The 57,671-nt window shown below is 60.4% G+C and carries 49 protein-coding genes (1 of these 49 only partly in view); 30 read left to right on the top strand and 19 right to left on the bottom strand.

Going from position 1 to position 57,671, the window contains the following annotated elements; all coding sequences use genetic code 11:
• The 12 genes from BQ7388_RS05905 to BQ7388_RS05850 form a co-directional block, all read left to right on the top strand.
• Window positions 1-850 carry the 3' portion of a GRP family sugar transporter gene (locus BQ7388_RS05905; protein WP_072499993.1) on the top strand. The gene continues 62 nt to the left of window position 1, outside the view, so only the last 850 of its 912 coding nucleotides appear in the window; the start codon falls outside the window, past its left edge; it ends in the stop codon at window positions 848-850.
• A gap of 515 nt (window positions 851-1,365) precedes the next feature.
• On the top strand, window positions 1,366-2,130 hold the full coding sequence (locus BQ7388_RS05900; protein WP_072499992.1) for a nucleoside phosphorylase: 765 nt from the start codon (window positions 1,366-1,368) through the stop codon (window positions 2,128-2,130).
• 13 nt (window positions 2,131-2,143) lie between these two features.
• Entirely contained in the window at window positions 2,144-2,920 is a 777-nt protein-coding gene (locus tag BQ7388_RS05895; RefSeq protein ID WP_072499991.1) for a nucleoside phosphorylase, read from the top strand.
• Complete coding sequence (locus BQ7388_RS05890; RefSeq protein WP_072499990.1) at window positions 2,917-3,696, top strand: GntR family transcriptional regulator; 780 nt, start codon at window positions 2,917-2,919, stop codon at window positions 3,694-3,696. Before BQ7388_RS05895 ends, BQ7388_RS05890 begins: the two co-directional genes overlap by 4 nt.
• Window positions 3,697-3,875: 179 nt before the next feature.
• A complete protein-coding gene (locus BQ7388_RS05885) occupies window positions 3,876-4,994 on the top strand; it encodes a BMP family ABC transporter substrate-binding protein (protein WP_072499989.1) in 1,119 nt (372 codons plus the stop codon).
• A 220-nt stretch (window positions 4,995-5,214) separates the two neighbouring features.
• Window positions 5,215-6,747: an ABC transporter ATP-binding protein gene (locus tag BQ7388_RS05880; protein WP_200781438.1), complete on the top strand. Its 1,533-nt coding sequence runs from the start codon at window positions 5,215-5,217 to the stop codon at window positions 6,745-6,747.
• A complete protein-coding gene (locus BQ7388_RS05875) occupies window positions 6,744-7,838 on the top strand; it encodes an ABC transporter permease (RefSeq protein ID WP_072499987.1) in 1,095 nt (364 codons plus the stop codon). The genes BQ7388_RS05880 and BQ7388_RS05875 overlap by 4 nt, the downstream gene beginning before the upstream one ends.
• Before the next feature lie 11 nt (window positions 7,839-7,849).
• Window positions 7,850-8,791, top strand: coding sequence for an ABC transporter permease (locus BQ7388_RS05870; RefSeq protein ID WP_072499986.1), 942 nt, complete (start codon window positions 7,850-7,852; stop codon window positions 8,789-8,791).
• Between the two features lie 19 nt (window positions 8,792-8,810).
• Window positions 8,811-9,596 carry a nucleoside phosphorylase gene (locus BQ7388_RS05865; protein WP_072499985.1) on the top strand — a complete coding sequence of 262 codons (786 nt, stop codon included), beginning with the start codon at window positions 8,811-8,813 and terminating at the stop codon, window positions 9,594-9,596.
• A gap of 128 nt (window positions 9,597-9,724) precedes the next feature.
• Window positions 9,725-10,669 (top strand): nucleoside hydrolase, encoded by a 945-nt coding sequence (locus BQ7388_RS05860; RefSeq protein ID WP_072499984.1) that lies wholly within the window; start codon window positions 9,725-9,727, stop codon window positions 10,667-10,669.
• Window positions 10,670-10,720: 51 nt separating this feature from the next.
• Complete coding sequence (locus BQ7388_RS05855) at window positions 10,721-12,076, top strand: 8-oxoguanine deaminase (protein WP_072499983.1); 1,356 nt, start codon at window positions 10,721-10,723, stop codon at window positions 12,074-12,076.
• The gene (locus BQ7388_RS05850; RefSeq protein ID WP_083558285.1) at window positions 12,018-13,061 is read left to right on the top strand and encodes a ribokinase; all 1,044 of its coding nucleotides are present in this window, start codon (window positions 12,018-12,020) and stop codon (window positions 13,059-13,061) included. Before BQ7388_RS05855 ends, BQ7388_RS05850 begins: the two co-directional genes overlap by 59 nt.
• Before the next feature lie 176 nt (window positions 13,062-13,237).
• Here the strand turns inward: BQ7388_RS05850 and BQ7388_RS05845 are convergent, their stop codons facing one another.
• The gene (locus BQ7388_RS05845; protein ID WP_072499981.1) at window positions 13,238-14,341 is read right to left on the bottom strand and encodes a PfkB family carbohydrate kinase; all 1,104 of its coding nucleotides are present in this window, start codon (window positions 14,339-14,341) and stop codon (window positions 13,238-13,240) included.
• Window positions 14,342-14,532: 191 nt separating this feature from the next.
• Between BQ7388_RS05845 and BQ7388_RS05840 the strand changes: the two genes are divergently transcribed.
• Together BQ7388_RS05840 and ychF are read left to right on the top strand one after the other, a co-directional pair.
• Entirely contained in the window at window positions 14,533-15,804 is a 1,272-nt protein-coding gene (locus BQ7388_RS05840) for a 4Fe-4S binding protein (protein WP_072499980.1), read from the top strand.
• A 56-nt stretch (window positions 15,805-15,860) separates the two neighbouring features.
• Window positions 15,861-16,925, top strand: coding sequence for a redox-regulated ATPase YchF (gene ychF, locus BQ7388_RS05835; RefSeq protein ID WP_009278095.1), 1,065 nt, complete (start codon window positions 15,861-15,863; stop codon window positions 16,923-16,925).
• A gap of 444 nt (window positions 16,926-17,369) precedes the next feature.
• Here the strand turns inward: ychF and BQ7388_RS05830 are convergent, their stop codons facing one another.
• On the bottom strand, window positions 17,370-18,830 hold the full coding sequence (locus BQ7388_RS05830; RefSeq protein ID WP_072499979.1) for an LCP family protein: 1,461 nt from the start codon (window positions 18,828-18,830) through the stop codon (window positions 17,370-17,372).
• 21 nt (window positions 18,831-18,851) lie between these two features.
• Window positions 18,852-20,306 (bottom strand): LCP family protein, encoded by a 1,455-nt coding sequence (locus tag BQ7388_RS05825; RefSeq protein WP_234946876.1) that lies wholly within the window; start codon window positions 20,304-20,306, stop codon window positions 18,852-18,854.
• Between the two features lie 243 nt (window positions 20,307-20,549).
• On the opposite strand from BQ7388_RS05825, the gene guaA reads away from it, so the two are divergent.
• Window positions 20,550-22,142, top strand: a complete 1,593-nt coding sequence (gene guaA / locus BQ7388_RS05820; protein WP_072499977.1) for a glutamine-hydrolyzing GMP synthase — start codon at window positions 20,550-20,552, stop codon at window positions 22,140-22,142.
• Window positions 22,143-22,760: 618 nt separating this feature from the next.
• Here guaA and BQ7388_RS05815 read toward each other — a convergent pair.
• Complete coding sequence (locus tag BQ7388_RS05815; RefSeq protein WP_072499976.1) at window positions 22,761-23,174, bottom strand: helix-turn-helix domain-containing protein; 414 nt, start codon at window positions 23,172-23,174, stop codon at window positions 22,761-22,763.
• 140 nt (window positions 23,175-23,314) lie between these two features.
• Here BQ7388_RS05815 and BQ7388_RS05810 point away from each other — a divergent pair, with 140 nt between their 5' ends.
• Genes BQ7388_RS05810 through BQ7388_RS05800 form a run of 3 tightly spaced genes read left to right on the top strand, consistent with a single transcriptional unit; the run spans window position 23,315 to window position 25,021 of the window.
• Window positions 23,315-23,518, top strand: a complete 204-nt coding sequence (locus BQ7388_RS05810; protein WP_072499975.1) for a hypothetical protein — start codon at window positions 23,315-23,317, stop codon at window positions 23,516-23,518.
• 1 nt (window position 23,519) lies between these two features.
• The gene (locus tag BQ7388_RS05805) at window positions 23,520-24,590 is read left to right on the top strand and encodes a site-specific integrase (protein WP_072499974.1); all 1,071 of its coding nucleotides are present in this window, start codon (window positions 23,520-23,522) and stop codon (window positions 24,588-24,590) included.
• 5 nt (window positions 24,591-24,595) lie between these two features.
• Complete coding sequence (locus BQ7388_RS05800; protein ID WP_072499973.1) at window positions 24,596-25,021, top strand: plasmid mobilization protein; 426 nt, start codon at window positions 24,596-24,598, stop codon at window positions 25,019-25,021.
• A gap of 3 nt (window positions 25,022-25,024) precedes the next feature.
• Here BQ7388_RS05800 and BQ7388_RS05795 read toward each other — a convergent pair whose 3' ends face one another.
• From BQ7388_RS05795 to BQ7388_RS05760, 8 genes are all read right to left on the bottom strand, one after another.
• Window positions 25,025-25,954 (bottom strand): DUF4268 domain-containing protein, encoded by a 930-nt coding sequence (locus tag BQ7388_RS05795; RefSeq protein ID WP_072499972.1) that lies wholly within the window; start codon window positions 25,952-25,954, stop codon window positions 25,025-25,027.
• A 60-nt stretch (window positions 25,955-26,014) separates the two neighbouring features.
• Window positions 26,015-27,148, bottom strand: coding sequence for a hypothetical protein (locus BQ7388_RS05790; protein WP_129583166.1), 1,134 nt, complete (start codon window positions 27,146-27,148; stop codon window positions 26,015-26,017).
• Between the two features lie 9 nt (window positions 27,149-27,157).
• Window positions 27,158-30,340, bottom strand: a complete 3,183-nt coding sequence (locus BQ7388_RS05785) for a type III restriction-modification system endonuclease (protein WP_072499970.1) — start codon at window positions 30,338-30,340, stop codon at window positions 27,158-27,160.
• Window positions 30,341-30,350: 10 nt separating this feature from the next.
• Entirely contained in the window at window positions 30,351-32,390 is a 2,040-nt protein-coding gene (locus tag BQ7388_RS05780; protein ID WP_072499969.1) for a site-specific DNA-methyltransferase, read from the bottom strand.
• Window positions 32,391-33,011 carry a DUF4391 domain-containing protein gene (locus tag BQ7388_RS05775; RefSeq protein ID WP_072499968.1) on the bottom strand — a complete coding sequence of 207 codons (621 nt, stop codon included), beginning with the start codon at window positions 33,009-33,011 and terminating at the stop codon, window positions 32,391-32,393.
• Window positions 33,005-36,238, bottom strand: a complete 3,234-nt coding sequence (locus BQ7388_RS05770; protein ID WP_072499967.1) for a helicase-related protein — start codon at window positions 36,236-36,238, stop codon at window positions 33,005-33,007. The genes BQ7388_RS05775 and BQ7388_RS05770 overlap by 7 nt, the downstream gene beginning before the upstream one ends.
• 9 nt (window positions 36,239-36,247) lie before the next feature.
• Window positions 36,248-36,460: a YlcI/YnfO family protein gene (locus tag BQ7388_RS05765; RefSeq protein WP_234946873.1), complete on the bottom strand. Its 213-nt coding sequence runs from the start codon at window positions 36,458-36,460 to the stop codon at window positions 36,248-36,250.
• 188 nt (window positions 36,461-36,648) lie between these two features.
• Window positions 36,649-37,077: a class I SAM-dependent methyltransferase gene (locus BQ7388_RS05760; protein ID WP_072499965.1), complete on the bottom strand. Its 429-nt coding sequence runs from the start codon at window positions 37,075-37,077 to the stop codon at window positions 36,649-36,651.
• 310 nt (window positions 37,078-37,387) lie between these two features.
• Between BQ7388_RS05760 and BQ7388_RS05755 the strand changes: the two genes are divergently transcribed.
• Entirely contained in the window at window positions 37,388-38,071 is a 684-nt protein-coding gene (locus tag BQ7388_RS05755; RefSeq protein ID WP_072499964.1) for a B3/B4 domain-containing protein, read from the top strand.
• A 455-nt stretch (window positions 38,072-38,526) separates the two neighbouring features.
• On the opposite strand, the gene BQ7388_RS05750 is transcribed toward BQ7388_RS05755, so the two are convergent.
• Both BQ7388_RS05750 and BQ7388_RS05745 read right to left on the bottom strand, forming a co-directional pair.
• The gene (locus tag BQ7388_RS05750) at window positions 38,527-38,928 is read right to left on the bottom strand and encodes a uroporphyrinogen decarboxylase/cobalamine-independent methonine synthase family protein (RefSeq protein WP_268794044.1); all 402 of its coding nucleotides are present in this window, start codon (window positions 38,926-38,928) and stop codon (window positions 38,527-38,529) included.
• Between the two features lie 90 nt (window positions 38,929-39,018).
• Entirely contained in the window at window positions 39,019-39,321 is a 303-nt protein-coding gene (locus BQ7388_RS05745; protein WP_072499963.1) for a transposase, read from the bottom strand.
• A gap of 460 nt (window positions 39,322-39,781) precedes the next feature.
• On the opposite strand from BQ7388_RS05745, the gene malQ reads away from it, so the two are divergent.
• Together malQ and glgP are read left to right on the top strand one after the other, a co-directional pair.
• Complete coding sequence (gene malQ / locus BQ7388_RS05740) at window positions 39,782-41,287, top strand: 4-alpha-glucanotransferase (protein WP_062529455.1); 1,506 nt, start codon at window positions 39,782-39,784, stop codon at window positions 41,285-41,287.
• A gap of 83 nt (window positions 41,288-41,370) precedes the next feature.
• Window positions 41,371-43,629, top strand: a complete 2,259-nt coding sequence (glgP, locus tag BQ7388_RS05735) for a glycogen/starch/alpha-glucan family phosphorylase (RefSeq protein ID WP_072499962.1) — start codon at window positions 41,371-41,373, stop codon at window positions 43,627-43,629.
• A gap of 78 nt (window positions 43,630-43,707) precedes the next feature.
• On the opposite strand, the gene BQ7388_RS05730 is transcribed toward glgP, so the two are convergent.
• Entirely contained in the window at window positions 43,708-44,433 is a 726-nt protein-coding gene (locus BQ7388_RS05730) for a GntR family transcriptional regulator (protein ID WP_062529459.1), read from the bottom strand.
• A gap of 352 nt (window positions 44,434-44,785) precedes the next feature.
• On the opposite strand from BQ7388_RS05730, the gene BQ7388_RS05725 reads away from it, so the two are divergent.
• Entirely contained in the window at window positions 44,786-46,411 is a 1,626-nt protein-coding gene (locus BQ7388_RS05725) for an alpha-glucoside-specific PTS transporter subunit IIBC (RefSeq protein ID WP_072499961.1), read from the top strand.
• 124 nt (window positions 46,412-46,535) lie between these two features.
• On the top strand, window positions 46,536-47,354 hold the full coding sequence (locus BQ7388_RS05720) for an HAD hydrolase family protein (RefSeq protein ID WP_234946872.1): 819 nt from the start codon (window positions 46,536-46,538) through the stop codon (window positions 47,352-47,354).
• Between the two features lie 309 nt (window positions 47,355-47,663).
• Here BQ7388_RS05720 and argC read toward each other — a convergent pair whose 3' ends face one another.
• Complete coding sequence (gene argC, locus BQ7388_RS05715; protein WP_234946871.1) at window positions 47,664-48,587, bottom strand: N-acetyl-gamma-glutamyl-phosphate reductase; 924 nt, start codon at window positions 48,585-48,587, stop codon at window positions 47,664-47,666.
• A gap of 152 nt (window positions 48,588-48,739) precedes the next feature.
• Here argC and BQ7388_RS13605 point away from each other — a divergent pair, with 152 nt between their 5' ends.
• From BQ7388_RS13605 to BQ7388_RS05690, 5 genes are all read left to right on the top strand, one after another.
• Window positions 48,740-48,895, top strand: a complete 156-nt coding sequence (locus BQ7388_RS13605) for a type II toxin-antitoxin system YafQ family toxin (RefSeq protein ID WP_327196100.1) — start codon at window positions 48,740-48,742, stop codon at window positions 48,893-48,895.
• A 198-nt stretch (window positions 48,896-49,093) separates the two neighbouring features.
• The gene (locus tag BQ7388_RS05705) at window positions 49,094-50,011 is read left to right on the top strand and encodes a helix-turn-helix domain-containing protein (protein WP_072499958.1); all 918 of its coding nucleotides are present in this window, start codon (window positions 49,094-49,096) and stop codon (window positions 50,009-50,011) included.
• Window positions 50,012-50,141: 130 nt separating this feature from the next.
• Window positions 50,142-51,791, top strand: a complete 1,650-nt coding sequence (locus BQ7388_RS05700; RefSeq protein WP_159430800.1) for an ATP-binding cassette domain-containing protein — start codon at window positions 50,142-50,144, stop codon at window positions 51,789-51,791.
• Between the two features lie 142 nt (window positions 51,792-51,933).
• Complete coding sequence (locus tag BQ7388_RS11545) at window positions 51,934-53,058, top strand: IS3 family transposase (RefSeq protein ID WP_083558281.1); 1,125 nt, start codon at window positions 51,934-51,936, stop codon at window positions 53,056-53,058.
• A 28-nt stretch (window positions 53,059-53,086) separates the two neighbouring features.
• Complete coding sequence (locus BQ7388_RS05690; protein WP_159430799.1) at window positions 53,087-53,287, top strand: hypothetical protein; 201 nt, start codon at window positions 53,087-53,089, stop codon at window positions 53,285-53,287.
• A 91-nt stretch (window positions 53,288-53,378) separates the two neighbouring features.
• Here BQ7388_RS05690 and BQ7388_RS05685 read toward each other — a convergent pair whose 3' ends face one another.
• The 3 genes from BQ7388_RS05685 to BQ7388_RS13600 are packed head-to-tail and all read right to left on the bottom strand — an operon-like array spanning window position 53,379 to window position 55,362.
• A complete protein-coding gene (locus BQ7388_RS05685) occupies window positions 53,379-54,350 on the bottom strand; it encodes a TlpA disulfide reductase family protein (RefSeq protein WP_072499957.1) in 972 nt (323 codons plus the stop codon).
• Window positions 54,351-54,374: 24 nt separating this feature from the next.
• Window positions 54,375-55,298, bottom strand: a complete 924-nt coding sequence (locus tag BQ7388_RS05680; RefSeq protein ID WP_072499956.1) for a 4Fe-4S binding protein — start codon at window positions 55,296-55,298, stop codon at window positions 54,375-54,377.
• Window positions 55,291-55,362: a CD1871A family CXXC motif-containing protein gene (locus BQ7388_RS13600; protein WP_254179316.1), complete on the bottom strand. Its 72-nt coding sequence runs from the start codon at window positions 55,360-55,362 to the stop codon at window positions 55,291-55,293. Before BQ7388_RS13600 ends, BQ7388_RS05680 begins: the two co-directional genes overlap by 8 nt.
• Before the next feature lie 166 nt (window positions 55,363-55,528).
• Between BQ7388_RS13600 and BQ7388_RS05670 the strand changes: the two genes are divergently transcribed.
• A complete protein-coding gene (locus BQ7388_RS05670; RefSeq protein ID WP_072499954.1) occupies window positions 55,529-56,200 on the top strand; it encodes a response regulator transcription factor in 672 nt (223 codons plus the stop codon).
• Window positions 56,201-57,331: a sensor histidine kinase gene (locus tag BQ7388_RS05665; protein WP_072499953.1), complete on the top strand. Its 1,131-nt coding sequence runs from the start codon at window positions 56,201-56,203 to the stop codon at window positions 57,329-57,331. It begins immediately after the preceding gene.
• Window positions 57,332-57,671 lie beyond the last annotated feature (340 nt).

Genomic DNA, 57,671 nt, shown 5'->3' with positions numbered 1-57,671 from the left:
GCAGTTGGTGGGCGGCAGCGTCGCAAACAAGCAGCTGGGGCTTGCCCTCCCTACGCTGCCTCTCGCCCTTGTCATGTCGCTGGTCCGTCCGGTCGCCTGGTCGTCGGGGCTTGTCGTGGCGGCCGCCATCGATGGCATTGCCTGGAGCGCGTCGGAGGCCCTGCTTCTCTACAGCTTTGGCATCCTGGGTGTGTCGCGCTCGGTGCCCGTGTCCACTGGCGTCCAGCTCCTGGGCACGTCGGCGATTGGCGTGCTGTTCCTTGGTGAGTGGCGGGGGCAGTCCCAGCTGGCCTTGGGCCTACTCGCCCTCGTGCTCGTGGCTGCGGGCGTGGTTCTCTGCTCTCGCGAGGACGCTTCCGCCATCGAATCCGCCGCATCTCGTCCTGGGCACGAGGGCTGGTCGGCGAACGCACGAGGCATGGCCTGCGTCATGCTGTCCGCCGGCCTGAGCGTCGCCTATGCCTCGACGAGCAGCATCTTTGCCGTCGATGCCCTGGACCTTCTGCTGCCACAGTCACTGTTCATGGTCGCAAGCTCGTTCGCGATAGGGCTCGTCTCATCCAAGGGCAGGCTGGTCGGCAGCCCTGAGGCGGTTCTCGGACGCAAGACTTGGGAGAACATGCTCGCGGGAGCGCTTTTCGCCATTGCGAACGCATGCGTTCTGCTGTCCAACCAGATGAACGGCCTCGCCGTGGGTTGGACCCTTGCCCAGATGAACGTCATCGTGTCGACCGTTGGCGGCCTAGTCCTGCTCCACGAGCACAGGTCGGCCCGAGGCCTTGCCTTCGTCGTCACGGGCATGGCTCTGGTCGCCTTTGGCGGCGTTCTTATTGGGCTGACCAAGGCCTGACGCTCGGATTGCCTGTGGGTGAGGGTGGATTGCATGCAAGCATCCTAGATCGGACGAGGTCATCGTCAGCCATGAGGACACGCTAGAGCATGTGAACCCAAAGGACCTGGAAATCAGCCCCTGGCGTGACTAACTAGGGGCTGGCGCACTCTGCAAAAACAATCCACTCGATGGGCCGATAGCCACCTGTACGCAGATGTTGATGGCCCCATTGGTGAGCCGGCACCTAGCTTCGGGCCATTCGTCGGCCGCCATCCTGATGACGCACGCGAATTCGTAGGACTTGCTGTTATTTCTCTGTTGCTGTCTTAACTTATCCATATCAATGGATGGACAAGTTAAATCTATCAGTACCAACTAACAGCTAAAACAATTCCGGTTGGCGGAATATTTGTACCGTTCACACCAACTTGTATAGTCAAGTTTGTGAATGCGTCATACATTCTCACTAGACGGATTTGAAGTCACCCGTACGAATTTTGCATGCATGGCTACTGGAAATCAGGGGGTGTCTGATGGGGAAGCGCCTGCTTCATACCGGTGTGAGCGCAAATGAAGTCGGTCGATATGTCCTGATTCCCGGCAGCGTCGAGCGTGCTGCCTTGATTTCCGAGTATTTTGATAATTCCCACGAAGTGGCCCATCGTGGCGGCTATCTAACCTTCTATGGCACTCTTGAAGGTGTTCCTGTAACCGTCACGTCCACGGGCATTGGTGGGCCTGCTATGGCGCTCGCCGTTGAAGAGCTGAGCGAATGCGGTGCGGACACCTTCATACGAGTGGGCTCCTGTGCCTCGAGCTCGCCCGTCTCAAAGATTGGTGACGTAATAATTCCAAGGGGCGCGGTGCGAATGGAGGGTACCGGAGATTATTTTCTGCCCCGCGATTTTCCCGCCGTTCCGGACTATCAGCTATTTCGATGCCTGGAGCAAGCAGCTAGCCAAAGTGGCTTTCCTTACAACACGGGTGTCACAATCACAAAAGACTCCTTCTACACCGAGGCTGCGCCCGAAACCAAGCCCGTTCATGACGAGCTCTCCTTTCGGTGGGATTCTTATGAGAGAGCTGGGGCAACGAATACGAGCATGGAGTGTGCGCCGCTGTTCCTCCTGGGTTCCGCCAAAGGCCTGCGCTGCGCCTCGATAATGATCTGTGCAACTAACTATCGGACATATTCCAACGACAAGCAGGATTATCCAGCTGCATGGGAGAGGCGTGCAATCGAGGTCGCCATAGCAGGGCTTCGCATGCTTATCCATGCTGACCGATTCAAGATCTAGGGAGGTCGCAGCAATGAGCAAGCAGATGATGCACCTCGCCATCCAGGAAGGTGATGTCGGGGAGTACGTGTTCTTGCCTGCAACGCCGGAGTGCGCCGTCCGTATCGCGGACTCTCTTGACGATGCCGTTGAGGTTGCCTGCAACCGGGAGTTCCGCACTTTCACGGGCCTGCTCGACCAGACAAGGGTTTCCGTCACATCTTCCGGACTGGGTGGACCCGCCTTGGGCATTGCAGTCGAGGAGCTGCATGAATGCGGCGCGCGAACCCTTGTCAAGGTAGACACTTGCGAGGCGCTTGTGCCATCCGTCCATACGGGAGACCTCATTTTTCCCAACGGTGCCGTGCGTATGGAGGGGGTGGGTAGGCAGTATGCGCTCGAAGAGTATCCTGCCGTGCCGGACACAGACGTTCTAGCTGCCCTCTGCGATGTGGGGAGGGGGAGAGATGCCACCAGTCACGTGGGTGTTGTGGTCACGAAGGCGCGATTCTCTTCTCAATTCTTGACTGGGTCCGGTCCTATGGAGCGCCAGCTTAGGGATAGGTGGGACGCCTATGCCCAAGGAGGTGCCCTTGCGGGCGAGATGTCCTGCGCCACGCTTTTTGTCATTGCGGGATCCCTGCGCATGCGGGCGGCGGCAGTTTTGGGCAACGGTTGTGAGGCAGGGTACTATTCCGATGACGAAGCGAATTGGGCGTTGGACCCCCTGAATCTGGCAATCGACGTGGCCGTCGAGGGCATGCGGCTACTGATTGCTCGCGACAAGGCAGAGGCGGGGGTGCGAGCATGATTGAGCATGAGCCTAAGACTCAGGTGGTCGCCCTGCACGACATTCCGATTCCTGACGGCGACAAGAATCCCGGGATGCCTCTCTACGTGCGCATCTACGATACGCTCTATAACCTCATCCGTTCGGATGAGGTGCGGGAGGGCATGCAGCTTCCCAGCGAGAGCCAGCTTGCCGAACACTTTGGCATGAGCCGGGGCACCATCCGCAAGGCCATGCGTTACCTTGTAGAGGACGGCCTGCTGATAAAGGGCCAGGGTCGTTGTGCGGAAATCGCCCCCCAGGGCAAAGTTCAGCTTGAAGGCTTGCAGACCTACACCAATGCTTGTGAGACCTTCTGCACTCTTCCCATCACTCATCATCATGCGAGCTGGCGCTTCACCCTTGCCGGACACTGGCTGAGCGTTCAGTTGGGCATACCCGAGGGTGCCTTGGTGCTCACCTCTGACATCCTCTACTACAGCGACCAGTCTCCGGTCGCCAAGTCCATCTGGCTCATCCCAGCCGGCTACCTTGAGGAGTCCTCCGTTGATCCCAGCGATGAAGCCACCATGGATGAATTCCTCTTCGATACGATTCAGTCTCAGGTTGTGGATACGCATACCGATATCACGATAGCGCAGGGCGCGCCGGATTGGTGTCGTGATGCGGACCTCGTGCTTTGCCTGAGCGAGATTGCCTATGGCAAAGAAGCCCCTATAGGACACTTCAAGAACTACCTCAGGAGCGATTGCTATCGCCTGGAAATGAGGCGAGAGGGCGCACAGCGTCATCTCTGACAATTCTGGTGAGCCTCCGCCTTCCCTCTCACGTTTGTAGGTGCCATCCGTTGAGCTATTCGTTCCGAAAGGAGGGACCTGGCTTGTCCCGCGCTTTTACAGGCGGTCCGTACGGTGTGGTGGGAGTGCGGTCGCATCCCCAGCGTTGCCAGTAAAGGGCTTTGTACTTAGGAGGAATAATGCTGGATCGTCGTTCGTTCGTCACCGTCAGCCTCGGTACCGTTAGTGCTCTCGTTCTTGCTGGTTGCAGTAAGGGCGGATCCGATTCTGATGTCGCCCCTGCCAAGGACGGTTTCTCGTCCGATGGCGCCAAGGGCAAGAAAGTGATCTTCTTGGTGAGCGGCAACCTTGGCGACAAGGGCTTCTACGACTCGACTGCCAAGGGCATCAACACTCTCGCGAGTGATTATGGCTGCGAGACCAAGATTGTCGAAATGGGTCGTGACGAGACTACCTACGAGGCTACGCTGAGGGACGTGTCTGACCAGGATTGGGATCTGATCGTCTGTTCGACCTTCTCGATGCGAGAGGTTCTCGAAGGGGTTGCTCCCGACTATCCCGATAAGAGCTACGTCCTGCTGGACGTCGCCTCGACCGTACCCAACATCCTGGGCGTTTCCTTCCCGGGCAATGAGGCGGGATTCCTGGCCGGCACCGTCGCGGGCAACTACATCCTCGAGAACTTCCCTGACAACAAGGTGGCTGGCTTCATCGGGTCAATGGATGCCCAAGGCATCAACGACTTCCTCGTTGGCTATATCGAGGGCGTCAAGAACGTCGATGAGTCGATTAAGGTTAATACCTCATACGTTGGCTCCTTCGAGGACGTCGCAACCTGCCTCGAGATGACCACCCAGCTCTATAACCAGGGTGCCGAGGTCGTCTATGCTCCCGCATCGCAGAGCATCATGGGCGCCGTCACAGCTTCCAGCAATACCGGTAAGGCTCTCATCGGCTGTGACACCGACATCTACAGCGAGCTCATTGACAGCCAGCCCGATCTGGTTCAGCACGTCCTGACCTCTTCCCTCAAGCGTTTGGATGAGGCCACCATCAAGTCTGCCACAGGTCTTTGGGATGGCAGCCTCAAGGTGGGCACGCCCGTCAATATGGATGTTGCGTACGGCGCCATTGGGCTGGCGGACAACGACAACTATCAGAAGCTTGTGAGCGAGGACACGCGAAAGAAGGTCGACGAGATCACGCAGAAGATAGCGTCCGGTGAAATCAAGCCCAAGAGCGCGTTCGACATGGACACTGAGGAGCTCACCAAGATGCGTGATGGCGCAAAGGCGTAGCTTTCGGTCCGTCGTAGGTCCTCTTGTAGGAAAGAGGGGCGAAAGTCGCCCGAGGATGCCATTGGTGACGGCGCATGCAAGCAGCGGCGCGTGCCAATACGTTTCGCGAACAGATGGATAGCCGTTGAGCACCTGTGCGGTCGGATTATACGACCGCAGTCCGACCGCACGACTTGACGGCTGAGGGAGGGCATCTATGCACGGCGAAGAGGCTTTGCGTATGGAGAACATCACCAAGGTGTATCCAAACGGTGTCATCGCAAATAGTGATATCAATTTCTCAGTTATGAAGGGTGAGATTCATGCCCTGTCGGGCGAAAATGGAGCGGGCAAGTCGACACTCATGAAGATGCTCTTCGGCATCGAGCAGCCCACGCGTGGAGACATATATGTGAACGGCGAGAAGAAGGTCATTTCGTCTTCTGCCGAGGCGATCAGCCTGGGTATCGGCATGGTTCACCAGCACTTCATGTTGGTTCCCTCGCTTTCGGTAGTCGAAAACATGGTGTTGGGCCAGGAGCCACGCCGCGGCGTCATGCTCGATCGAAAGACCGCAAAGGCTCAGGCGAAGGAGGTGTCTGAGAAGTACCATCTTGGAGTTCCGCTGGATGCCCCGGTATACGATCTGTCAGTTGGCCAGAAGCAGAAGGTCGAGATCCTGAAGGCCTTGCTCCATGGTGCAAAGATCCTAATCCTGGACGAGCCTACTGCCGTACTTACCCCACAGGAGACCCAGGAGCTCTTCATAGAACTCAAGAACCTACGTGATGACGGATATACGGTCATTTTCATTTCACATAAGCTAAACGAGGTGCGCGAGCTCTGCGACCGCATCACGATCATCCGTCACGGTCGCACCATGGGCGTCTATGACGTAAGGGACGTGAGCGAACGCGAGATTTCGCGGCTGATGGTTGGTCGTGACGTCGTCCTTCACATGGACAGGACTCCGACAATGCCGGGTGACGTGGTTTTGGACGTCGAGGGGCTTTCGTACTGGAATCATTACGGAAAGCAACGGTTGAACGGCATCTCACTCCGCGCCAGGCGCAATGAGGTTCTGGGCGTGGCCGGCGTTGAGGGCAACGGACAGGCAGAGCTCGTGGACATCATCAGTGGGAATCTCTCGCGTTTCCAAGGATCCGTCAGAGTCTTGGGCAAGGAGGTTTCCGGGATGTCCATCAGGCAAGTGCGCGAACTGGGTGTGAGCTACATTCCCGAAGACCGTATGACCATGGGCATGGCGGGTGACCTTTCAATCACTGACAATCTCATGGCAGACAAGAGCTACCGCGACCGTTTCGTGGGCAAGGTTGGCCTCCTCGACAAGAAAAGCATCCAAGAATATGGCGCTGAAATGGTTGAACGTTACCAGGTCGTCTGTAAGTCACCAGATCAACCCATATCAAGTCTTTCGGGCGGCAATATCCAGAAGGTCGTTCTTGCCCGTGAGCTCTCGAGCAACCCAGAGCTTGTTATTGCCGATCAACCTACGCGCGGCGTAGATGTCGGCGCCTCTGAGTTCATCAGGCAGGAGCTTCGCAACCTGCGAGACCAGGGGAAGTGCGTACTCCTCGTCTCATCCGACCTCAATGAGCTCCTTGGTCTCTCCGATCGCCTAATCGTTCTCTGCGACGGTGGTATAGCGGCGTACTTTGCAGACACCTCCGAAGTGACCGAAGAGGACTTGGGCAGGTTCATGTTGGGAATCGACAGACAGGCTGACGAAGAGATTGCAGGGGTGCGCGCATGAATAACAAGCAAATCAATCTCTTGGTAGATGCCGTAAAACTCCTACTTATCATGGTGATTACGCTCGCTGTGATTGCGGCGATTATCTTCTCGGTGAGCGACGACCCATTGAATGCTCTCTACAACTTCTTTGTGGGACCGTTCCTCTCGATGCGTCGTATCGGCAACATCGTCGAGGGGGCTTGCCCCCTGACATTCACCGCCATGGCGGTCATGCTGATTTTCAAGGCGGGACAATTCTCGATGATTTCGGAGGGCTCATTCTTCATAGGGACCGGAGTGGCAATGTCTATCTCACTCGCCGTCCCCATGCCCACGGGGCTGCATGCCCTCGTTGCGCTCCTTGGTGCTGCACTCGCTGGGGCATTCATTGCGTTTATCCCTGCCATTCTCAAGAAGACCTGGGATGTCAGTGAGGTTGTCACCTCGATCATGCTCAACTACGTGTGCGAGTTCTTCGTCATCTACCTCGTGACGTACCACTTCAAGGAGACCTCGAGTTCCTCGCTCGCCTCATGGGAACTGGCTCCGACGAGTCTCCTTCCCAAGATCGTCCCTGGCACCAACATCCATCTGGGTGTCATCCTGGCCTTGCTCCTCTGCGTGGGCTGCTGGGTCCTTACCAACCGCTCACGCTTTGGGTATCAGCTTAGGTTGACGGGCAGCAACCCTTCCTTTTCGCACTATGCCGGCATCAAGGAAACGGGCGTCATGGTGGGCGCGCAGGTTATTGCTGGAACCATCGCAGGCATGGGTGGCGGCGTCGAGCTTTTGGGCATGTACAACCGCTTCAAATGGACCACATCTCCCGGTTTTGGTTGGACGGGCATCGTCGTTGCTCTGCTGGCAAAGGATAACCCACTCCTGATTCCGCTTAGCGCCTGCTTCTTCTCCTATATCAACACGGGTGCAAACATCATGGCCATGAACAGCGACGTGAGTAACGACGTTGCGCAGATTATCCAAGGCGTCATCATGATGCTCATAGTTTCGGGAGCCCTTCTCCAGCGTTGGCGCCAGAAGCTGGTCGTACGTGCCGCCGAGAAGGAACAGGCCGAGGCCGCTGCCGTTAGCGCCTCTGTCGAGGCTTAGGGGGCAGGACGATGTCTACGGTTCTTGCAAACATCTTCAGCGCCGAGTTCGTGTACATGTGGATTCGCGTCGTCACGCCAATTCTACTTGCCTCGCTTGGCGGTTGCATCTGCAACCAGGCGGGTGTCGTCAACCTTGGTCTCGAGGGCATCATGCTGCTCTCCGCCTTGGCAGGCGTAATAGGCGGTGCCTATGGCGGGGGCCTTCTGGCAGGAGTCGCCTGTGGCCTTGGAGTGGCACTTCTGGTTAGTCTGATTTTTGCCTACTTCCATCTCAACATGGAAGCGGACGCGACCCTCTGTGGTACGGCGATAAACACCTTCGCGGCTGGGGCGACAGTCATGGCCCTCTTCACGCTTACGGGCGAGAAAGGCACGAGCTCCTCTTTGCTCAGCTTCTCTTTTCCTACTATCAACATCCCTTTGATAGATAGAATTCCAATATTGGGCAGCATTGTCTCGGGCCATAACTTCGTGACCTACGTCGCTTTCTTGGCGGTGTTTCTCACCTGGTTCTTGTTTTACCGCACGCCCTTGGGCCTGCGCATACGTTCCATCGGGGAGAACCCTGATGCCGCCGCATCCGTGGGAGTCAACGTCCGCAGGACTCGCTACGTTGCGATTCTTCTGTGCGGGCTCCTTACGGGCATGGGTGGAATGTACATGTCCATGGGCTATCTCAGCATGTTCACTCGGGGTATGGTCGCCGGGCGCGGATTCATAGCCCTTGCGGCTGCCGCCATGGGACAGTCGACTCCCATCGGTGCGCTTCTCTCGTCGATGCTGTTCGCATTCTTCGAGAGCATCTCGAACACCCTGCAATTGTTGGCCCTGCCCTCGCAGTTCATTAGGATGCTGCCTTATGTGGCCACGATTCTTGGTCTCACCATCTATTCGATCCAGAAGAAGAACAAGGCCTATGCCAGGGCACAGGCAGCGGTACAGGAAAAGTAAGGAACAAGGAGAAAAACTCATGGAATTGTTGGACAAGAGTGCAAAGACTCTCGGGGCTCGTCAATACCATATCCACCTTCAACCTGGTGACATTGGCGACTATGTGCTGCTGCCCGGCGATCCTGCCCGCAGCGACCGTGTGGCCAAGTATCTCGATGACGCCGAGCTGGTGGGCAACAATCGCGAGCATCGTTCCTTTACGGGTACCTACAAAGGCGTACGCGTTTCGGTGACTTCGACCGGCATGGGCTGCCCCTCCGCATCAATTGCCGCTGAGGAACTGATTAACATCGGAGCGAAGTGCCTCATTCGTATCGGCAGCACCGGCGCGCTGCAGCCCGAGCTTAAGATTGGTGACCTCATCGTCTCAACCGGCTCGATGAAGAATGAGGGCACCTCCAAGTTCTATCTGCCCGATACCTTCCCGGCAGTGCCTGACTTCGACCTGACCCGCTGTCTCATCGATACGGCGCGTGACATGGCGCCCAGTCTGGGATGTGGCGTGTACTACGGGATTGGTGCGAGTGATGACGCCTTCTATGGAGAGACGCCAGAGTGGATTGAGAAGTTGAGCGGATACGGTTGCCTCAATGTCGAGATGGAGGCATCAGCCATCTACACCGTCTGCCATCGTCGTGGCGTGCGTGGTGCCATGGTGTCGGCAGTCTCTGGCAACCTCGTACGCTCTGATGTCATCTATGAGACGGCCAACGTGGGCCTTGAGAATGGCTGGGACCATGAAATCGAGGTCGTTCTCGAGACCATCGCCAAGTTCGACACGGAACAAAGGGACGGCAGGCATTGATTCGGAAATTCATGCACTATCTAACTCGAATCGCTTAACCCCTCGGGTTCCGAGGTGCCCGAACAATTCGGCATAAAGACCCCCAGGCAACCTTTCCAAGGCTTGGAATCCGTCAATAAGGAAGTTCAATGATCAGGACAATCATCGACTGCGACACGGGCATTGACGACTCTGTCGCGATTCTCTTTGCGCTGAGGCGCCCCGAGATTCACGTGGAAGGAATTACGACGGGATGTGGTAACACCAGCGTTGACCAGGCAACCGATAACGTGCTTCGACTTTTGAAGCTCGCCGAGTTGTCTTACGAAATTCCCGTTGCCAAAGGTGCGGGACAGCCTCTGGAAGGGACCTGGGACGGTCCTGTCGTGCGGGTTCATGGACCAAACGGCATAGGGGGCGTCGAGCTTCCGTCCTCGGAGCAGTGTCCTTTGGATGAGCCTGCGAGCGACTTCATCGTGCGCATGGCACGTGAGAATCCGGGCGAGCTTACCGTTATTACCCTAGGGCGAATGACCAATCTCGCTCTGGCGCTGCAGAAGGAGCCCATGCTTCCCAAGCTGGTGAAGAACGTTGTCTCTATGGGTGGTGTGATTTATGGTGCGGGCAACACCAGCCCTGTCGCGGAGGCAAACATTGCAGGTGATCCTGAAGCGGCCGATCAAGTAATCATGGCAGGATTTGATTTGACCATGGTGGGACTCGACGTCACCATGAAGACTCGCATCACGCGACAGCGCCTCGAGTTCCTACGTGCGCATTGTTCCGCCTCAAATCGCCGTGTTGTTGACTATCTCCATGGGGTACTTGAGTACTACCTGGGCTACTACCGGACTCAAGACTTTGCTTTTGACCACTGTCCTGTCCATGATCCCCTGGCGGTCTTGGTTGCTATCGATCCGGGATTGGTGAGCCTGAAGAAACTGCCAACTCGTATTGAGTGTGGTGGGCAATACTGCCGCGGCAAGGTCGTGGTAGACGAGCGCCCGCATCACTTTGATGCGCCGTTCGTGACGCATTGCCTTGCAGTTGCGGGGGATCGGGCGGCGGAGGAACTGCTTTCGACATTCATGTAGGTCTCTACGGTTGTTGGACCGACGATTTGGCATGCCCTGAGGGGAGAAGTCGTGAGTCGCCTTCTGGTACGTAACATAGAAACTCTCGTGTCCTGCGACGCTCGGGATAGCGTATACGAGCAAGTTAACCTCTATTGCGAAGATGGCCTCATTCGTTCGATTGGTCCCGCTGAACCCGAAGCGGACGAGGTTATTGATGGCACGGATATGCTTTGCTATCCCGGGCTGGTAAATGCCCACCATCACCTGTACCAAATCTTCTCGCGAAACCTTCCCCAGGTACAGAACATGGAGCTTTTCGACTGGCTGCGTACCTTGTACGAGATTTGGAAGAACGTCGACGCGGACGTAATTGGCCTCTCGACCATGGTTGGCTTGGGCGAGCTCATGAAGAACGGCTGCACCACGGTCTTTGACCACAACTACGTCTTTCCTGCCGGCGCAGGCGACCTCATGGGAGCGCAGGTCCAAGCTGCCGAACGTGTGGGTGCGCGTATGCATCTCTCGCGTGGGAGTATGGACCTCTCTAAGAAGGATGGTGGCCTGCCGCCAGATTCCGTGGTACAAGATGTCGACCAGATCCTTGCTGACAGCGTCGAGTGCATCCAGCGCTACCATGACGCATCCTTTCAGTCTATGCATCGCGTTGCCCTGGCGCCCTGCTCACCATTCTCGGTGTCGGCAGAGCTCTTGCGCCAGAGTGCCATTCTGGCTCGTGAGTATGGCGTGCGCCTGCACACCCACCTCTGCGAAACCAAGGACGAAGAGACTTACATGCTGGAATCAAGGGGCATCCGTCCTTTGGCCTACATGGAGGAGCTTGGTTGGATAGGTCCGGACGTGTGGTACGCGCATGGCATTCACTTCAATGCCGATGAACTGCCGCTTTTGGCTCGTACCGGAACGGGTATATGCCATTGCCCCATTTCTAATATGAAGCTCTCATCTGGCGTCGCTCGTATCCCAGAGATGCTCGAGATGGGTATTCCTGTTGGACTGGGGGTGGACGGCTCTGCCTCGAATGATGGATCGAATCTGCTCGAGGAACTGCGCGTCGCCTTCCTCCTACACCGACTGAACTCGAGCGACGTCGCCCCCAGTGCATATCAGATGCTCAAGGTTGCCACCATGGGTGGCGCGCTCGTTCTGGGTCGTGCGGATGAAATAGGATCGCTCGAACCTGGCAAGTGTGCCGATTTCTTTCTTGTGGATAGTCGCAGGCTCGAGCTCGTGGGGGCATGCGTTGACCCCTCGGCTGTCCTGGGGACGGTGGGACTCAAGGGCGCCGTTGACCTCACTGTGGTCAACGGAGAGGTGACCGTGCGCGACGGACGTCTGACTCGCGTCGATGAGCGTGCGCTGGCGGATGAGGCAAATAAAAAAGCGATGTCCTACCTTGAGGGATAGGCGGTTCGTTCCCTGTACTTGGTTACATCCAGAACACCCACCGAAAGAGGCAGATGCGATGCGTATCCTAAATATCGGGTCGCTCAACATTGACAAAACATACGAAGTCGACCATTTCGTACAGCCAGGTGAGACACTCATGGCAAGCTCCATGGCTGTCTGTTGTGGGGGCAAGGGGCTCAACCAGTCAATTGCGGCGGCGCGTGCCGGAGCGCAGCTCTGGCACGCCGGTCTCGTGGGAAATGACGGTCAGGCTCTCGTGGACGCTCTCGTTGCGGCTGGTGTGCATACCGAACTCCTGAGACGAATCGATGGGCAGTCCGGTCACGCCATCATCGAGGTCGACCCCTCTGGGCAGAATCGCATTCTTCTCTTTGGCGGTACGAATCGCATGTTGAACGAGAAGACGATAGATGGAATTCTCGATGCCTTTGGCGAGGGGATGGTCCTGCTCCAGAACGAAGTCAACCTCCTTGCCTACATTGTTGACGCGGCGTATCACCGAGGACTACCCGTCGCGCTCAATGCTGCACCAATGAACGACGATGTGCTCGGCTGCGAACTCAGCCATCTTGGCTGGCTGATCATTAACGAGATCGAAGGACGTCAGGTGGCTCAGTGCGAGCGAGATGAGGACATTCTTCCCGCGCTTTCACGTCGCTATCCCAGTCTCAAGGTGCTGCTGACCCTTGGGGAGCGAGGTGCCGTTGTGCTTGCAAACGGGACGAGCTACACCGTGGGCTCCTGTCACGTTGCAGCGAGGGATACGACTGCGGCAGGTGACACCTTCATAGGCTACTTCCTGCGGGGTATTGACCTTGGCTGGGAGCTTGGGGACTGCCTGCGCTTTGCGACTGGGGCGAGTGCCATCAGCGTTACGCGTGAAGGTGCCTCCACTTCGATTCCCAGCTTTGACGAGGTCAAGAGATTTGTCAGTTCTCACAACGACGAGCTCGCTGTCGAAATACAGGGTTTTCGAGCGTAGGACGAAGGATGAGTCACGCATAGACCTGAACGCATGCGTTGACCATGCCGTCTCCAGCCCATCCCCATGACTTTCTAGTCACGGTGATTGAAGAGCTCTCATGATGCACCAGCTGCGTTGTTACCTGCAATTGGCCCCATTCGGGCACGTAACCCGTTGGCGTTCCGTGGTGGTGTCTACTCCCCTGGCTCCCGCACGGACATGCCCAGGCGCATCCTCATGCTGTGGTCGTTGAGCGAGACGCGCGTGGCTCCGCGGGCGTTGGCGCAGGCCGATGCCGCCACCAGGCCTGCTTGTGCGCTGCGGCGCACGCCCAGGTCCTGCACCCAACCCCAGGCGATGCCTGCGGTCATTGCGTCCGAAAACTCGTTGGACTGGGGGATGGGGCCACCAGCCCAGGGCAGGAAGGCGCGCTCGGACTGACTGGCGCAGTACATTCCGCCCTCGTCTAAAGGGATGAACAGCGCGAGTGGGCCGCGCGAGAGAAGCTCGTCCGCCGCCGTGCGAATCGATGCCCTGTCGCGCAGCTCGCGGTCCAGCACCTCCCCCAGCAGCCTGACGTCCAACTTGACGAGCTCGGGTCGCTGTAGGTCGTCCTCCAGGGGCTGGCGCCTGTCGGTGGCGGAGGGCGCGAAGAAGAGTGGCGCATGCACGTTCTGCCAGAGGAAGGAGCGCGACTCGGGCGGGACGCTGGAGTCCACGATGCAGACGGCCGCTCGGTCAATCACGTCCAGGTGCGCAGCCAGGTAGTCTGCCGTCAGGAGCTCGAAGGCCTTGGCGTCCCTCAAGACGAGTCGGCGGGTTCCGTTGGGACGGGTCATGTAGACGTTGGATGCGGTCTCGAGTCCGCGCGACACGAGGGAGTCGCTGATGTCCACCCCGTCGCGTCGGCAGCCATCCATGAGTCGCTCGGCGTTTGCGTCATCGCCAAAGACGGACACGAGCCTCACCTGGCGGTCCAGGTGGGCCAGGAACTGTGCCACGCTGCGTGCCGATCCGCTGGCGACACTGCGCACCGTGCCTTCGAGCTGCTCCGTGCCATCGGCATCGCGCTCGGGCCAGCCGATGACGTCGATGCACGCGGCTCCCACCACAGCGATGTAGGGACTCTCCTGCAGTATGTAGCGCCTGCCAAGGATAGCGCCCTTGCGTGTGAGGTTCGACACGTGCACGGCCACCGACGAGCGCGAGATGCGCGCCTTCTCGGCAAGCTCCTTCTGGGTGATGGAGGGGTTCTCTCGTATCCATCCCAGGATCTGTCGTTCCCTGTCGGTGATCATGGCGGCTCCAATCCACTAAGCAACAGTTTATCGGCTCAACGTGGTCACGGGCGAGAGGAGCCGCTGGCCTCGGGTTGCGTGCCGTCCGTGCCTGGCTCGCCGCCTCCGCTGGGAGGGCCGCGCTCCTCTCTGCCGTGGTAAAATGCCAGACTGCAAAAGGCGGACGCCGCAGCTAGAGGGGGAGGTTAGACGTGGCCGAGAAGCGTGACCTGCTCGATGACCTCATCGACATACAGCAGGACTGGGCAAGCGTCTCGAACCCCCTGGGTGGCATCGCCGACACCCTTGCTGCCGACCCGTCCAAGGTGAGGCAGTTCGACCCCTCCGAGTTCAAGGAGCGGCCGCGCGTCAACTCGATCTTCTGCCTGCGCGTCTCGTCCGGCAGGGATGACGTCTGCAGCCGCTGCCTGGACGTGTGTCCCGTGGATGCCATCCAGATCAAGGGCGCTGCCATAAAGGTGCTGGACAGCTGCCGCAAATGCGGGCTCTGCACCATGGCCTGCCCCACCGAGGCATTCCTGGTCCAGAGGATCATGGCCAAGCAGCTCTATGACAAGATCGTCCGCGTGGCCAGCGCCTACGAACAATGCTACGTGACCTGCACCCGCGCCATCGGTCGCCTGCCCAAGGACAACGAGGTGGTGCTGCCCTGCGTGGGCGCCATGCCTACCGAGGTCTGGCACGCCCTCCTGAGCGAGTTCGACAACGTGAGCGTCTACCTGCCCCTGGGCATCTGCGACCGCTGCCGCACCACCACGGGCGAAGCGGCGTATGTTGACCAGATCGGGCAGGCCGAGGAGTGGAGCGGCGGCTCGGTGGGCCTTGAGGTCGACGAGGGACAAATGACCCACGAGCAGACGCGCGCCTACAAGCGCGGCCAGTTCGTGAACAGCATGGTCCAGGCGGGCCAGACGGCCCTCCTTGCCGGCAACCCCTCGCTCCTGGGTGCCAAGGCGGTGGCCCAGCGCATCCAAGACCACTCGCGCAAGATCACCAGCATGCAGCGCGAGCTCGAGCGCATGGTGGGCGACAAGACCACGGCCAACCGACGTCGCGTGCTCACGCAGAAGCGCAAGACCCTGCTCACCACCCTCCAGGGCCGGCCCCGCCTCGCGCGGCCCATCGTCCTGGACGTCCCCAGCTGCGATCCAAGCCGTTGCACCATGTGCGGGGACTGCGTCAAGGCCTGTCCCGTGCATGCCTGCGACCTCGACGCGGGAGGGCGCTTCTCCGTCGAGGCAGCCTATTGCCTCAACTGTGGGGCCTGCGCGAAGGTGTGCCCCGAGGGGGCCCTGACCATGGTGGCGGGCGACCCGCAACAGCTCGTGGTGCGCGACGAGGAGGCGGAGCGCCGTGCCAGGGCGGCGGCCAAGCAGCGGGAACAGGTCCAGAAGGCCAAAGAGGAGGGCAAGAGGCAGCTCAAGCGCGGTCTCGACATCCTCGAGCGCCTGGCGGACGACTAGAGACCAGCAAGGGCGAGGGACGCGGGCGTCCCTCGCATGGAATAGGAGTTGAGGACGTGGCACTTTCCATCGGCATCGTGGGCCTTCCCAACGTGGGCAAGTCGACCCTGTTCACCGCGCTCACGCGCAAGGGCGGTCTCGCGGCCAACTACCCCTTCGCGACGATCGACCCCAACGTGGGCATCGTGGACGTGCCGGACGCACGCTTGCAGAGGCTGGCAGACATCGTGCATCCCGCACGCATCGTTCCGGCGACGGTCGAGTTCGTGGACATTGCCGGCCTGGTGAAGGGCGCAAACGAGGGAGAGGGGCTGGGCAACCAGTTCCTGTCCAACATTCGTAACACCGACGCCATCTGCGAGGTCGTGCGCTACTTCTCCGACCCCGACGTGGTGCATGTGGACGGGCGCGTCGACCCTGGCTCCGACGCCGACACCATCCAGACCGAGCTCGTCCTGGCGGACCTCGGCACGCTCGAGCGCGCCATCCCCAAGCTCGAGAAGGAGGCCAAGCGCGACAAGGAGAAGGCCCCCAACCTGGCCATCGCCAAGAGGCTCCAAGACTGGCTCAACGAGGGCAAGCGTGCGGCCGAGCTCGACATGAGCGACGACGAGCGCGCGGCGGCCCACGACCTCTTCCTCCTCACCATGAAGCCCATGCTCTATGTGGCCAACGTCGACGAGGACAAGGTCTCCGAGGTGCCCGCTCCCATCAACGGCCAGACGCCCATTCCCATCTGCGCTGAGGTCGAGGCGGAGCTCGCCGAGCTCGACGCCGAAGAGGCGGCCGAGTACCTCGAGTCCCTGGGCTTGGAGCACAGCGGGCTCGAGACCCTGGCACAGGCCGCCTACCACCTGCTAGGACTGCAGAGCTACTTCACGGCGGGCGAGAAGGAGGTCAAGGCCTGGACGGTCCACATCGGTGCCAAGGCACCCGAGGCCGCCGGCGTGATCCACTCCGACTTCGAGCGCGGCTTCATCAAGGCCAAGACCATCAGCTACGAGGACTACGTCGAGCTGGGTGGCGAGGCCGGCGCGCGTGAGGCTGGCCGCCTGCGCATGGAGGGCAAGGACTACGTCGTCCAGGATGGCGACGTGATGGAGTTCATGTTCAACGTGTAGCGAGCTGGGTTGCTGAGCCTGTGGGCCGTGCGACCCTCACAGCCCCCCTCGCCCTGCAAGTTTGCTCGTCGAGTGCGCAAGCTTAAGCCTTGCTACTTCGCGAGTGCGCAAGCTTAAGCCTTGCTACTTCGCGAGTGCGCAAGCTTAAAGGCCGGAATTGCGCACTCGACAACGAAGACCGCCCCTCTCGCCACGAAGGGCCAGGTGGCCGGAAGCCGAGTGCGCAATTTGAAGCCTTCAGACTGCGCACTCGACGCTTGGGCGGTGGAGAGGGTCCGCGACTGGATCGGTCGCGGATCCTGAAAGAGAAAAACTCCGCAGCTGACCCCAGCCGGCTAACCCCCGGCTCGTCCTAGCTTGCTGCGGAGACCAAGAGACTCCCCGTGTCACAGCGGGTAAGAGAACCGCCATCCCTGGGGGGCACCAGTCCTCCTGACCGCGGCACTAGGACTTGTAGTCGTTTCCCAGCACCACGACCACGTCGACGCTGCTGTTCCAGCTGCCGTCGTTCTCCTCGATGATGGAGTCGTCCAAGCCCAGCGTCCTTGCCGCGCCACGGGCCTTTGCCGACGACGAGGCGTTGTAGATGACGCGCGTGGTGTCCGAGTTGGAGTCCGCGTTGCCCGCCATGGCCGAGAAGCCCGCGCCTACGAGCTTGTTGGCGGCGTTGCCCGCAGCGCCGTTCTTGCCGCTCGCGTTGAGCACGCTCACGTTCCCGGAGTAGACGGGCTCCTCGCTTGCGCTCGAGGCGGTGCCGGAGTCGCCGCCCGAGCTCTTGCCAACCGACCCCGCCACGCCTGCGGTGGTGTCCTGCGAGGCGTCGCTGTAGGGTGGAAGACCCTGGTCGACGCGGTCCATCATCACCTTCCATGCTGCAGTGTCGCAGATCTCGTACCAGAGGTCGTTCATGTACTTGGCGGTCGTGGGACAGAGTCCGGAGTAGATGTCCTCGTCCACGTCCATGCCGATGAGCTGCGAGGCAAGGCCTGCGATGGACGAGACGTCGAGGTCGGTGGTGACGTATCCCGCCATGGTCGAGACCGTGTTGGCCATGGTGATGGGGTCGCTGGAGAGCACCTTCTTGGTGACGGCGCCAATGAGCATGCGCTGGTTGGCGGCGCGGTAGAAGTCGCCGCCCCCGTAGTTGTCGTAGGCGTGGCGGGTGCGTCCCAGGAGGGCGGCCGTCTGGCCGTCCAGGGTGTTCTCGCCCGCGGGGAGATCGAGACCGGTGTAGTCGGGGTCCTTGACGTCCACGGGCAGGTCGACGGTGACGCCTCCCACTTGGTCGACGATGGCCGCGAATCCGTCCATGTCCACCTCGGCATAGTGGGAGATCGAGACTCCGGCGAACTCGGAGACGACCTTCGTCGCGTAGGCCGCGCCGCCATAGGAGTAGGCGGCGTTGATCTTCTGCTTGCCGTTGACCCCCAGGTCGACGTAGGTGTCGCGGGGAATGGAGACCAGCGTCACCTTCTTGTTCTGGGGGTCCACGCGGGCAAGGATGATCGTGTCGGTGCGGTAGTTGCTGCTGTCGGCCCCGTACTGCGAGTCCTGGGTGCGCTCCTCGTCCTTGTCGACGCCCAGGAGCAGCATGTAGAAGGGCTCGTTGTACTTGGTCTCGGTGAGGACGGAGCGAAGCTCGCTGGTCACGCCAGCGCCCAGCTTGCCGTTGATGCTGATGACGTAGCCCCAGACGCTGACGGCGGCAGCCACGAGCAGGACGGCCACACTTGCGAGGACGCCGCGCAGCACCTTGCCCCTGCGGGCTGCGGCGCGCTTCTTGGCGTAGTAGGGCAGGGCGTTGCGCCTGGAGAGGATGTCTGCCGAGGGGCCGCCGGCGAAGCGCCTTCCCCTGCTGGCGCGTCCTCGCGCCTGCTCCTGGTCGCTGTTCCTCAGATGTTGCATGGGCTAGCTCCGCATCGCTGTCTACTCGTAGTCGGCCCCGAGGGTGACCACGACGTCGTAGCCGTCGTACTGGCTGTCGTTGCTCTCCTTGTATGTGACCTTGAGCCCGAGGGTCTGGGCGACCCCCGCCGCCTCGGCCTCGTGGCCCTTCGCGTAGGTGATGGTCGTGGCCTGCGCGCGCGAGCCCGCGTTGCCGGAGCTGGCGTCGAAGCCCGTTGCATCCAGCCTGTCGGCAGTCTTGCCCGCAAGGCCGTCGGTGTGGGTGCCGTTGAGCACGAGCACGTCGCCCGAGTAGCTGGGCTCGACGTCGGAGGATGTAGAGGCGTTCCTCTCGCCTGTCGAACCACCCTGGGTGGTCGCGGCGGTCGAACTTGCGTTGGAGCTGTTGTCGCCGATCCGCGCCGAGGCGTCGCTCGCCAGGTCTTGGTCGCCATCCTCGTAGGGGCTGAGGCCCCTGTTGACGCGGTCCATCATCTTCTTCCAGGCGGCAGTGTCGCAGATTTCGTACCAGGTGTCGTTGACGTACTCCGGCGTCGTGGGTTCCATGCCGCTCATGATGTCGCTGTTGACGTCCATGCCAAGGAACTGGGTCGAGAGGCTGGCGATCGACGACACGTCCATGTCGGTGGTGACGTAGCCGGCGAGGGTCGACACCGTGGACGCGAGCGTCAGGGGGTTGCTCGCCAGCACCTTCTGGACCACGGCGCTGATCACGATGCGCTGGTTGGCGGCACGATAGCGGTCCCCGTCGCCGTAGACGTCGTAGGCGTGGCGGGCGCGACAGAGAAGGGCCGCGGTCCTGCCGTCCAGGGTGTTCTGGCCTGCCTTGAGGTCGAGGCCGGTGTAGTCGGGGTCCTTCACGTCCACGGGCAGATCGACGGTGACGCCACCCACCTGGTCCACGACCGCAGCGAGGCCGTCCATGTCGACCTCGGCGTAGTGCGAGATGGGCACGCCCGCGAAGTCCGATATGACCTGGGTGGCGTAGGCCGCCCCGCCGATGGAGTAGGCGGCGTTAATCTTCTGGGTGCCGTTGGAGCCGAGCTTGACCTGGGTGTCTCGGTGGATGGAGACGAGCGTGACCTTCTTGTTCTGGGGGTCGATGCGCACCAGCATGATGGAGTCGGAGCGATACGCGTTGTCGGAGCTGCCGTACTCGGAGCCTCCGGCACGCGACTCGTCCTTGTCGATGCCCAGGAGCAGCATGTAGAAGGGGTCGCCGGCCTCGTGGTCGCTGAGCACGGACGAGAGGGTCTTGCTCACGCCCTTGTTGAGCTGGGCATTGATGTTGCTGACGTAGGCCCAGGCAGTGGTTCCCAGCGCGACCATGGCGACGAGCAGGGTCACGAGCACGACGCGCACGGCGGCATGGCGGCGACGCGAGCGGCGCATCCGGGAGTAGTGCTCCAGAGACCCCTCGCGCGAGAGCTCCTGGGCTCCGAGCTGTTCTGGCTGCGAACTCCTGCTCTTGGCCAAGGGGGCTCCTTTACCGTTAACCGTGCTCTTTGGGGCAGGGAATCCGGGTATGAATTCCTCCATGTATAACCACCTAATAATAGTCGCAGTGGCCTGCGCGCGCATGAAGCACACAAACGCTCTCAGGCATCCGACTCGGCCTTTGCGCTGGTCTACAATGAACCGGAAAAACAGGTGGCGTTGGTGTCGGGCTCGGGTCTCCGGCGCCGCGGACAAGAGCTTGCGCACAGAACAGGAGCAGCAATGAAGGCTACCAGGCCAGGGCAGTTCGTCGCGGTCTTCGACTTTGGCGCCCAGTACGGCCAGCTGATCGCGCGCAGGGTACGTGACCTGCACGTCTACTCAGAGATCGTTCCCTGCGACATCTCTGCCGACGAGCTGAGGGAGATGGCACCCTCCGCCATCATCCTGTCCGGTGGCCCCGCCTCCGTGTATGCGGACGACGCGCCTGACATGGACGCCGCCGTCTTCGAGCTGGGCATCCCTATCCTGGGCTTTTGCTACGGCCAGCAGATCATGGCCGTCAAGCTGGGCGGCAGGGTCGGTCACACCGAGAAGGGCGAGTATGGTCCCGCGACGCTCGTGCGCAAGGGTGAGGCGCGCATCCTGGACGGCACGCCCGAGGGCGGCCAGACCGTGTGGATGAGTCACCGCGACGCCGTGAGCCAGGTGCCCGAGGGCTTCGTGGTTACCGCCAGCACCGAGACCTGCCCCATCGCCGCCATGGAGTGCCCCGAGCGCAACATCTATGCCACGCAGTTCCATCCCGAGGTGCGCCACACCGAGCACGGCCAGGACATGCTGAGGAACTTCCTCTTCGGCGTCTGCGGGCTCGAGGAGAGCTGGACGATGGACAACATCGTCGAGCAGAAGGTCACCGAGATCCGCGAGGCGGTGGGGGAGCGCAAGGTGATCCTGGCGCTCTCTGGCGGCGTCGACTCCTCGGTGGTCGCGGCTCTCGTGCACCGCGCCATCGGTGACCAGCTCACCTGCGTCTTCGTCAACCACGGCCTGCTGCGCAAGGGCGAGCCCGAGATGGTGGAGCAGGTGTTCCGCGAGCAGTTCAACGTGCCCCTGGTGCACGTGCACGCCGAGGAGCGCTACGCCAGGATGCTGGCCGGCGTCACCGAGCCCGAGCAGAAGAGGCGCCTGATCGGCACCGAGTTCTGGAAGGTCTTCTTCGAGGAGGCCCAGAAGATCGGTGGGGTGGAGATGCTGGCGCAGGGCACCATCTACCCCGACATCATCGAGAGCGGCGCGCGCAAGACGGGCGGCAAGGCGTCGACCATCAAGAGCCACCACAACCTGATTTCCTTCCCCGAGGGCGTGCACTTCGACCTCATCGAGCCCCTGGACCACTTCTTCAAGGACGAGGTGCGCGAGCTGGGCGTGAGCCTGGGCCTGCCTGCGGGCATGGTGTACAGGCAGCCCTTCCCCGGGCCCGGCTTGGCCATCCGCATCATCGGTGACGTCACGCCCGAGAAGCTCGACATCCTGCGCGACGCCGACGCCATCGTGCGCGAGGAGCTGGACGCGTACAACGCGCGGCTCTTCGAGGAGACGGGCGAGAGGAACAGCGAGCACAGCTGCTGGCAGTACTTCGCCGTGCTGCCCGACATCAAGAGCGTCGGCGTCATGGGAGACGAGCGCACGTACGCGCGACCGATCATCGTGCGCGCCGTGGAGTCGAGCGACGCCATGACCGCAGACTGGGCGAAGCTTCCCTACGAGGTGCTGGGCAAGATCAGCAGCCGCATCGTGGGAGAGGTGCCGGGCGTGAACCGGGTCGTCTACGACGTGACGCCCAAACCGCCCGCTACGATAGAGTGGGAGTAAGCCGATAGGGTTCTGACCTGCACTTTTGAGTACCGCACTGTGCCGCTGAGTTTCGTTTCGTACGAGAGTCATGGCAAAGCCGCCAGCGACGGCGGTGAGTAAATACGATAATTGAGCCTCCGTTCCCGTGCTGGGACGGGGGCTTTTTCTTTGCCGTTTTACTCCCTTTCACCTGCGATTTCGCCATTTACTCCCCCGTGTTTCAAGACGGCAAGGCACGGGGCGGCATTCGGAGGAACGGGAGTAAGGATTTATCCCGAGTGAGTGGACGCGCGGTTTTTGTCCCCGAGGGCGAAAATAGGCCGTTTCGGGGCCCGTGAAACTCAAATCGAACTCAATAGGCTTTCCGGCGGTCTCTGCACAGCGTTTCCCCAGGTCGTTAATGGGGAGTAAAGAATCTCACCGTCTCGAGGAAAACGGGAGTAATCAGGGGAAATGCCGCGGCGTACTGCCATGTGCCGCCATGTAAGCCACCGCGTTATTTACTCCCTAGACACGCCGGAAATGCTCCCGCACACAATGGGGAGTAAAAACTCAGCAGACACAGGAACAGGCGGCGATCACCGCCTGTTCTGCCATCCAGATTCGATTGTGCTGGTTGCGAAATGCGGAGAGCCGCTACAGCGAGGCTTTCCAGTCCTCGTATTCGTCGGCGTCGATCTCGCCGTTCTCGAGCTGCGCGCGCTTCTCTGCCCACAGCTCGATCGTCATCGCGGCTTTGGGCGCGTGCGGCGCCTTGGGGTTCAGGGAGAGACCCGTGCCGTCGGCTGCGGGCACGATGCCGAAGGAGTCCTCGAGCCGCACGAGCAGCGACATGAGGTCGCCTGCGGTTTCGACGCCGTAATCCTTGAGGGCGTTGACGGACACGCCGAGCGTATCGGCGATGGACTCGAGCAGCTCGGGCTTCACGGCGCGGATGCCGCTCTCGTAGTGGCGAACGGCCCCCTCGGTCAGGCCGACGGCCTCGGCCAGCTGCGCCTGCGTCATGCCCCGCAACTTGCGGTAACGCCTTATGTTCTCGCCTGCGGACATGCGCCCTCCTCCTGGAAATACGTACCCGCCCATCTTATCAGCGTACGCAAATGTACGCAATTCTATTGACAGTACAGATATGTACGTTTACTCTGAATCTGTAAACCGTACGTATCCGTACGCTATTGATGGGAGGAACCATGGACGAGAAGGTGGCGAAGACGCCGAGGCCGCACATGCTGGACGCCGACGAGGTCGCGGAGCTGCTGAGGATCAAGAAAGGCAGCGCCTACGAGGTGATCAGGAGGATAAACGCCGAGCAGGAGGCGCGCGGGCGCGTGGTCATCCGCGGGCGCGCTCGAAGCGACGTCTTCGACGCCCTGTACTTCCCGGAGGTGGACTGACATGCCCGTGTACAAGGACGACAGCAACGGCACGTTCTACGTGCAGTGCTACTACCGCGACGCCCGCGGCTCGAAGCGCCACAAGACGAAGCGCGGCTTCTCCTCCGAGGTGGAGGCCGCAGTGTGGGAGAGCCAGTTCAAGAGCCTTAACGGCGGGGCCATGGACATGACGTTCTCCGAGTTCGTTGAGGTGTACGCCTCGGAGGTGAGGCCCCGCATACGCGAGCACGCGTGGATCACCAAGGAGTACATCATCAACGACAAGCTCGTGCCGTTCTTCGGGGACATGCGCATGTGCGACGTGAGGCCGATCGACGTCATCAGGTGGCAGAACGAGCTCACCGAGCACCGGGACGCCGACGGGAAGCCCTGGGCGCCGACGTACCTGCGCACGGTGAACAACCAGCTGAACGCCATCTTCAACCACGCCGAGCGCTACTACGGCCTCACCGACAACCCTGTGCGCAGGGTCGACAAGATGGGCTCGAAGAAGGGCGGCGAGATGCAATTCTGGACCAAGGACGAGTACCTGAGGTTCAGCGAGGCAGTCATGGACAAGCCGCTGTCGTTCCACGCCTTCGAGCTGCTGTACTGGACGGGCATACGCTGCGGCGAGCTTCTGGCGCTCACGCCGTCCGACTTCATGCTGGAGAGCTCCCGGCTGCGCATCAACAAGTCGTACCAGAGCCTCCGCGGCGTGAACACCGTGACCGACCCCAAGACGCCCAAGTCGGTGCGCACGATCGTCATGCCCGCCTTCCTGCGCGACGAGATGGCGGACTTCATCGAGATGCGCGACGACGTCGCCCCCGACGAGCGCCTGTTCGCCGTGACCAAGCACTTCCTGGCCCACGAGATGGAGCGCGGCTGCAAGGCGTCGGGCGTGAAGCGCATCCGCGTGCACGACATACGCCACAGCCATGTGAGCCTGCTGATCGAGATGGGCTTCTCCGCGCTGGCCATCGCCGAGCGCATGGGCCACGAGGCGGTGGACATCACCTACCGCTACGCGCACCTGTTCCCCACGAAGCAGGACGAGATGGCCGCCGCGCTCGACGGGGCGAGGGGGTGAGAGGGATGCCGTGCGATAACAGCGCCCGCAAGCGCAGCAAGACGATGGCGTTCCGCTGCACGCCCGAGGAGCACAAGCTCATATGCGAGATGGCGGCCTGGAGCGGCATGAGCAGGCAGGACTACGTCATCGCCAAGCTGACCGATACCCAGGTTGAGGTGAGGCCCTCTGTGAGCGTGCAGAAGGCGTTGAAGGACTCGATGGCGGAGTTGGCCAAGGAAGTGCGCCTGATAGCCTCCTACGGCGAGCTGAGTGAGTCCCTGCAGCAGAGGGTCGAGCTCGTGGTGGGGTTCTTCCTGGCACTCGGCGAGGGGGTTGACGCGCCGACGGCTGAGGCATCGCAGCAAGCTGTGCCTTTGGAGGAGCCGGCAACGTCCATTATGGATGCAGGTTCCAACACCGCAAGTATCTTCGATATGGGACGCGATTAACGCCTAAAGCCCCAGCTCGGCAATTAGCTTCTTCATGGCGAGAGCCCATTCGAGCTGCTCAGATATGAATCTCGGCCAGGCGGCCTCGTTGTTCTTGATCTTGCAGCCGTCTTTGTAGAAGCGAAGCCCCGATGCCTTCTTGGCGTCAAAAGGCGTAGCTGTAAGACCGAGTCGCTCTTCAAACAACTTGGTGTTGTCGATGGCCTTGTGGCCGATTTCCTTGTCGTCGGGCGCGTAGAACTCGATGCCGATTCTGCCGTGCTGCGTGTCTATAAGCAGCGCGATGTGGTAGGCAGACGTGCCGCAGCGCAACGTGGTCCAATGGTCTTTCGAGGGCTTCTGCGGGTTGAACACCTTCAGGAACTCGGGCGATGCCTGTGCTTGCTCGCGGTACTTTGTCCAGTACGAGAGCTTGACGCGCTCGGTCTCGGAGAGGCCCTCGCTGAGCTTGATTGCCTTCGTCCACTCGTTAGGCTGCTCGACTACGTTGAAACGCGGGGCGGGCAAGGAGTCTCCGATGGACCACAGCTCTATCTCCACTAGGAAGAACCCGAAATCGCTGTCGGTGTGCTGGTTGAGCCACTCGATGGCCTGACGGTGCTCGTCGCGTGCGCGTGCCACTACCCACACGACGACCTCGGCGCCCTTGCCGGCGGCGTAAGTGATTACTTTGCCTAGGTGGTCGTGATTGGTGTCCTCGAGCTGGTTCTCGATGATCACCTTGCGTCCGGTGCCGGCTTCCTGCGCATAGATGTCAACGTTGAACGAGCCCACCGATGACTCGGTCTCTATGAGCTCGAGCTCGATGCCGACTGCTGAGCTCAGTATGGCAAGGTTGGGCTCATCGGAGAGCCACTTGGTGAAATCGAGAGCCTCATGGGGCCATACATCGCGCAGCTCTACTTTCTTGAGTTTATCGAGGTTGTATTTCATCGCATTCCTATCAAATCGTTGGCGCGCAGAGCGCTTCGTCCGCATCAATCGAAAGCTGAGCTATACGCTATCGGCGAGCCAGCGCTTTCGCCAATTCTCCATCCGCGCGCTCTTCTCTGATGGATTCATTCCGCCAATCGCCTTAAGGACATCCTGCGGCTCAACATTCCCGTTTCTGTGCTTCAAGGAGTCTTTTGCTATGTCGTAGGCAAGCTGAACGGACGTCGTCGCAGCAAAGGGTTTTCCCTTCCGCGCCAGATTGATTGCTTCGGCGGCTCCGCTTACCGCGTTGATGAACAACTCGATGGCGTCCATCTGCTCGGAAGTGTTTTCGACCAGATAATCAACACCGTCGTTTCCGACGCCGAACTCAACCTCTCCTTGTCTATCCTGCTTGCCGAAAGGCGCTTCTATTCCAAGGCCTAAATATTGTGTCTGGATCATGCCTTGTCGGGCGGCGCTCGTTTCGAACATGCCGTTGTAGCATCTGATAATCGCAGTGTCTCTTACCTCGTCGCCGTAAAGCGGGCAAAACGCAAGCACGATCCAATCAACGTGAGCCGATGCTTTCTTGAGAAGCTCATAGGCTTCGCAACTTATTGGGAACTGACCTGGAGATACCCTGGTCTCCTTAAACCCATCATTAAGGAACCACTGATGCAAATCCGTATGGAGCTCGATCAGGAATCCAAGCTGAATATCGGCATTGGCGTCAATCTGCGCTATATTCTCGCGATACACGTCGAGCTTGAACGCATGCCCGCGACCGTCTTTGCCGAACAGTCCCGCGTCGAGCGAAGTGCTGATGTCGTCAACGCAGGCGTTCGAGTGCTCCCGTATCGCCTGGCTGATCAAATCGCCAAACCCTCGGTAAGCCTCTTCTGTCAGGGCGCCCCTGCGAGCTGCATCCTCGTGTCGCCTTCGAAACCGCTCTGCATCTGAAGAGAACCTTGCGGACTTAGATTCAACCTTCTTGCCCCTCCCGATATGGTGGTCAACTTGGAAGTGCTCTATACCGACTATTCTTTTTCCGCTTTCGGCTGTGATGACAATATCGGGTCTATCGAATGAGCGGATGTCGCCCGACAGTCGGGCGACATTCCGTCTCGCTTCTCCGCCTTTTGCCCTCGCAGCTTTCAGAGACTGCTCATAAATCGAACGCTCTGCGTTTTCCTGGTTTTCCTTATGGTCCATAAGCGTTGCCTAGCTCATCCTGCCCATCACCTCGAGCAGGTCCTCGTACGTTGCCACGTTGTGGTAGCGCACGTCGCTGGTGCTCATCTCGTTGAAGAGCTTCTTGGCGCAGGCGATCTTGGCGTTTTCCACGCCGGAGAGCTCCATCGTGTCCATGGTGCCCTTAGTCTCGGCGACGAAGAACACATGGCGCACGCTGCCTTCCTTGAAGGCGATGGCCCAGTCTGGGGCGTAGTTGCCCACCGGCGTGGGAATCTGGAACGTTCGAGGCAATTTGGCGTAGACCGCCACCTCCGCGGCGGCATCCATATCCTCGGCGAACTTGCGCTCTCCATCCGAGTCGGGGAACACGAAGCGCTGGATGTTCTTCTTCGCCTCATATGCCTTGCTCGCGTTGTCAGGCATGCGCTCAGTGAAGATAGCCTCGTCGTAGACGTCATCGATCTCGTGGTAGCTGATGTGCTCCACCACCATCGTCGCCTTCTCCGATACGATGAGCGCAGCTGCCTTCTTGATGAACTCCTCGGGGTTCACGCGGTAGAGCTCGAACACGTTGGGGTCGATGCCGGCGAGAATCACCGCGGCGCTCCTGCGCGTAATGGCAGCGGCCTGCGCCACCTCGCCCACGAGGTCGTAGGTTACGTTCACGGACGCGGTGCCAGCATCGACGTCGCGGGTCTCGGTCTGCGTGCGGTCGAACGACGAGCCGCCCTGCACCTCGTCGCGCGTTGCCTGTGACTTCTGCCCGCCGACCGTCAGGGTGTACTGCAGCCTGCTCACGCGTAGGTCACTGTTGATGCGCTCTATCGACTTGCGCCTCAGCTCGTCGTCCGAGAAGCTCACCGTGTAGGCGTGCTTGCGGTTGATGCGCGCCCACAGCTCCTTGAACTCGCGCTTGGCGAAGTTATCGGTCAGCGTGTTCTCGGTGATCTTCTCCTGGGCGCGCCCGATCATGCCGTCGAGCGCGTGCGCGTCGTAGATGCTTCTCACCAGCGCTTCGACCGCCTTGGCGTGTGCGGCGTCGGCGATGCCCTCGGGCAGCTTCACGACGAAGTACTCCACGAAGGTGCCGTCCTCGACAGCCTTGCGGAACTCGGCGGTCGGCTTGTCGTCGTCGTCGATGAGGTCGCACTTGTAAAGAGCCTTGTAAATGCGCTTCGACTCCTCCTCGGTGAAGGAGACCGTCTCGCCGTCGAGCACGACGTCGCGCCTGCTGAACAGGTTCATCTCCACCTTCCTCGGGCGCTCGCGCAGGCTCTTGCTTATATCGGTCTGCAAATCCTTCACGAACGTCTCGTAGCTCTCTGACGCGATCACGGTGAGCAAGTTCACGCGGTGTACCTCGTCGGGTCCCAGCAGTATGGCATCCTGACGGTTGCCGTCCTGGTCGACTGCCAGTCGCATGCCGCGACCGACCTCCTGGCGCTTGCTTGTCTCAGAGCCGGACTCCTTGAGCGTGCAGATCTGGAAGATGTTCGGATTGTCCCAGCCCTCGCGCAGCGCCGAGTGGCTGAAGATGAAGCGTACGGGCTCATCGAACGAAAGCAGGCGCTCCTTATCGCGAAGGATCAGGTCGTAGGCGCGCTTCGCGTCGTCGTCGTTGATGCCGATGCCGTCCTCGCGCTCCGCTTTCTTCTCGGCCTTCGATTCGACGGCGTTGCCCTTCTTGTCCACAGAGAAGTAGCCGGAGTGCACCGAGTACGCCTCGAATCGCCCGAGGTACTGCGCGTAGGAGGGGTCGAGGATGTCGTCCTGCGTCGGGTGCTTCAATCTGTCGGAGACGATGGCCTCGTACTCTTCCTCGAAGATCTTGCCGTAGCCCACTGTTTCGCCGTTGCCGGAGAGGTCACGGTACTTCGCCACCTGATCGATGAAGAAAAGACTCAAGCATTTGATTCCGCGACGAAACAGCGCCTCCTCCTTCTGCAGATGGCTCAGGATTGTCTCGCGAATCTGTACGCGCTGCATGTCGTCGGCGGCTGAGTCGCCGTAGACTTCGCCGATATAGATGTGCCCGTCGTCCCCGATTGAGCTGTCCAGAAAGCGCACGTAGCCTGGGCGTCCGTCCTGTGGCGGAACCACGCCGTCGTTGCCGCTCGCTATGGTGTAGCCGCGGTACGCTTCTAGCTTCGTCGAGCCGCTGGCGTCGTAGATGCTGTCGCCCTCGCCGAACCGCGCGGTCTTCTTTCGCACCTTGCCGCCAGACCCCATGCACTTGAACTCGAGAACGGCCTCCGGTGCGCGGTTTTTGGAGACCACGATATCACGCAGGTACAGGTAGCCGTCGGTGCCGCGCATGTTCTTGAGAGCGAAGCCCTTCACCTCGATGCGCTTGACGAGTTTCTGGTTGTAGGCGTCCAGGGCGTCCAAGGCATACACCAGGTCGTGCTTCTCCTTGTGAGTTGCCGAGTAGCTCAGCACGAACAGCGGGTTGAAGCGGGCGATGCCCTTCTGGGTCGCGCCTCCCTTCTTTCCCATCTTCTGGGGCTCATCGCAGATGACAATGGGGCGGTTCGCAGCGATGACGTCGATGGGCCTGCGGCTGCCGAACTCGTCGCGCTCATCGAAGATGATGCGCGCCGCCTTGTTCTTGGCACCCTCCTTCATGGAAGCGTTGAACGCCTGCATGTTGATGACCATGCAGTTGACGTCGCTCGACTGGGAGTACGCATCCAGCTCGGTCAGGTTGTCCGAGTCGTATATGAAGAACCTGATCTTCTTGTGATATTGGGAGAAGAAGTGCTCCTGCGTGTTCTCCAAGCTCTTGGCAACGCCCTCGCGGATGGCGACCGAAGGCACCACCACGATGAACTTGCACCAGCCATACAGGCGGTTGAGTTCGAGCATCGTCTTGGTGTAGACGTAGGTCTTGCCGGTGCCCGTCTCCATCTCGACGTCCAGCTGGCAGGCTCCCATGCCGCAGAAGAGCTCCTCCGACTCGGGGATCTGGTTGCGTCGCTGCACCGCGCGCACGTTTGCCAGTATGTCGGCGCCCGAAAGCGCGACGGGCGCATTGGCGTAGCCCTCGGTGCTCTCGTCGCCGAAGTCAATCTCGCCCTGCGCGCGCTTGGCTTTGCGGCCCAGGTCGCGCAGGTAGACGGAGGCGCCCTGGTTGGGCTGCCCCTCGAAGACCGAGGTCACCGCATCCGCGGCGTCGGTTTGGTACTGCTGTACTTTGAACTTGAACTTCATGTCGGCTCCCCTAGATCACTTGGGGAACGGTGTCGGGGCTGTAGGTGCGGAACAGCTCCTCGTAGTTGGCGTGCGTGGCGTCGCCAGCCATGGACGAGTCGCGGATGACGGCGTACCAGGGCTTGGCCTTCGCCATTTCCTCGATGGTGTCGGAGCCAACGTTCGCATCGAAGCAGGCCGCCAACTTGTCGCCATCAACGAAAAAGACCTTCTTGTCGGCAAGCATGCGCTCCTCAATCTTCGCGGAGTACGGAATGCCGAGCTTTGGCAGCACCTCGAAGAGCAAATCCAGGTCGGAGCGCCCCTCCTTCACATTGTCGATCTGGTCGAACAGGCCCGCCTGCGTCGTCTCGCCTGGCTTGAGATAGGAGTCCTTCATATTGGAGGAGTCGATGCGCAGCACGCGGAACCCAAGGTCGGGATAGGACTTAGGCTCGGCACCGAGCTCGAGCTGCTCGTTTTCCTTGTCGATGCCTGCGGCGATTTTCGCACCTGCGCGACGGATGCGCTCCTCGCCGATTTCGGTCAGCGTGGAGAACTGGCCTGTGGTCTTCTCGGGAATTTGCACAAGCACGAATCGGCGGTTCCCGCCGTCCTCAGCGTTCTTCTCCATAACGGCTTGAGCCATGGAAGCCGAGCCCGAGAAGAAATCGAGCACGGTGCAGTCCTTAGAGGAGGCGATGTCGAGGATGCGCCTCATGAGGCGCACAGGCTTGGGCGTGTCGAAGGGAGCGGAGCCGTCGAAAAGCGCCTTGAGCTCGTTTGTGGCCTCAGTGTTCGTCCCCACATCACTTGCAAGCCATAGGGTTGTTGGGACCTTGCCTCGGGTCATATCAAGGTGCTTTTTAATTCGGAGTCCACCTTGTCCATTGCCAGTGAAGTAGAACTCGGGCCAATTACCAGCGTTTAATCTAGCGCTTGCAATCTCAGCCGCTTGTTGCTTTGGTACTGCGAGTATGACAGCCGGTATCTCGGGCATCACATCCGCTGCAACGCCGCAGATGTCAGCTCGCACTTCAACGTCATCAATTGCCTTAAGCTGATATGGCGCCCACTCATTCATCAATTCCAGAACTTTAGATTGCTCATGTGACCAATGTCTTCCAGCGGGTGGATAAATCAAATCGCCACTAAATGGATGCTGAACAGCGTATACCATCCCTTTGTGCGTTTTTGCACTGGGAGCATGATAAGGACTTGATGTCCACGGCTGGGGGTCTCCATCGGGGCTTTCATAACGGGAATCCATTTCATCAGTTCTAGGCAGATGCAGTGGTTGCCATCCTGGATTTTTTGAGTAAATGAGAACACTGTCGGTAACATACGGAATGCCCTTGGCATCATTTCTCGGAGAAGTATTATTCTGCCAAGTCACGCAGGCAACAAAACAGCCAGCCCCATATGCCTCGTCGCATAGATTTCGCATATTGCGTGATTCGGCATCACTAATGCTGATAAAGATGGCGCCATCGGCCGCGAGCAGGTCGCGCGCAAGAAGCAGTCTCGGATACATCATCGAGCACCAGTCGCTGTGGAAGCGACCGTTGCTCTCGGTGTTGGCGACCAGGCGGCCGCCCTCCTCATTGAAATCGCCGCTCTCGGCGTCATATTCTCCACGCGACTTGGCAAAGTCATCGTCGTACACGAAGTCGTGACCCGTATTGTACGGCGGGTCAATGTAAATGAGCTTCACCTTGCCGGCGTAGGTTTCCTTCAGGATCTTGAGGGCTTCGAGGTTGTCGCCCTCGATATAGAGGTTCTCGGTGGTATCCCAGTCCTTCGACTTCTCCGGCTCAGGAATCATGGTCTTGAAGATTGGACGGCGCGCCTCGGCCTTGGCCTCGCGCTTGCCCGGCCACGTGAACTGATAGCGCTCTCGTCCCTCCTCGGCGACATCGCCCAGAAGATCACGGAGCGCATCGAAATCGACGGCACGCTTAATCTCGTTGTTCTCGTCCTGCACCTCAGTCACAACCTGCGGGAACAGCTCGGCAAGGCGCTCGATGTTCTCCACGGTGCCGTCGGGCGTGCCCAGCTCAATCTTTTCCATCTATTTACCTTCCTCTATGGCGGCAATCTGCCACTTGAGTTCCTTTACCTTATCGAACAGCGCATTCTTGCGCGCAACTTGCCGCTCCTTGCGCCCGCGCGCCTCTACGCGCGCTAGCTCATCTCGAAGCGCCTTGAGCCTTGAATCCGCCTCGAAACGCTCCTCCACGGTTTCGGCGCTGCTGCCATCGTCCCCATAGGCCACCTGCGACGCAAGTGAGTCCCACACCGCGTCGATGCTGCACGCGTTCACATCGAGTGCGAGGTCATCAAAAGAACGCCAGAGCCCCACGACGAGCCTCTTGAGTATCACCGCAAGGCACGCCTCGCCGTCACGGGTGCAGACGAACAGCAGCTTGTGGGGGTTCGCCTGAGCCACAAGGACCAGCACCTCTTCGGGGATGCGACGCGCCTTGAGCGCCACTTGCACCACAAGCACCTCGTGCACGCGCTCGCCGTCCGGTATGCCGGTCGTAGAGGTCTTTATGGAGTTCGCGACCACGAAGCACTCGACGTCGTCGATGAAGGACTGGCGTAGCGTGGCGCTCACCTTCAGGTGGCCGTAGAAGGCCTCCTTGGGTATACGGCGGCCCACCTCAGTCGTGCTCGGAAGCCCTAGCATCTGGGCCTCACCACCAGAAAGCACACCAGCTCGAAGTCGTCGAGGCCCTCGATGTCGTTCTCCAGGAAGCCCGTCGTACCGTCACCGAAGAAGCTGTCGACATCGGACTCCTCCTTGGAGTCCACGATTGATGCCACCGCGTCGCGCAAGAGCCCCGCCTCGCGGCGCATGTCGCGGCCGTTCTTGGTCTCGCGGTTGTAGGCGCGGCAGAGTGCCATGTCGGGCTCGGACTTGCCGCGGCACAAAAGGCGCATGTCGTCGAGCACCGCCTTGGGATCCAGGTGCCCATGAGCCACGGACCCGCCAGACCCCATGCGAATCACGTAGAACGGGTGCAGGTGGTTTGCGCCATCGCGGTCGATCTTGCTGTTGACGTTGCGCAGCACGAAGATGACGCCGGGCTCGTCGCCCTCCACCACGGCGTTGATGCCGCTCGGAAGCCGGTCGATGTCGGGGTTGTCGCGGTAGTAGCCCACCAAGTCCATGCGGAACTCGTTGAGCCCCAGGTCGGTGATGGACACGCCGCCCGAGACGTCCTCCAGGTCCACGACCTCGTCGCGCATCTGCTCGAGCTGCTGGCGGCGATACTCCAGGTCTCCCGTCTCGTCGGCGTTGATGTAGTCGTCGTCGCCGGTGGACGTCATCACGGTGATGCGCATGCGCTCCTCGACGCGCGCCTTGAGCTTGATGTACTCGTCAAGCTCCACGTCGGGCCAGTAGTTCACCAGCTGGATGCGGGCGTTCTTCGAGCCGATGCGGTCCACGCGGCCGAAGCGCTGCACGATGCGCACGGGGTTCCAGTGGATGTCGTAGTTAATCAGGTAGTCGCAGTCCTGGAGGTTCTGGCCCTCCGAGATGCAGTCGGTGGCGACCACGATGTCCACGTCGCAGCCCGTAAGCTGCGGCGCCACCACGTCGCGCTCCTTCGACGCGGGCGAGAAGCAGGCGAGCACCTCCTGCATATGCGGGGGCACGGCCGTTATCGTGCAGGCGCAGCCGTCGCCCGTAACCTTGGCGCACTCGAGGCCGAGCTCTCGTTTCGCGAATGCCGAGACGTTCTCGTAGAGGTAGTCCGCCGTGTCGGAGAACGCGGTGAACACGAGCACCTTGCGGTTGCCCGGGTTGATGGGGCCTTGCGACTTCTCGCGGATCTGCTCGCACAGCTCTATGAGCTTGGCGTCGTAGGCGGGGTCGATGTCGCGCACCATCGAGATCAGGACCTCGATGACGGCGACGTCCGCCTCGATGTCGCGCTCCCAGCTCATCCAGTCCATGTCCTCGACAAGGATCTTCGTGGCGCCGCCCACCTCGAAGCCGCTCTCGTCGTCGGAGTCGAAGTCGAACCCGCCCGGCAGGTCGCCGTCGGCCACGCTGACGCCCGACGCCAAGCCCCTGCGGTAGTCGTCTATGGTCCCGAGGGCGGCGTTCATGGCCGCCAGCACGCGCTCGAGCGTCAGACGGAACGAGCACACCGAGCTCTCCAGGCGCTTGAGCAGGTTCGTCGTCATGAGGCGGCGCACGCCCGTCTCGCGGCCGCCCAGCGTGAGGTTGCCTCCGCCGCCCATCTTCGCGTACTTCTCCATCTTGCTGGGGTGAACGTACGAGCTCGGCATGTACACGGCGAGCACGAGGGAGTCCAGCTCCTCGTATATCTCGCGGTAGTTGATCGCGTTCGCCAGCGTCGAGAGCTTGGGGCGCTTCGATATCGGCGGCAGGCGCTTCGGGAAGGGCCCGATGGCGCTCATGTCGTAGTAGCGCTGGATGTGCTTGCGGCTGCGCGCCACGGTCACCTGGTCGAGCACCTCGAAGAAGTCGTAGTCGAGCATATCGGTGAGGGCCTTGGTGGTGCGCTGTTCTGCGGGGAGCTTCGACCAGCGGGCGTAGACGGTCTGCGCGTTGCGGAACACCGTCTCGATGTCGTTCTCCAGGCGCAGCTTCTCAGACCAGCCGGTGGGGTCGCCCCAGTATGCCAGGGCGAGCTGGTTGCGCAGGTCACGGAAGCGGTTGTTCACGGGCGTGGCGGAGAGCATCAGCACCTTGGTCTTCACGCCCTGCTTGATGACCTTCTCCATGAGCAGCTGGTAGCGGTTCATCCTGTCTTCCGACGCCGAGTCGCCGCCGTTTCGGAAGTTGTGGCTCTCGTCGATGACGACAAGCCCGTACGCGCCCCAGTTCAGGCGGTCGAGCGGCAGGCCCGTCTCCGACGTGCCGCGCGTGCGCGAGAGGTCGGTGTGGTAGAGCACGTCGTACTGCAGGCGGTCGCCTGCGATGGGGTTGTTCACGACGTTCGAGTTGTAGGTGATCCAGTTGTCGCGCAGCTTCTTGGGGCACAGCACGAGCACGTCCTTGTTGCGGCTCTCGTAGTACTTGATCACGGCGAGCGCGGTGAACGTCTTGCCCAGGCCAACGGAATCGGCCAGGATGCAGCCGTTGTAGGTCTCGAGCTTGTTGATGATGGCGAGCGCCGCGTCCTTCTGAAAGTCGTAGAGCTTGTTCCAGATGAGGCTTTCGCGGAAGCCCAGCCCCTCGTTGGGCAGCACGTCCTCGGAGACGTCGTCCAGGAACTCGCTGAATATGCGGTAGAGCGCCATGTAGTAGATGAGCTCGGGCGCGTTCTCCTGGTACATGGCCGTGATGCCGTCGATGACGGCGTCGGTGACGTCGTGGAGCTCGCCCGAGCCCCAGGCGTCGTCGAACTGCTTGAGCAGGGCGCGCGACTGGGAGGCGTCCAGGCGCATGGTCACGTCGGGGACGTCCGTGGAGTTGTCGCATCCGAGCTTGCGCGTGGTGAAGCCGTCGAAGGGCATGTAGGCCACGTTGTCGCCCGTCTTATCGATATCCATGAAACCGCTCATGCGCCCCTCGCCCTCGAAGGAGCGGAAGCGCGCCTTGCGGCGGATCCAGTCGGCGCACTCGGTCGCGACGGCCTTCTGCGTGAGCTCGTTGCGCAGCTTGATCTCGAAGTCGGTGCCGCAAAGGCCCTGCTCGCGGGAAAGGCGCGGGATGTAGAACTCGCGCTTCTCGCGCGCTGGGCGCTGCTTGGTGAACGCCTGCGATGTGAAGATGAAGCGCAGCTCGTCGATGCCTTCAAGCTGGGTGGCGAGTTCCTGATAGGCGTACATGGAGAACACCGACGCGGCTATCGCCACGCGATCGCCGTCGGCTATATTGGCGACAAGGTCGTCCTTGACGATGCGCGCCCTGTTGTCGAAGAAGTCTGGCTGCATGGGTTTTTTTTATGCCCCCTTCTTCGCGAGCTCTTCGATCATGCACGTGCGCACGAAGGCGGAGAAGCTCATGCCCCGCAGGGCCGCCTCCTCTTTCGCAGCGTCGCGCAGGGTGTCAGGGATGCGCAGGGTCACGGAGACCTGGTCGCCGTTCACCAGGAAGCTCCTGATCTCGGTCTCGTTGGGATTGCTCTTGATGAGCTCCTTGTAGCTGCTAGGCATCTGCGCTCCCATCGCTCGAAATGCAATACAAATGCGTTTGCAGCATTATAACGCGGAGGCATAGGGTGGCACCGGGAATAGAGGGACAGCCGATGTCCAGGCCCTGCGCGAGCGTGAGCGGCTGAGGAGGCCTTGCCTGATCTAGGTGGCGGTTTCCCATAGGTGTTTGCAAGGATATATTTGGCGGGCTATCCGAAACGGCAATCGTCGCCAAATACGCGGCCGCCCGGCTTGAGCGCGGCGGCGTATTTGGCGACGATGGCGGGCAGTTCTGCAGCAGGCACGTGAAGCAGGCTGCTGCAGGCCCAGATCCCGTCGTATCCGCCCTTGGGCTCGAAATCGGCGAATGTCGCATGTTCCACTCTAAGGCCGGTGAGCTCGCTTGCGGCCTTGACCATCTCGGCGCTGCCGTCGACTGCGTCGACCGCGAGGCCCGCCTTGAGGAACGCCAGGGAGTCGCGTCCGCTGCCGCAGCCCAGGTCCAGGATGCGGCCGCCCTCGGGCAGCATGTCCGCAAACGTCTTCTGCAGCGCGCCGAACTCGACGTTCGCCGTGTCCGCTATGAACTTCTTCGCGTTGCCATCGTAGTAGCCGATGGTCTCCTCCGTGGCGGTCATGCTCTTCCTTCCTAGAACGCGGGCGCTTCGCGCTCCTCCGTCTTCCAGCGCTCGCCTGGCTCAGGCTCGCATGCGTCTCTTCTCGCCTGTTCGAGGCGTCCCTCGATCGCGGCGTCAGATGTCACCCGTACCGTTCCCTGCGCTCTACCACCCTAAGCTCAATCCACCTCCAGCACATGCGGTCCGCTCGAACACCCCCCGAGACCAGCAAGGATGCTATGATGCCCAAGGTAGGTGGGTGTGCGGTCAGACGGCCGTTCCCCAAACGTAACGTGAGGGCTCGGCCCACAGTCATGGAGGTACGTTTCCCATGAGATTCCATATTGACAAGAGCATGGCGGCGCTTGGGATACAGCACGTTGTGGTTGGGATTGCGCGCAACGTAGATCCACAGACAACGTTATCTGACTCATTTTTGAAGAAACAGAGGAAGATGGAGGACTGGGCGCTGAGGTGCGATGTCGACGAGGTATCGAGCCATCCCGTTATCCAGGGCTACAAGAACCTGCTGCAGCGCGTGGGGCGCAGTGTGAAGAGAAATCCCCCCACTGTTCCGGCGCTTATTCGAAACGTCCAGCATCGCGGCTCCCTACCGCGCATCAACAGCGTTATCGACATCTACAACGTTGAGTCACTGCATTCGCTGCTGGCGATCGGCGGGCACGATCTCGATAAGGTTCACGGACAGATAGAGTTCACCGTCAACAAGGAAGAGGGGACCTTCCTTCCAATTCTGTCCAAGGCAAAGCATGTTGCCAAGACGGATTACGTCTACCGTGACACAGAGGGAATCATGGCATGGCTGGACGTTCGTGACGGAGAGAACTACAAGTTTGCTGATGAGACACAAAATGCAGTCTTTATCATACAGGGGAACGCAAACACCTCCGTCGAGATGCGCCTAGATGCGCTCGGGAGAATTCAGGCTGACCTGTCGGAGTGCATGCCGGCCATGGAGTTCGAGACGCAGGTCATACATGCCGAGGAGTGCTAGGCAAAGCTGATTTCCAAGCGGACTTTGCGAGGAAGCCGCAGGGCTACCGCTGCCCCCGAGTTGCGAGCGTGCGTAATGCCCAAAGGGTCCTTGCAGCTGCCTATGCCCTTGGCGGCGACGCACGACGTGCAATGCCATCATGTGCAGCATAGAGCGCGGCGTGACACTCGACGTTCGCAGACGTTCATGAAAGGCCCCTCGGGATCTCCGAGGGGCAACGTGAATCTCAGGCTCGTCAGGCTCGTAATAGGCGGACAAGGCGACACGGACCAGGTGACTCTCGAAAACCACTTCCAAGGGCGACTCTCTCCCTCTCAGGCGCGACATCGCCTGTGCCAACGATGCTGCCGAGTCCTGCGCGTCTGCGCAGTCGCCTCCTGAGAGGGAGAGGCTCGCCTCTCGCCTCGTGTTACACCGCCAAAGCTCTTACAGCCATCTCTCAGCGCGTGCTAAGGCTAGCAGCCCCAGACCTCCTCGGCAATCTCCTTGACGAGTGCAAGCTTGGCCCACTGCTCGTCTTCGGTGAGCTTGTTGCCTATCTCACAAGAGGCAAACCCACACTGTGGACTCAAGTAGAGCCGATCGAGGGGAACGTACTGCTCCGCCTCGCGGATGCGGCGGATCACGCTGCCTTTGTCCTCAAGGGTGGGGCTTTTGGTGGTGATAAGCCCAAGCACGACCTTCTTGTCCGGCGACACCTGGGTCAGGGGCTCAAATCCGCCTGAGCGCTCGTCGTCGTACTCGAGGTAGAGCGCATCGACATTCTCCTGGGCAAACACGTAGGGCGCCACGGCGTCGTAGGGACCCGTGCACGCGTAGTCAGAGTGGTAGTTTCCGCGGCAGATGTGGGTGTTGATGACCAGGTCATCTGGCTTACCCTCGATGGCGAGGTTGTTGATGCGCAGGTATTTCTGAGCCTTCGGTAGTTCTCGTGGCCTAGGGGTCGTCTAGTTGCCCCTTGCCACCTTCCTCCTCCTCTTCCCGTCGCGTTCCCCGTCCCTCCTCCTTCTCCCGTCCACCTTCCTCCTCTCCTCCCCGCGGTCCTCCCAGGGAAGTGCCGGCTGCCCATCGGAGCGGCGCAGCATGAGAAGCGCGACGAGGTTGCCGGCGTTGCGGAACCCGTGGCCCATGCGCACCGTCACCTTGATCTTGTTGTTGATGCTCTCCACGCGGCCGTTTCCGATGCCCAGCGCCACGGCGGCAACGACGTCCGCGCGCCTGCGCCCCGCCTTCTTCTCGACGGCGACCACGGGCCCGATCTCGCCCCCGGCCGCCCCCTCCCGTGCGGCCCCGCCGACACGACGACCGCGTCGCCCTCGGTCGTCACGCCCTCCACGACGGTCCTCGCAAGCGCGAGGACATACCGTAGAGTCTCCGCCATGCGCCCGCCTCCCGTTGCTCCGGATACTTTTGGCGAAGTGGAATCCTACGGGAAAGGGGCGCCGAGCGGCCCCTTACGGGGCCGCTCCTGCCAATCCTACCTGCTTCCTACACGTGGGCTGGTCAAAGCGGTCGGTGGTCACCCACACAAGCTACCGAAGAGCCAAACTTGTTCAAACGAGTAATGTACCTATACGAAGGAGCGTGTCTGCGAATCTGAGTGACGAGCCTGTCTGTGAGTAGCGGTAGCGAACGATCGTGCAGTGGTCGCGCGACCGTGGTGAGTATCCGTTACAATTGGCCTGTGGGTCTAGGAGAGAAGAGGACGCCATGCGAGCAAGTGGAGTGTTGATGCCAATCTTTGCGCTGCCTGGGAGGTATGGCATCGGCTCGTTCGGGCCGAAGGCCTATGAGTTCGTCGACTTCTTGAGCCGCTGCTCGCAACGCTACTGGCAGATCCTGCCGCTGACCACGACGGGCTACGGTGATTCGCCGTACCAGTCGTTCAGCGCCTACGCGGGCAACCCCAACTTCATCGATCTGGACGAGCTGGTAAAGCTGGGCTACCTGAAGCGCGGCGACCTTGAGGGCGTAAAGTTCGGGGATGACCCGACGCGCATCGACTACGCCACGATCTTCGTCGCGCGCAGGAAGGTGCTCGAGCGTGCGACGGCACGCTTCATGCAGGACCCCCCCTCGGACTTAGACGAGTTCTCACGCAGGCACGCCAGTTGGCTTGACAGCTACTGCGAGTTCATGACCGTCAAGGAGGAGTTCGGCCTTAAGGCCTTCCACGAGTGGCCACAGCAGTATCGCAACCCGGGGAAGGCGTCGCGGGACCTGAGCGCCAAGCGTGAGCACCACTACCAGTACCACCTGATGACGCAGTACTTCTTCTTCAAGCAGTGGGAGAGCCTGAAGGGCTACGCGAACGAGCGCGGAGTGCTTATCGTGGGCGACATGCCCATCTACGTCTCGCGCGATTCCGTCGAGATGTGGGCAATGCCGCAGCTCTTCAGGGTCGGTGAGGACGGGAGTCCCACGAGCGTCGCGGGCACTCCGCCCGATCAGTTCTCCGCAACAGGACAGTACTGGGGTAACCCAATCTACGACTGGGACGCCATGGCCCAGGATCACTACTCCTGGTGGGTCGAGCGCATGCGCATGAGCCTTAAGATGTACGACATTGTGCGCATCGACCACTTCCGGGGCTTCGAGTCCTACTGGGACGTGCCCTTTGGCTCTGCGACGTCTGCGGCTGGCTCTTGGAGCAAGGGTCCTGGCACGGCACTCTTCGACGAGCTGACACGGCAGCTGGGCAAGCTCCCCATCATTGCGGAGGACTTGGGGTTCATGACTCCGGAGGTCATCAAGATGCGCGAGGACACGGGCTTTCCCGGCATGAAGATTTTGCAGTTTGCCTTCGATGGCAACAGCGACTCGTATTATCTGCCCCACCATTACACGCCTAACACCATCGCGTACGTGGGTACCCACGACAACCAGACCGTTCGTGGCTGGTACGAGAACACGGCGACCCCGCGCCAGCGCGAACAGGCGGACCGCTACACCAGGCGGGCCAAGGGCGAGCCCGTGGGGGCTGCGTTCAACCGCGCCATCGCCGCATCCGTCAGTGACACCTGCATCTACACCATGCAGGACCTACTTGACCTAGGAGACGAGGCGCGCATCAATGTGCCAGCCGTCTTAGGTGGAAACTGGGACTGGCGCATGAGGGAGGGTGCCATCACCCGAGCCGTCGAGGAAGCCCTCCTCGACCTCACCCAGACCTACTTTCGCGTCCCCGGAGCACGGCCGCCCGAGCTCCCGGCGTGATGAGGCCATTCGCACAACCAAGCGCCCCGGATCGTCCGGTCGCCGTCCTTACGCACAGCAATAGACTGAAAAGAGGAAGACACATGTTGAGTCTGAACACCTGCGCCCACGACAGCTACGGCCTTGACCTGGAGGCCCTGAGCGACGAGCAGATCTGCGCCATGCTGCAGGGCATCGTGAGGCAGCGCAGCGCCAAGCTGCCTCTCAATGCCGGCAAGCGGCGCCTCTACTACCTGTCCGCGGAGTTTCTTATCGGCAAGTTGCTGATTAGTGATCTCATCAACCTTGGCCTTTACGATGAGGTCAAGGCTCAGCTCGAGGCGGCTGGGCACGACCTTAACAAGGTCGAGGAGCTTGAGGTGGAGCCGTCATTGGGAAACGGTGGCCTGGGCAGGCTCGCCGCGTGCTTCCTGGACTCCATAGCAACCCTGGGTCTTCCCGGTGACGGCGTGGGCCTTAACTACCACTACGGTCTGTTTCGTCAGGAGTTTCGCGACAAGCAGCAGCGGGCGCTTCCCGATGGGTGGCTCGACAGGCAGGCCGTCCTCAACGACGAGGGCGTGAGCTTCAATGTGGTGTTCGGTGACTTCAACGTGAGGTCGCGACTCTATTCCATCGACGTGACGGGCTACGGCCGTCCAACCAAGAATCGCCTGAGGCTCTTCGACCTCGAGGGCGTGGATGACTCGCTGGTCCCCGCCGACTCGATAGAGTTTGACAAGGACGAGGTCAAGAAGAACCTCACGCTCTTCCTCTACCCCGACGACTCGGACGAAAAGGGACGTCTGCTTCGCGTGTACCAGCAGTATTTCATGGTGAGCAACGCGGCCCAGCTCATCCTGCGCGAGGCGCTGGAACGTGGCAGCGACCTGAGTGACCTGCCCGACTATGTCATGGTGCAGATCAATGACACGCATCCCACGATGGTCATCCCCGAGCTCATTCGCCTGCTTACCGAGGAGCATGGCATGGGCTTCGACGAGGCCGTCGCGATGGTCGAGAAGATGGTCGCCTACACCAACCACACGATCTTGGCCGAGGCCCTCGAGAAGTGGCCCATCAAGTTCCTCAAGACCGTTGCTCCTAAGATAGCTGACATTATCGTGAAGCTCGACCTTATCGCCAAGGAGCGTTACGCTGATCCCGCAGTTGCCATCATCCAGGATGACGTGGTCCACATGGCAAACCTGGCGATCCACTTTGGCTGCAGTGTCAATGGGGTAGCGGCGCTCCACACCAAGATCTTGGAGGACACGGAGCTCGCACCCTTCTATAAGATCTATCCCGAGAAGTTCAGCAACAAGACGAACGGCATTACGTTTCGCCGCTGGATCATGGGCTGCAACCCTGAGCTCACCGGACTTTTGGACGATACCATCGGTACGGACTGGCACGAGAGCGCGGACCTCACGCCGCTTAAGGAGCACTTGGACGATAAGGCCGTGATAGAGGGGTTCGAGAGGGCGAAGGACAGCGCCAAGGGGCGCATGCGGCAGTTCATGCTCGAAAACCAGGGCGCGCGCATTCCCGAGGACGCGATCATCGACGTGCAGGTGAAGCGTATCCACGAATATAAGCGACAGCAGATGCTCGCGCTCTACATCATCTGGAAGTACCTGGACATCAAGAACGGCAATCTGCCCGCACGCCCCATCACGATCGTCTTTGGCGGGAAGGCGGCACCCGCCTACGTTATCGCCCAGGACATCATCCACCTCATCCTCACGCTGTCCGATTGGGTGGCCCAGGACCCCGATGTTTCTCCGTACCTGCAGGTCCTCATGGTCCAGAACTACAACGTCACGGCGGCGGAGCATCTCATCCCCGCAGCTGACATCTCCGAGCAGATCTCGCTGGCGAGCAAGGAGGCGAGCGGTACCTCCAACATGAAGTTCATGCTCAACGGCGCCGTGACCCTCTGCACGCTCGACGGCGCCAACGTCGAGATTGCCGAGCTGGTGGGCAAGAATGACATCTACACCTTTGGTGCGTCGAGCCAGGAGGTGGAGCGCCTCTACGCCGAGGGCTCCTACGACGCGTCCGCGCACTATAGCCGGCCTGGTGTCAAGCTGCTCGTGGACTTCATTACGAACCCCCGGTTCATGGCGACGGGTGACGCCGAGCGTCTGCGCCGCCTACACGATGACATTGTCAACAAGGACTGGTTCATGGCCCTCTTGGACCTTGAGGAGTACATCCAGCTGAAGGAGCGGGTGTATGGGGATTACGAGGATCGTCATGCTTGGATCCAGAAGGCGCTCGTGAACGTGGCCATGGCGGGCACGTTCTCCTCCGATCGCACCATCGCGCAGTACGACGAGGACATCTGGCGCCTGTCATAGACCTAGCGTGGCCCGGGGCGGCGTACGTCCCCGCCTCGGGCCAGACCCGCTCTAGGAGTACGCGGCGGAGCGAGGGGCTCAGGCTTGGCGCCTCGAGACCACGCAGTACCTGAACGTGTCGGGATGGCTGCGCACCTGGGTGAACTCGAACATGAGGCCGTCCGAGTTGTATGTCTGGTTCTCGACGACGGCGACACAGTTGAAGGGACCCAGGTTGAGGTACCGTCGGTCCTCCTCGTTGGCGAGGCCGACTGTTATCTGGCGGCGGCTGGTGAGTATCCTCATGCCCAGCTCCTCCTCTAGATACTTGTACACGGAACTCTCGGCGATCGTGGGGGAGAGGTCGGGGATGATGTCGGCGAGGAGGTAGCTGGTGTCTATCTGGCAGGTGAAACCGTCCAGACTACGGGTGCGGACCATGCGATAGAGCTCGGTTCCCTCGTCGAAGCCCGTGTATCCGGCAAGTCCCTTCCCGCAGACGAGCCGCTCGAACTCCCTCACGATGGTGCCCGGCCTCATGTCGTTGTGCGCCGCATACTCCTCGAAGGAGTAGAGCCCATCGAAGGAACCGATGACGTCGCGGTAGTCAGGGTACCAGATGACTCGGACGCCCTTGCCGTGGATGGGTTGCACGAAGCCCTCGTCGGCTAGGATGGCAAGCGCTCGGCGGACGGTGTTCCTCGAGCAGGAGTACACGCCGACAAGCTCGCTCTCAGAGGGTATAAACGATTGGTAGGGATAGGTTCCGTCCTTGATCTTCTCCCTAATACTTAGATATATGTCTTCGAAGAGCGCCTTGGGCATCGCGTGTTCCTCACTGCGTGGTCGTCGTCTTGGCGCAGGCCTCGAGTGTCTCGGGCGCACCTTGTCTAGATCGATTGTGAGCACATAGTTACCTTGTACCGCAACCGTCCTGATGGAACTCCCCCTCCCGCGCATATGGATGAAAAATCCAGGAAGTGGGATGCCCGCCGAGTTCAAAGCAAATCACCCGGCAAGACTGAACAGTGACGCGAATCGCTTGGGATAGGTGCCAAAAAATATGACTTGTTTGAATAACATGTCCAAGAAGCTGCTATACTTGTTCAAACAAGATGACCGAAGAGGTCGGTCACGGGGCAGCATCGAGCTCGCACTCAGAGGAGGGACACGCGCCATGATGCAGAAGATCCAGAAGTTTGGCGGGGCGATGTTCACGCCAGTTCTGCTGTTTGCCTTCGCGGGCATTGTCGTGGGACTGGGAACCCTATTTACCACAGAGGTAATTGTGGGGCCGATAGCGGCCAAGGGTACCACCTGGTACAACGTATGGAGCGTGATCTTGGCCGGAGGTTGGACCGTCTTCAACCAGCTCCCGCTGCTCTTTGCCATCGCCCTGCCCATTGGTCTTGCCCGCAAGCAGAGCGGTCGCTGCTGCATGGAGGTCCTCGTCTCGTACCTCACATTCAACTACTTCGTAAATGCTATCCTAACTGCTTGGGGTCCGGCCTTGGGCGTCGACTTCACCGCCGAGGTCGGAAACGCCTCTGGTTTGGCGACGATAGGCGGCATCAAGACGCTGGACATGGGCATGGTTGGAGCCCTGCTCATCTCTGGGGTGGTCATCAGCCTGCACAACAAGTACTTTGACACCGAGCTTCCTGAGTGGCTGGGCGTGTTCTCGGGCTCCACCTTCGTCTACATGGTCGCCTTCTTTGCTATGCTCCCCTGCGCCATCATCTCTGTGCTGCTGTGGCCCAAGGTGCAGGTTGGCATGCATGTGTTTCAGGGTGTCATCATGAGTGCGGGCACCTGGGGGGTCACGATCTTCGTCTTCCTCGAGCGGCTGCTCATCCCCTTCGGCCTCCACCACCTGCTCTATGCCCCGTTCTACTACGACAACGTGGCCGTCAATGGGGGTATCTACGCGGAGTGGGCCAAGGCCTTGCCCCAGCTCGCTGCCTCTACCGCCTCCCTCAAGGAGCTCGCTCCTTGGGGCGCCATCACTGCGACGGGTTGGTCCAAGATCTTCGGTATGCCCGGCGTCGCCGCAGCGTTCTATGTCACGGCGAAGAAGTCCAATCGTAAGAAGCTCCTTGCCCTTTTGATCCCGATCACCATCACTGCTGTCCTGTGCGGCGTGACCGAGCCCATTGAGTTTACCTTCCTCTTCGTCGCGCCCCCGCTGTTTGCTGTCCACGCCCTGCTCGCGTCTTTGCTCTCGACCTGCATGAACCTAATCGGCATCGTGGGCGTGTTCTCGGGCGGACTCATCGAGATGGCGTCGTTCAACTTCATACCGCTTGCTGCCTCGCATGGCCTCACGTACCTGATGGCCATTCCCGTCGGCCTTGCCTTCACGGCCATCTACTTCTTTATCTTCCGTTTCCTTATTCTGAAGTTTGACTTCAAGACTCCTGGCCGTGAGGAAAACGAGGAGATAAAGTTCGGCTCCAAGAAGGAGTTCCGCAAGGCACATGGGATGGCGCAGTCTGTCGGCTCCGAGGACGCCGACGAGGCCGGCTCTTCCGCACCCGACATCGACACGAGCGACGAGAAGATGGTTCTTGCCGCGAACATCCTTGACCTCTTGGGTGGCGTGGACAATATCGTGGACGTCACCAACTGCGTCACACGCCTGCGCGTGAACGTGAAGGACGAGACCAAGGTAGCCGAGGACAAGGACTTCAAGTCCATCGGCACCATGGGCATCTCCAAGAACGGCAAGGCCATGCAGGTGATCATCGGTCTCAGCGTGACGAAGGTCCGCGAGCGCTTCGACAAGCTCGTCGGCAACGACTAGGGATTTGCTTGTCCCGAGGGTGTAAGCTTCCACCGGGGTCCCGTGCGGCTGTCGTGGGTCCCCGGTGGTTGATCGGTTGCAACGTCCGCCTCGCGTCGGGGCGGCTACTGAGATGGGGAGTGTCATGGCACAACCAGGCAAAGCGACGGTCTTCTTCGACATCGACGGAACCCTTGGGTGGACCGATCCCAACAAGCGCGATGCGCTGCCCGAGTGGGAGAGGGGCCTGTCGCCCACGCCCAGTCCGCGCGTCGCCGCAGCCATCCGCAGCCTGGTCGCCCGTGGCAACCACGCGTTTCTGTGCTCCGGGCGCTCGCCTGTGGGTATCCACCCCGACCTGGCTTCATTGCCGTTCAGTGGCATCATTGCGTTGGCGGGCGCCTACGTGACGATGGGCGATAAGGTGTTGCGCGATCGCCCCCTGTCGGCCGACGTCCTCGCCCACATCGACCGGGTCCTGGCTGCAGGTGGCTACGGCGCGCTGATAGAGTCCGCCCACGGTGCCGTCGAGCTGCGCGGAGGAGCCTTGGGCAGGCGCTCCGGCACGCCAGACACGATGGACGAGGCAATCGGACAGCTCCCGGACGGCTGTGCCTACAAGCTGGTCATCCGCAGTTCCGCCGCAGACGAGCTCGTCGCTGACCCCCAGCTGGGTTCCCAGCTGGTCGCCAGTCGCCTCGAGATGCAGAACTCCGAGGTCGGCCTCGCGTGCAATACCAAGAAGGCTGGCATCAAGGCGGTCCTCTCACATCTTGGTGATGACGTAGGAGTGACCTATGGCTTCGGTGACTCGGAGAACGACCTCACGCTCTTCTCTGAGGTGGACGTGAGCGTGGCCATGGGCAACGCCATCCCCGAGGTCAAGCGCCTCGCGGACTACGTCACCGATTCGGTGTCGGAAGACGGGGTAGCCTCGGGCCTCGAGCACCTGCAGCTCGTGTGAGCCTGGCTGGCAGGGGACCGCAGCGGGTCGCTGAGCTTGCTGCGGTTTGCTGCGCCACCTGTCGAGCGGTCGCGCCAATCCGGCCACAAATCCGGTCATCAATCCGGCCAAATGGGTACGCTAGCCCAAGATTTGACCGGATTTCCTGGAGGTGCGCATGGACGCTACTCGGCTCGCTAGCCTACCGCCTAGCTGCCCACCGACCGCTCGACTGAGGGACGTCCCCTGCTGTTCTTCAAGCTTTGGGGGTTGCCCTTCGGGGGCAGGGAGCGCGGAGCCAGATGCGGTGCCGACCACCGGGCCTGCGGGCTACTCCAGGCCGGTTGTCTCGTCGAGGCCGAGCGCGATGTTCATGTTCTGTACGGCTGCGCCCGCAGCCCCCTTGCCCAGGTTGTCGAAGAGTGCCGTCACGCTGATGCGCTCCGTGTTTCCGTAGACGGTGATGCGCAGCCGATTGGTGCCGACGAGCTCGTTCGCGTGGATCGTGGGAGGCGTGGGGTCAAACGGCATGACGCTCACGAAGTACTGGTCCGCGTAGTATCCTCGTAGCTCCTCGCAGACCTCCCTCGCGCTTGGCGCGCCCTTAAGCAGACGACTGTGCAGCATGATGGTGGTGGCCATGCCCTGACGGTAGTCATCGACGACGGGCACGAGCACGGGGGGCTGGGCAAGGCCGCAGACCCTCTGCACCTCGGGCAGGTGTTTGTGTGCGAGGTCGAGGCCGTAGAGGCCGGGAGCGTCGAGGGCGTCGTCGCGCCCGTCCTCCTCGTAGCGGGCGATCATACGCTTGCCCCCGCCCGAGTAACCCGTGAGGGAGAAGCAGCAGAGGGGATAGTCGGTGGGCAGGATACCCATGCGGACGAGCGGCGCTGCGACAGAGACGAGGCCGGTGGCATGGCAGCCCGGGCTGGCGATGCGCCTGCTCGAGGCGATGGCGCGACGCTGCCCCAGAGAGAGTTCGGGAAAGCCGTAGACCCACCCGTTGGCGGTGCGGTGTGCCGTGGATGCGTCGATGATGCAGACGTCGGGGTTCTCGACGAGCGAGACCGCCTGGCGTGCCCCCTCGTCGGGTAGGCATAAAAAGACGATGTCAGCATCGTTCAGGAATTTGCGGCGCTCCTTAACTTCATGACGCCCCTCATCGCTGATGCGTAGCAGCCTGAGATCCTCGTGCGCCTCGATGCGGCCGTGGATCTGGAGTCCTGTGGTGCCGCTCTGGCCATCGATATACACCTTGGTCCTGCTATGATGGTGGAGGAGCTGCTTGCCGATATATAACATAAGACCAACTACACAATTTCGGGATGATTTTAAGCGCCTGAAAAAGCGTGGCTTTGATATTTCTTTGTTGACCGATTATTAAAAAGCTAGCTGCGGGGAAGCCGTTGCCGGAAACGAACAGGGATCACCAACTTTCCGGGGACTATGTGGGGTATCGTGAGTGCCGCATTACGCCAGATTGGTTGCTAATCTACGAAACGGACAGAGACGAGCTGGTTTTATATCTTACCCGGACGGGATCACATAGCGATTTATTTTAGAGGATCCTCCCGGTTTTTGATGGACATGGGTTCTCGGCGCCAACGCAGTGCAAGAACATAGGATGACAACCCATGGGGCCGGTGATGGCGTCTGCACCGGTGTCTACCGAGAGGGGCGACGGAGACCGGCCTGACAGCATCGCGGCACAGCACCTGCCTGAAGCACACAGGGCATCAGGGCTACGATAGGCGGTAGCAATGGAAGACAACAACTCGCTGGGAAGCACCATTCGTCTGCTCAGAAAGGAGAGGCACCTCACGCAGGAAGAGCTTGCCGAGGGCATATGCTCGCCCGTTACCGTCTCGCGCGTCGAGACCGGAAGGCAGATGCCCACGAAGGCCGTGCTCGATGGCCTGCTCTCTCGTCTTGGGGCCAGCACCTACCAGCTTTGCGACGTCTACTACAAAAACGAGCGCGACAGCGAGTTCGCACGGGCTGCCAAGCGCACCAGGGCCCTGCTGCACCGTGGGAGATCGGACGAGGCGCGCGAGCTGCTTGACTCCATGGACGAGTCGTCTCGCGAGAGGCCAAGCTACCGGCAGCTCTACCTCATGCTGAACGCATCTACGCTCATCACGATAGATGGCAGCGAGCTGGGCCGAGCGCTCGACCTGCTCGACCAAGCCATCAGGCTGACCAAGCCGACACTGAGGCTCGATGACTTCAGGCACACGCTGCTGTCTCCGACGGAAGCCGAGTGCATAGGCCTCATGGTCCCGACACTGTGCTACCTGGGACGGCATGCCGATGCGTCACGTCTTGGCGAGGAGCTCATCGAGTCGATGGACAACCAGGACAATGGCACGCAGGACTGGGCCGACGACAAGATTGGCTGCGAGCTCAACCTTGCGCTGAGCCTCGAGCAGGAGGGGCGCTACGTCGAGTCCCTCCGCTACATCGAGCGCGCCCACAGCGAGGCTCTTGACGAGGGGATTCTCACATACATGCCCGTGATTCTCTACGCGGAGGCGCGCGTCAGGTATCGCGAGGGGCAAAGGGACGAGGCCTTGGGCATCCTTAGGCACATCGCCCCGTACATGGACCTCACAGGGCAGCATGAGCACGCTGCCGCCGTACGGAACTGGGTCCAGGAGAACATGGGCGTGAGGCTCTGACGCGAACGCCCGCACCCCGCCATCGTTGTGACATAGCGTCTCGCGAACGTCCAAATATACATCATTCGATATGGAGTCACGCCGCCATCCCTGCGATGATGCACGTGTCATCGTAAGGAGGCACATCAGTATGCGAGGAATGCGGTACATACGAAAGCACATCGGCACCAGGGGGCTTGCCTGCTTCTGCGTGGTCGATTTTCTCTTCTGCTTGTCATCGATGGGCATAGCGCTCCTGCTCAGCGCCCTGCTTGACGCCGCCACAGCCGCCGTGGCCGTTGGGGACGTCTCTCCGGTGGTGCGCCTAGCCCTCACATCGTGCCTGTACGCACTGGTGCTTGGAGCCCTGAGACTTGCCTCCGACGCCCTGAGGGCGCTCATCGTCAGGGACGCCATGGTCAACATTCGCGAGGGGGCGGCGCGCGGGATAATAGCGGGCGCGTCGTGCGGTCGCGTCTGCGACAGCGCAGAGCAGCTGACCGTCCTCGGCCAGAACATGGACGTGCTCGAGAACGACTGCATCACAGGCTCCCTGGGCATTCTGGAGTCCGTCTTCCAGATCACCATAGGCTGCATCATGCTCGTGCTGATCAACCCGCTCGTCGCGCTGATCTCCCTTGCGGGCATGGCTCTGCCGACGTTGGTCCCACAGCTCTTCGGGAAGCGCCTGTCCTGTCAGCAACAGCAGGTTGTCGAGGATGCTAAAAGCTATAATGGGCGCGTGCGCGACACCGCACAAGGGGGCGAAGTCATACGATCGTTTCATGTGGAGCAACATGTGCTCGACAAGTTGAGTGGGATGATTGGCCGCTACCAGAGGCATAAGGCCGACCTCAACATGACGATGGCGTGCGCTCGAAGCCTCGCAAGCGTCGTTGGCATCGCGATGCAGTTCTGCATCATGGGCATGACGGGCGTGTTCGCGATATGGGGCTACGTGACCATTGGCAGCATCGTTGCCGTCACGCAGCTCTCGGGCAGCGTCATCTCCCCTGCGACGGAGCTGTCAGACAAGATCAGCAAGCTCAAGTCGACCTATCCCATCCTCGACAGGCTCGACAAGCCGAGCGACACGCCGGGTGCCAGGCAAGAGATCGCGGTGTGCGAGCCGAGGCGCTCCATCGAGCTCGACGACGTGAGCTTCTCGTACGGCGATACGGACCCGGCCGAAGGCAGACTCTCCAATGCGCCCACGACCCTGCGCAACTGCTCGAAGCGCTTCGACGCTGGCAAGAAGTATGCCATCGTGGGCAAGAGCGGCTGTGGCAAGTCAACCTTGTTGGAGCTCTTGGGCGGATCCTTACGCCCCAGCTCAGGTCATGTGCTCGTAGATGGCAGGGCAGGCTGTGTCCCCGATGCGGCCTGGGTGCACCAGAACGTCTTTTTATTTGATGACACGCTGCGCGAGAACATAGGGCTTGGAGGGACGTTCACGGACGAACAAATAGGGAGCGCCCTGCGCCTTGCCGGCCTTGACGAGGTGATCGCCGCGCTGCCCGACGGGCTGGACACACCGGTCGGGGAGGGCGGGGGGCGCCTCTCTGGTGGGGAACGCCAGCGCGTGGCCATAGCCCGCGCCCTGCTCTACGGCAAGACGACGCTGCTCGTGGACGAGGCGACCTCGGCCTTAGACAAGGAGACTGCCGCACGGGTTGAGGACACGCTGCTGGCGCTCGACGGGGTGACCCTGATAGCCGTGACGCACCAGCTGGATGCGGAGCATGCCGCGCGCTATGACGAGGTGCTCGAGATGAAAGACGGTCGTCTTGCAGCCATGTAGCTGACCAGCTTTACCCCGACAGGTGACCTGGATCCAATGGTTGCGGCCATCAATATCGTACACTTTTGCCCCATATCGTGGTGGTATAGCTGCATTCATGCAATTTGTGTACACTGTTTTCAAGCATGACTGACGCCGCGCTGTGAACATCACCATCGATGGGCTGGCTGCCCTGCGGCTGATCCGCGCGGTACGAGCACAACGGATCGAGGACCTTGGTCCCGAGGTGCTCTCCCTGCGCACGGGCCTCTCTGCCCCTGTCTTTGCCGAGGGCAAACGCTGGTCTGCCAAGCGTCTCTCAGCGGCCTTGACGCGCTTTGGGGACCTCTGCCCTTTTCCCACAAAACGACCACTCGACATCGCGGTTCCCACCAAGGACAAACGCCTGCGCATCTCTGGGATCAAGAGCCGCGTATACGGACACCCACTTCCCAAGAACGCTTTCGTCGATCTTGGCTGCGGCGTCTCTGCGGCAGGGCCCGAGCTTCTGTTTGTCGAGATGGGCGCCTTTATGCAACCCGCAGTCCAGCTTATGCTGGGCCTCGAGCTCTGCGGTCGCTTCTCTCGCGATCCCATGGACCCGCGCGATGGTGAGGTGAGTTTCAACATTGAACCCGCGACCACGCCAGAGGCCATCCTCTCAAGACCTCATCAGGCGCGACTTCACGGCCCCGGTGCCTACCGTCAAGCTCTGCGGGGACATCACCTGCCTGCGCACGGGCGAGGGCTGGCTTGCTCGCGGCAAAAACCGCTAATTGGTGGGTCCATCACCTGCCTGCGCACGGGCGAGGGCTGGCTCTACCTGGCAACCGTGATCGACCTTGCCACCCGCACGGTCGTGAGCTGGTCGATGTCCGAGCGCATGACGGCCGACATCGTCGCTGCCGCCTTGGGAAACGCCAAGGGGCGCGGATATGTGGCCAAAAACGCCGTATTCCACTCCGACAGGGGTTCCCAGTACACCAGCCGAATGCTTTTGGACTGGGCCGAAGAAAACAACGTAAGGCTCTCATGCTCTAGGACCGGCAACTGCCACGACAACGCGGTGGCAGGATCCTTCTTTGCGACGTTGAAGAACGAGATGTATTACAGACGCAGCTTCAAGACCAGGGCCGATGCTAGGCGGGCGGTTTTCAACTACATCGAGGTTTTCCACAACCGCAGAAGACCCCATTCGACGATGGGCTACCAGGTACCCGGCGAGCTCATGGACACCTTCTTCGCGAGGACCGCCCCGGGCTGGGGGAAGCTGCCCATAGCAGCGTGAAATCCCCCACTTTCCCGTGTCCGAAATCTTGGCACAGGTCATTCCGAACATCCTGACAAGAACTGCCGAGGAGAGCGACCAGGTGCTCCTGTTGAGCGGAAAGAACATCCGCATCGAGTGCCTTGACGGTAGCCTGCAATGCGGGCACGACGGGGGCGACGGGCCAGAGCTACCCATTGACCTGGTCATCCTGCCTCAGCGCGTCAGAATCTTTGCTCTGAGGGGATAGTGCGGGAGTATCTAGACAACAGTGCGGCTGCGCGGTGGTGTGCCACGCAGCCGCAGATGCTAAGCTCATTGCGTTATATTGTCGTCGAACCCTACTTTGCGCTGTTTGCAATCGCCTGATCAATCAGCTTGTCCAGTGCCTCTCGCTGCGCAGCAGACGTGATTGCGCCTGCGATTGGCTCTCCCACGATGTTGCCTTTGCTATCAACAACGTAGGTAGTCGGGAAGGAAAAGAGCCCCGAGACAAGCTTGCCTGCATCGCTATCCGTCTTGAACCAGACGTTTTTGTATGTAATACCCTTCTTCGATAGGACATCCTTAGCGTCCGATATCTCACCCTGGTTGCCGTCGAGCGTAAAAGAGTTAACACCTACTACCTGGCCGCCCTTTTCGGCAAGCTTCTTGTGAAGCGCCTCCAGCTCTCCAAGCTCTTCCACGCACGGCTTGCAGCTGGTAAACCAGAAGTTCATCACAGTCACCTTGCTCTTTGAGAAAAGCTCATCGCTGCTTACGTCGTTGCCATCGAGATCTTTGCCCTTAAAGCTGGGGAACTTGGTGGACTTACTTGTATCGCCTGTCATTCCCGCGCTCGACGCATCAACACTATCGCCTGATTCAGGTGCTTTTACGCAGTCGGGGAACTTCTTTTTGAGCGCCGTAAGTTTATCCTCAATCTTTTTGATCTGCTCGGCCCCTGCCTTAAGCACGTTGAACTCGTCAGTCGAGAACTTATCCTTGGCACTTTCCACAGTAGAAAGCAGGAACTCACCGTAATTTGAGCCGTTCCCTATCATCGAGGAATCCTTGTTTGCCTCAGCAAATACCTTTTCCCACAGCTCCTTGTCGCTTGAGAAAATGTCGTTTTCCTTTTGCATGAGCCTGTTGTACAGATCGGTCGCTTCCTCGGCGTTCTTTGGCTCCTCTGCAATAAAGGCCTCGATGTCCGCATCGCTTCCTGCTGGCTTTCCCTTATCAGCTCCGGGCGTCGAGCAGGCTGCAAGACATAACACCAGCGCAGACATCACCAGTGCGACTGCAATCTTTGGTAGCTTCATAACACTCATAACTTTCCTCCATTTTCTTAAAACCTAAATCTTTGCTTTTACGCGCTGCTTCTCCTCGCGTGGTTGAGAAGACTGCTTGTCCGGCAGGCTTAAGCCGTAGCGAAACTTAACGGCACCAACGGGACAGGCGCTTACGCACTTGCCGCAGCGAATACACTCGGCATGGTCGGGCGACCGCGTGACATCAACGTCCATCTTGCACACCCTTGCGCACCTACCGCACGAGACGCACTTATGCTGGTCAACGCGCATCCCTAGCAGGGATACCTTATTCATGAGCGCGTACCATGCGCCAAGTGGACAGATCCATTTGCAAAAAGGACGATAGAAGAGCACGCTTAGCACAACCACCATCACCAAGATGATGAGCTTCCAAGTAAACAGCCGGCCTAAAGCAGAGCGTATGCCGGCGTTAACGATAGACAGCGGGATTGCGCCCTCAAGCACCCCCTGCGGACAAACGTACTTGCAAAAGAAGGGGTCGCCCATTCCCATATCGTTTACGACCAGCGCGGGAAGCAAAACTACAGCAAGCAGCAGCACGGCGTACTTCACATACCTGAGCGGCTTGAGCTTTTTTGTCGATAGCTTCTTGCCGGGAATCTTATGCAGCAGCTCCTGCAACCAGCCAAACGGACACAAAAACCCACATACGAAGCGTCCCAGCAGCACGCCGATTAAAATCAGCGTTCCCGTCACGTAATAGGAAAAGTTGAACTTTGAGGAACCCACCACCGCCTGAAACGAGCCTATGGGACACGCGCCCGAGGCCGCCGGACACGAATAGCAGTTGAGGCCAGGCACGCAGACCGTTTTGCCCGCACCCTGATAGATGCCGCCCCTGACGAAATTGGGCAGGTGGACATTGGTGAGCAACGTCGCCGCCGCTTGCACCCAAGAGCGAAAACGGCTCAAAAGATGTGAGGCGGAGTTTTTTTTCTTATCCAATTCCGATACACTCCAAGCATAATCTGATAGCCTTAGCCAACACGGCGTCTGCCTCGCCGCGCATAACGCCAAAGCACACCATGGTTATCCCGATGACCAGCAAGGCAAGCTGAGCTATGGGTTTTATTGCTTTGAACAATTTGGTCGCTCCTTTCGTCTTGCGTACCATTGGACCATACTGGCCATAAAATCTTTGTTAAGCGTGAAAAGACCTGCACGAGAAGAGTGTCATGCGTATTTTGGTTGTCGAAGACGAGCGGGTGCTGTGCGACGCGATTGCGCGCAGCCTGCGAAATCTTGCCTATAGCGTTGATTGCAGCTACGACGGGCGCCAGGCCTTAGAAATACTTGCTGTCGAGAGCTTTGACCTTGTCGTGCTCGACCTCAACCTTCCCCATGCCGACGGCATGACCGTGCTCAAAACCCTTAGGAAAGATGACCGAGAGACCAAGGTACTCATCTTGTCAGCCCGCTGCGAGGTCGCCGACAAGGTGGCGGGCCTGGACGCAGGGGCCAACGACTATCTGACCAAGCCGTTTCATCTGGATGAGCTCGCGGCGCGGATTCGCAGCCTGACGCTCAGGCGCTTTACACAAGACGATGTCGTGCTGACTTGCGGAAGTCTTTGCTTCAACACCAAGTTGCGCATGGCGACCGTCGACGATGAGGTCTTGTCTCTGACCCGCAAGGAAATGGGAATCCTAGAGTATCTCATGCTCAACCAGGGGCGCCCGATAAGTCAGGAGGAGCTCATCGAGCATGTGTGGGACGGGAGCGTGAACAGCTTTAGCAATTCGGTGAGGGTACACATCTCGTCGCTCAGGAAAAAGCTGCGCTGCGCCTTGGGGCACGACCCCATCCGCAACCGCATTGGAGAGGGCTATGTAATGGAGGAGGTCTAAGTGAAGCGACTCTCGCTGCAATGGCGCATTACGCTGATGACGGCGCTGGTTTTGTGTCTGACCTGCGTGCTCATGAATTGCCTGATCGGCTACTTAGGCATGCGCTCCATGGAGTCGATTGGCATCGGCCTGACAGCCCGCGACGACATCAACGGGGGCGACCCCACGTCGTTTGACCCGGCGAGTGAGGAGATAGACCACGAGCTCACGATCGTCGTGAGCGATGCGCAGGGGTCCTTTAGCACGGCCAGCTGGTGCATAACGGCAGCAATGACGCTGTTTGGAGGCATCCTGGCGTATTTTGTAAGCGGATGTGCACTCAGGCCGCTGAGGTCCTTTGCGACTCAGGTCGAAAACGTGCGACCCGACAATCTGGCTGACATGAAGATCACCGAGGATGTACCGTCGGAGCTTGGGCGTTGCAGCGCATCATTCAACGACATGATCGACCGCCTTGACGAGGGTTTTGCCGCGCAGCGGCAGTTCACGGGCAACGCCGCGCACGAGCTGCGGACGCCGCTGGCGCTGATGCAGGCCCAAATCGAGCTGTTTTGCTCCGAGCATCCCGATGCGCAGCCCGACACGGCTATCCTGCTCGGCTCGTTGCAGGAGCAGACCGAGCGAATGTCTCAGATGACAAGGACACTGCTCGAGATGAGCGAACTTTGCAGCGTCTCCTGCAACGACATCATCGAACTTGCACCGATGGTCGAGGAGGTTCTTACCGACCTTTCCCCCCTTGCCGAGCAAAGGGGCATCGCCCTCACATGTGATGGAGAAGCCCAGGTGCCTGGCAGCGACACCCTGCTGTATCGCATGCTGTTCAACCTGACCGAAAACGCCATACGATACAGCCGCTCCGATTCCACCGTCAGCGTCTCCGTCTGCGCGAAGGACGACCGCGCTCTCGTGCGAGTGGAAGACAGCGGACCTGGGATACCCAGCCAGTACCAAAAGAGCGTCTTTCAGCCCTTCTTCCGTATCGACACGTCGCGTAGCAGGACATATGGCGGAGTTGGCCTCGGCCTTTCTCTGGTCTGGGAAATCGTCGCCCTTCACGGCGGCACGATAGAGGTGGAAAAGAGCTCCGAGAACGGGACCACCATGCTTGTAACACTTCCACGTAGGTAAGTGCTGCTACATGGCAATCGCACCCGATGGTTGCCGAAGCAGGTAGACGCTTGGCATGTGCCAACAGCGCGCAAATTCCGCTTTGTCAAAATTACGGAAGTATTTTAATATTTACTTCCGTAAAAGAATAGGAATTAGCATTAAATCCTCTGGGAGGGGTGTGCGGACGATTTCCTGGACCGCCTAGACTGTCAGCCCCAGACGCCTCCGACGCTCGTCCGGCGTCTCCCAGACCCAGCGCCCGCCCTCGCGGCAGCGCCTCGACCGCCCCTCCCGATAGTGTCGCAGCCAGCCGTCGGGCCTCCCCACGGGCTCCTCCGCCGTGACCCCGCCCCAGTCC

The sequence above is a fragment of the Olsenella phocaeensis genome (assembly GCF_900120385.1).
GTDB classification, from domain to species: domain Bacteria; phylum Actinomycetota; class Coriobacteriia; order Coriobacteriales; family Atopobiaceae; genus Olsenella_I; species Olsenella_I phocaeensis.
This window is presented reverse-complemented; position numbering and strand designations above follow the sequence as displayed.

Bases quoted from the DNA above. Each gene is read 5' to 3' on its own strand.
- BQ7388_RS05815 (WP_072499976.1), bottom strand. From the start codon at position 23,174: ATGTCCGCAGGCGAGAACATAAGGCGTTACCGCAAGTTGCGGGGCATG.
- BQ7388_RS05800 (WP_072499973.1), top strand. From the start codon at position 24,596: ATGCCGTGCGATAACAGCGCCCGCAAGCGCAGCAAGACGATGGCGTTC.
- BQ7388_RS05870 (WP_072499986.1), top strand. From the start codon at position 7,850: ATGTCTACGGTTCTTGCAAACATCTTCAGCGCCGAGTTCGTGTACATG.
- BQ7388_RS05875 (WP_072499987.1), top strand. From the start codon at position 6,744: ATGAATAACAAGCAAATCAATCTCTTGGTAGATGCCGTAAAACTCCTA.
- BQ7388_RS05705 (WP_072499958.1), top strand. From the start codon at position 49,094: ATGGAAGACAACAACTCGCTGGGAAGCACCATTCGTCTGCTCAGAAAG.
- BQ7388_RS05775 (WP_072499968.1), bottom strand. From the start codon at position 33,011: ATGCTAGGGCTTCCGAGCACGACTGAGGTGGGCCGCCGTATACCCAAG.
- BQ7388_RS05880 (WP_200781438.1), top strand. From the start codon at position 5,215: ATGGAGAACATCACCAAGGTGTATCCAAACGGTGTCATCGCAAATAGT.
- BQ7388_RS05795 (WP_072499972.1), bottom strand. From the start codon at position 25,954: ATGAAATACAACCTCGATAAACTCAAGAAAGTAGAGCTGCGCGATGTA.
- BQ7388_RS05805 (WP_072499974.1), top strand. From the start codon at position 23,520: ATGCCCGTGTACAAGGACGACAGCAACGGCACGTTCTACGTGCAGTGC.
- BQ7388_RS05730 (WP_062529459.1), bottom strand. From the start codon at position 44,433: ATGCCCAAGGCGCTCTTCGAAGACATATATCTAAGTATTAGGGAGAAG.
- BQ7388_RS05780 (WP_072499969.1), bottom strand. From the start codon at position 32,390: ATGGAAAAGATTGAGCTGGGCACGCCCGACGGCACCGTGGAGAACATC.
- malQ (WP_062529455.1), top strand. From the start codon at position 39,782: ATGCGAGCAAGTGGAGTGTTGATGCCAATCTTTGCGCTGCCTGGGAGG.
- BQ7388_RS05850 (WP_083558285.1), top strand. From the start codon at position 12,018: ATGAGCGTGCGCTGGCGGATGAGGCAAATAAAAAAGCGATGTCCTACC.
- guaA (WP_072499977.1), top strand. From the start codon at position 20,550: ATGAAGGCTACCAGGCCAGGGCAGTTCGTCGCGGTCTTCGACTTTGGC.
- BQ7388_RS05895 (WP_072499991.1), top strand. From the start codon at position 2,144: ATGAGCAAGCAGATGATGCACCTCGCCATCCAGGAAGGTGATGTCGGG.
- BQ7388_RS05760 (WP_072499965.1), bottom strand. From the start codon at position 37,077: ATGACCGCCACGGAGGAGACCATCGGCTACTACGATGGCAACGCGAAG.
- BQ7388_RS05810 (WP_072499975.1), top strand. From the start codon at position 23,315: ATGGACGAGAAGGTGGCGAAGACGCCGAGGCCGCACATGCTGGACGCC.
- BQ7388_RS05755 (WP_072499964.1), top strand. From the start codon at position 37,388: ATGAGATTCCATATTGACAAGAGCATGGCGGCGCTTGGGATACAGCAC.
- BQ7388_RS05830 (WP_072499979.1), bottom strand. From the start codon at position 18,830: ATGCAACATCTGAGGAACAGCGACCAGGAGCAGGCGCGAGGACGCGCC.
- BQ7388_RS05770 (WP_072499967.1), bottom strand. From the start codon at position 36,238: ATGCAGCCAGACTTCTTCGACAACAGGGCGCGCATCGTCAAGGACGAC.
- BQ7388_RS05765 (WP_234946873.1), bottom strand. From the start codon at position 36,460: ATGCCTAGCAGCTACAAGGAGCTCATCAAGAGCAATCCCAACGAGACC.
- BQ7388_RS05845 (WP_072499981.1), bottom strand. From the start codon at position 14,341: ATGATCACCGACAGGGAACGACAGATCCTGGGATGGATACGAGAGAAC.
- BQ7388_RS05865 (WP_072499985.1), top strand. From the start codon at position 8,811: ATGGAATTGTTGGACAAGAGTGCAAAGACTCTCGGGGCTCGTCAATAC.
- BQ7388_RS05725 (WP_072499961.1), top strand. From the start codon at position 44,786: ATGATGCAGAAGATCCAGAAGTTTGGCGGGGCGATGTTCACGCCAGTT.
- BQ7388_RS05685 (WP_072499957.1), bottom strand. From the start codon at position 54,350: ATGAGTGTTATGAAGCTACCAAAGATTGCAGTCGCACTGGTGATGTCT.
- BQ7388_RS05720 (WP_234946872.1), top strand. From the start codon at position 46,536: ATGGCACAACCAGGCAAAGCGACGGTCTTCTTCGACATCGACGGAACC.
- BQ7388_RS05900 (WP_072499992.1), top strand. From the start codon at position 1,366: ATGGGGAAGCGCCTGCTTCATACCGGTGTGAGCGCAAATGAAGTCGGT.
- BQ7388_RS05885 (WP_072499989.1), top strand. From the start codon at position 3,876: ATGCTGGATCGTCGTTCGTTCGTCACCGTCAGCCTCGGTACCGTTAGT.
- BQ7388_RS05670 (WP_072499954.1), top strand. From the start codon at position 55,529: ATGCGTATTTTGGTTGTCGAAGACGAGCGGGTGCTGTGCGACGCGATT.
- glgP (WP_072499962.1), top strand. From the start codon at position 41,371: ATGTTGAGTCTGAACACCTGCGCCCACGACAGCTACGGCCTTGACCTG.
- BQ7388_RS05860 (WP_072499984.1), top strand. From the start codon at position 9,725: ATGATCAGGACAATCATCGACTGCGACACGGGCATTGACGACTCTGTC.
- BQ7388_RS05790 (WP_129583166.1), bottom strand. From the start codon at position 27,148: ATGGACCATAAGGAAAACCAGGAAAACGCAGAGCGTTCGATTTATGAG.
- BQ7388_RS05700 (WP_159430800.1), top strand. From the start codon at position 50,142: ATGCGAGGAATGCGGTACATACGAAAGCACATCGGCACCAGGGGGCTT.
- BQ7388_RS05890 (WP_072499990.1), top strand. From the start codon at position 2,917: ATGATTGAGCATGAGCCTAAGACTCAGGTGGTCGCCCTGCACGACATT.
- BQ7388_RS05785 (WP_072499970.1), bottom strand. From the start codon at position 30,340: ATGAAGTTCAAGTTCAAAGTACAGCAGTACCAAACCGACGCCGCGGAT.